We start from the raw sequence: 57,671 nt of genomic DNA on the forward strand, positions 1-57,671 counted from the left end.
CCAGGGGGTGCCGGGCCGTCTTCCAGGTGGTGATTAATTCCGCGACGCGTGGGAAGCGGGGAGACGTGGAGATGGGTCTCGGAACTTCTGCGGGCGTGGGCCCCGACCCGGGGACGGGTCCAGGGGGCGCGGCGGTTGACATCTTTCCTAACCCGAAAGTTGCTGCTACCTGGGGTTATGTGATGATAGACACACCTTCGACTGAATCTGGAGAACGATGTTACGATATTGATACTTGTTCGGCTGTAGGGCGTGTCGTACCCGCCGTTGGCGCAGTCAGCGAGCAGTCTCCCGATCACGCAGGGCTTTTAACGGCCCCCTTACGGGGTGCCTGCGAGCATCGGCTACGCCGTCAGAAAGGGTGTAGCGCAGTCTTGCCGGGCGGTAGCGGGGGGAAAAGCACGAGGGGGATCCAATGATCACGATGACGGAAGAGCAACGCCAGGACTGGTTCGAGCGCGATGTCGTGCCGGTCACCAGTCAGCTCTACGCGTCCGCGATGCGCCTGACCCGCAACACCGCCGATGCGGAGGACCTGGTCCAGGAGACCGTCACCAAGGCGTTCACCTCCTACCACCAGTTCCGCGAGGGCACCAACCTCAAGGCGTGGCTGCACCGCATCCTGACCAACAACTTCATCAACGACTACCGCAAGAAGCAGCGCTCGCCCAAGCTCTCGGCCGCCGAGGAGATCGAGGACTGGCAGCTCGCCGCCGCCGAGTCCCACACGTCCAGCGGTCTCAAGTCCGCCGAGACCGAGGCGCTGGAGCAGCTGCCGGACAGCGCGGTCATGAACGCCCTGCGTGCCCTGCCCGAGGACTTCCGGGTCGCCGTCTACCTGGCCGACGTCGAGGGCTTCGCCTACAAGGAGATCGCCGAACGGATGGGCACCCCCATCGGCACGGTCATGTCCCGCCTCCACCGGGGGCGCCGCCAGCTCCGCACCATGCTTGAGGGCTACGCGCGCGAGGAGGGCGGCCTCCGCTCGGCGATCGAGCAGGCCAAGGTGGCCTGAGTCGTTTGTGCGGTACGGGTCTGCCGGGCTCGGCGATCGAGCAGGCCAGGGTGGCCTGAGTCGTTTGTGCGGTGGCGACGGGTCCGCCGGGCTCGGCCATCGAGCAGCAGGTCCGGCCGGTCTGAGTCGTTGACGGGGCGAAGGGGTCAGCCGGATGCGATCAGCGCGACCGCGGCGAGCGTGAAGCCGATGCCCACGGTCTGCACGGTGTTGAGCCGTTCCCCCAGCACCTGACGGGCCAGCAGTAGCGTGCTCGCCGGGTAGAGCGAGACCAGGACGCCGACGAGGCTCAGCAGCCCGCGCTGCTGGGCCAGCATGAAGAGCACGTTGGCCACCATGTCGAGTACTCCGGCCGCGATGATGACGCGCAGCGTGCCCGGCCCGGGGCGCAGGGTGCGGCCGGTGGTCAGGGCCAGCAGGGCGATGAGGGTGACCGAGGCCAGACGCGCCCCGACCAGGGGCCACGCGCCGCCCTCCGCGGGGGCCTGGGCGAGCAGGATGAAGAAGCCGCCGAAACCCGCGCCCGCGGCGAGGGAGGCCAGGATCGGGCCGTACCCGCCGCCGCTTCTCCCGCCGGAGGAGTCGCGGCTCACCAGCAGCACCGCCAGTAGCGCCAGGACCACGCCCACCAGCGCCATCGGCTCGGGGCGTTCCCCGACGGCCAGCCCGAACAGCACGGGCAGCACCGCCGAGACGGTCGCGGTGATCGGCGCCACCACCGACATCACACCGGTGGCCAGGGCCCGGTAGAACAGCACCACCGCCGCCGCGCCGCAGAGCCCGGAGGCCGCGCCCCAGGCCAGCGTCACGGGCGCGGGGGTCCCCGGCAGGATCGGCAGCAGCACGACGGCCACGGCCAGCCCCGCGATCTGGGAGAGGACCACCACGGCGAGCACCCGCGACCGGCGGGTGGCCATGCCGCCCAGAAAGTCCGCGGTGCCGTAAACCATCGCGCAGGCCGTTGCCAGCACCACAGCGGTCATACGTCACCTCAGTTCAATGGAATGTACTCCTAGTACAATATATGGAGTGCAATAGAGTGCAAAACGAGTTAACTAGACTGAACTCATGGACCCAGAGACGATCACCGCCGCGGTCGCCAACAACGTGCGGGCCCAGCGGGCGCACCGGCAGATGACCCTCGACGAGCTCGCCGCGCGCTCCGGGGTGAGCCGGGGCATGCTGGTCCAGGTCGAGCAGGGCAGGACCAATCCGAGCATCACCACGCTCACCCGCATCGCCGACGCGCTCGGGGTGACCGTCGCGCGGATGGTGGAGGTCTCCGACACGCCCGTGGTCCGGATCGTCCACAGCACGGACGTGGTCACCTTCCCGCACGGCGACTCCAGCACCGCGCGCCTGCTGGTCGGCACCGACGCGCCCGCCATCCTGGAACTGTGGGACTGGCGGCTGGCCCCCGGCGACCACCACGACGGCGACGCCCACCCACCGGGCACGCGCGAGATGCTGACCGTACTGGAGGGGCGGCTCACCCTCTCGGTGTACGGCAGAAGCCACATCGCCGAGGAGGGTGACGCGGTCGTGTTCAACGCCGACCGCCCGCACCGGTACGCCAACGAGGGGGACGTCCCGCTGCGGTTCGTGATGGTCGTGACCGAGCCCCGTGAGACGCCGGATCGCTGACCGATATGAGATGTCCGCTGGAAAGAGCCTTTTTAAGGCTCTAACTGGTCTCATCGGATGAGACGTCGCCCCCGGGTGCGCATCTCATTCGATGTGGCGTCGAAGTGGCGCGTCGGTACAGGCTAATCGGCGGTCTATGTCCCATCCTGGGAAAGACCCGGCTATGACCTTGCGGGGGACGCGGCCGGGACCGCTCGCCGTCCTCGCGTTGCTTTCGGGGGGAAGCATGCGGGTACGGATGGTGTCGATGGCCCTGCTGCTGGCAGCGGCTGGGTGCGCTTCTCCGATCACCACGACAGGCGCGCCCCCGCCTACCGCGACCATCGCGCCCACCGGGCGGGCCACGCCGATCGGGCCGAACGAGCCGACCGCCCCCATCGTGCCCATCGTGCCCGCCGGGCCGACCGGACCCCCGGGGCGTACCGCGCCCGCCGGTGCCCCCGCCGGCGCTCCCGCCGCAGGCGCGCCCTCGGCGACCGCCTCGGGGACGGCGGGCGCGAGGAAGGCCGAAACCCGGCCGGACTGGCCGGTGGGAGACTTCCCCGTTCCGCGCCCGGCACGCAGGATCAACTGCGAGCGGGTCAGATGCGTGGCGCTGACCTTCGACGACGGTCCGGGGGCCTACACCGCCGCCCTGCTCGACATGCTCGCCAGGCACCGGGGCAGGGCGACCTTCTTCGTAGTCGGGCAGATGGTGCCCGGGGACGGCGAGCGGATCCTTCGCAGGATGGTGGCCGAGGGGCACGAGCTGGGCAACCACAGCTGGAGCCACCCGGAGCTGCCCGGGCTGTCGGAGGCCGGCATCAGAGAGCAGCTGAACCGTACCCAGTGGATCGTCAAGCGCGCGACGGGGGTGACGATGGACCTCATGCGCCCGCCGTACGGGGCGACCGATGCCCGGGTCGCCGCGGAGAGCCGCCACCTGGGGCTCGCCCAGATCCTGTGGGACGTCGACACGCTCGACTGGCGGGACAGGGACTCCTCGATCGTCGCTCGCCGCGCGGCCGAGGCGACACCGGGCTCCATCGTGCTGATGCACGACATCCATGCCTCCACCGTCCAGGCCGTTCCGCGGCTGCTGCACCATTTCGCCGCCAGGGGCTACCGGTTGGTGACGCTCTCCGAGCTGTACGGGAGGCGCCTGGTGTCGGGCAGGAAGTACCCCGTCGACAGCGGCTTCTGAGATCCTCCGAGCCGGTCCTCGTGCCGGATGGGGGTCCGGCGGAGCGTGAACCTCCCGCGCCTGTTTCCCGACTGTTCCGGTCGAGGAGGCAGGGTGACTGACGAACTGCTGGTGGTCCGGTGCCGGCTCGGCGAGCGCGAGGCGTTCGCCGAGCTGGTGAGGGCCTGGCACGATCCGGTGTGGAACTACGTGCGGCGCATGCTGGGACCCGCGCAGGCCGACGACGTGGCCCAGGAGGTCTGGGTGGCCGTGGTGCGCGGGCTGCCGCGGCTGAGGGAGCCGGGAAGGTTCGCGCCCTGGCTGTTCACGATCGCCAGGCGTGCGGTGGCCGACCGGCTCCGCGAGGAGTACGCCAGACCCGAGGTCCTGACGGAGGAGGAACGCGCGACCGGCGACCCGGCCGACGCCCTCGCGGACCGCGCCGGCCTGCTGGCGGGCCTGTCGGAGCTGCCGGTCAGGGAGCGGGAGATCCTCGTGCTGTTCTACCTGCACGACCTCTCCCTGGAGGACTGCGCGCAGATCTGCGCGGTCCCCGTTGGCACCGTCAAGTCACGTCTGTCCCGCGCGCGGCGCATGCTGCGCGACCGGCTCACGGAGAAGGGATATCGAGAATGAACCCCGACGACATGATCGGCAGGCTGTCCGGGCCGCTGTCGCTGCGCCGCCGGATCGGCAACGTCGTGGCCCTGATCGGCGGGCTGGGAGGGGCGCTGTTCACCGGTCTGCTGTGGGCCACGGAACCCACCCTGCCGGGTCGTACGCACCTGGCCTTCGGCGCGATGGTCGCGCTCGGCCTGGCCTGGGCCGGCTACGGAGCCTGGGCGTTGACCCGCAGGACGCCGCTGTTCGCCCTCGACCGGGTGGTCGCCGCCTGGCTGGCGGTGGCCGCGACCGTCCTGCTGACGGCGGGAACGGTCGCGATCGCGATCACCAGGGGGACCTGGGCGGGCGCGGCGGGGGTCGCCGTCGCCGCGACGCTGGCCATGCTCGCGGTGACGCTCCTGCTCAGGGCCCGCGCCGACCACGCCGCCCTGCTGCGACGCAGGCACGAACTCGGTGGCTGAGACCCGCCGCGGCCAGGGCCGCGGCGAGGCAGGCCATCGGGATCGACGGCAGCACATAGCGGTGGTCGAAGTCCAGCGCGGCGATCGGGGCGACGAGCAGGAAGACGGCCGTCGCCCACGGCAGCAGGGCCGGGCGCCGCCGCCCGACGGCGAGGCCAAAGATGACTTCCCCTGGCTGGCCGAGGTCCCCGGTCACTGTCTGCAGCAGGCGTTGATCGACCTGGATCAGGCGTGTGCCAAGCACGGAGTGTGGAAGGTCCGCTGGAAGTCGAAGGTCGCCGACCCGCCGGGCCTCCGCTTCCCCGAGGGCGGGAAAATCACGGTCGAGCGGCTCAACCGGCGCTGGGCGCGGGTGAAGCTGCCGGAACTCGGCTGGGTCCGCTTCCGGGTCACCCGCCCGCTCGGCGGGAAGGTCAAGAACGCCACCGTCAGCCGGGACGGCGAGCACTGGTACAAAGGCTGCCGCATGGGTCGCCGACATGGTGCGGAGGGTCCGCAGACGCCGGGAGGACTTCGCCGCCAAGACCGCCCATATCCTGGCCACGGGTTTTGAGGTGGTCGTGTTCGGGGCGATCAAGACCAAGAACATGACCGCCGGCGTCGAACCCAGGCCGGACCCTGAGCAGCCGGGCGCGTTCTTGCCGAACGGGGCCGCCGCCAAGATCGGACTGAACCGGTCCATCTTGGACAAGGGCTGGTACCGGATCGAGCTGGCCACCCGTAGTAGGGTCCGGTATACGGGCACCTGCGTGATCACTGTCAATCCGGCGTACACGAGTCAGGCGTGCAACGTGTGCAAGGTGGTGGATCGCAAGTCCCGCGAGAGCCAAGCGGTTTTTCTGTGCACCTCGTGCAAACACACGAACACGCCGACGTGAACGCCGCCAGGAACGTACTCACCGCCGGGAGGGCGGAGTTCGCGCAGCCCAGACCGGGTGTGCGAGCTGGGGCGCGCAGACCACGCAACCGCGTGGGCCGGAAGGCCGACCGCCAGGCAACAGCAGCGCGGACCACCGCGACAGCGGCGTCCGGGGCGGCTGGAATCCCCCGGCTTTAGCCGTGGGGAGCGCTTCAAAGTCCGGGTCGTCGCCGAGGCGCACGGCGGTGTCGTGATCGCGGGCTCCAGGGAGGAGGGCGGCCTGACGATCACCGTCGAGCTGCCGCACGAGGGCCCCTGACGGATCCGGTACGGCTCCGTCCCCCCGGGCGGAGGCCGTACCGGGTGTGTGCTCAGGTGAGCAGTAGCAGGAGCGCGGCGAAGGCCGCCCACGCGAGCAGCAGGGCCAGATGTATCCGGCCGGTCATGACCTGCATGGCGATGATCCCCCTTTCCATGGGAAATCCTGCCCGGCCGCTCTTGGAGGACGGTTGGAAGCCGATGGAGCCTGCGACCGGCGACAACGCGTCGGGTGGCGGATCCTAGTTCCTGGTGATCACGCCGCAGGCGACGCGTCCGCCGGAGTCCCCGGCCTTGAGGGTCTCCGCGTCCGGGCCGCTGCCGCCGGCCGGGTCACCGGGGTCGGCGGGGCGGTAGCGGTCCGGGATGTTGGCGTGGTTGTCGGGCAGCGTGTGGATGACGATGGAGCTGCCGTCGGAGTCGAAGAGCTGGCCCACCCGGAAGCGGTCGGTCACGACCGTGGTCTCGCCGGTGCCGTCCTCGGCGACGAGGAGGTTGGGCAGGTCGCCGGAGTGCTCGCCGTGTGCGGCCGGGTGGATGGCGAAGTGCGCGCCCGCGCTGGAGAAGGGGCTGCCGGTGACCGGGTCGACCGCCTTGGGATCGCAGACGCCCCGGGTGTGGACGTGGAAGCCGTGATAGCCGGCGTTCAGGCCGCTGACGGTGACGGTGAGCCTGGACTTGTTGTACAGCCTGTGGTCGATGCTCAGAAAGCCGACGTTCTTTCCGGCCGTGTCCTTGATGACGGCCTCGGCCGACGGCCAGGGCCGGCGCGGTACGTCTGAGGTCGCCTGAGCGTTCGCGTCGCTGCCGGCCACCGGTGTGCCGAGTGCGATGGCCAGGATGAGACAGGTCCTGCGAAACATGAGAGATCCCCCGTACGATTTCCAGGCTCCCCGCTGTGGAGGGGAGCGGCCCCAGCACAGGTTCATATCCCAGGAAGGGCGGGCGCCCGCGTCACCACGCCGCGCTTTCGCGGGTTCGGCCTTACCGGAGCCCCTGACACCCGGTCATCGGGCATTGAGCATCGCCTACTCATGACCGCCACGGAGCGCTCCGGAACGCTGTGCTCAACGGATACCGGCAAGCGCGCGGCCCGCGCCGGAGTGGCGAGGGCACGGGTTGCCACTGGGGAGCTGATGACAGTGATCTGGAAGAGAGCCGCGGCACTGACCGCGGCGGCGCTGGCGATGGCGCTCGGGGGCTCGACGCTGTCCGCGCAGTCGGCGAGCGCCGATCCCGCGGGCGTCTTCAGGACCCTGAACTGGGAGAACGCCGCCGACCGGACCATACCGGGAACCCAGCCGCCCGGCTTCATCAAGCAGTGGGTGAGCAGTCACGGTGCCACCACCGTGACCAGCCCGGTGCGGGACGGCTCCTACGCGGCGCGCTTCCAGCTCAACAAGAGCGATCCCTTGATCTCCAACGGCAAGCGCGCCGAGATCAGCCAGAGCAACAAGCAGCCCGTCAACGCCGAGCGGTGGTACGGCTTCAGCATCAACCTGCCCAGCGGCTGGGTCCACGACGCCTCGGCCGAGATCGTGAGCCAGTGGCACCAGTGCGACGAGAGCAACTGCCCGAAGGGCTCGCCGCCGCTGGCGCTGCTCACCGACGAGGGACGCTGGAAGCTCGACTTCCGGGGGAACATCATCGACCTCGGCCCCTACGCCACCGGCAGGTGGACCGACTGGGTCTTCCACGTCAAGTGGCGCACCGACGACAAGGGAGTGCTGGAGGTGTGGCGCGACGGGCAGGTGGCCCTGCCGGCGTATACCGGCGCCACGCACGCGGGAGGCCCGTACTCGCCGTACTTCAAGTTCGGCATCTACAAGTGGGACTGGAACAAGGAGCAGTCACAGTCCACCACCACCCAGCGGGTCATGTTCTACGACGCGCTGCGGCTGGGCGACGAGCGGGCCGGCTACCAGGACGTGAACCCGGCCGGTGGCGGCACCGACTGCGGCACGGCCGTCCTCCCGATAGCGGCCGCGTCCGCGACCACCTTCGAGCCGATCAACCCGCCGGCCCAGGCCGTCGACGGCAACCTGTCCACCCGCTGGTCGGGGCAGGGCTTCGGCGCCTCGCTGTTCCTGGATCTGGGCTCGGTGCGCCGGACATGCGGTACCCGGGTCGCCTGGCACCTGGGCGACAAACGGTGGAACGACTACACCGTCTACACCTCGCTGGACAACGTGACCTACACCAAGGCGTGGGAGGGACGGAGCTCGGGCACGACGACCGGGCTCGAGCAGCGGCTGTTCACGAACGGCCCGCGTGACGCCAGGTACGTGAAGATCTCCTTCTGGCAGAACCCGCAGAACGACTGGGCGAGCATCACCGAGGCGGCCGTCCTCGGCTCCTGACCGGTGTCCCACGCGATCCCACCGCTCCCGTGCCGCCGCCGCGCGGCACGGGGGCTCCCCCGGTGAATTCCCCCCCACGGAGAGGCGACTCCCGATGCGACGACTTTCTCTGATGATCGCGCTGGCCGCCGCCGGCACCCTGTCCACCACCGGGTTCACCACCGGTGCCCCCACCCCGGCCCCGGCCCCGGCGTCGTTGGCCGGCCCCGACCCTGTCGACGGGGTGACCATGATCTATCCGACCAGGGCCGGGGGGCAGGTCTGGCACCTGTCGAAGACCCCCGCCACCGACCCCCGCCTCGACGGGGCGACCCTGGCGCCCAACTCGGACGGCACCTTCACCGTGCGGGACACCGCCACCCGGATCGGTGTCTCCACGACCACCTACGACCAGGACGAGCACGAGGACGACCTCGTCTGGCGCCAGCCCGACCTGCGCTCGCGAGGCTTCATGCACGACCGCAACGACTGGCGGAACGTGGAGATCACCGGATACGTCCGCTACGTCAGCGGCACCGACGACGGGGACGCCTTCACCTGGTACGCCCGCGGCGCCCGGCACACCGGCAGCGGCCAGACTCCCGAGGCGTGCTGGGGCACCGCCTACAAGGCGGACCTGCGCTACGCCGACGGGGCCGTCAAGATCGAGAAGGAGATCTACCACCGCAAGGGCGACGGATACGCGAACGGCACCTACACCGGTGGCGGTGCCTCGATCAAGGGCAAGACGGTCGGTTTCAAGGTCGTCATGTACGACATCCCCGGCGGCGTGCGGGTGGAGGCGTACCTCGACCGGGCGGGGAACAACACCTGGACCCGCGTCACCTCCCGTGACGACACCGGTGGATGGTCCATCGACACGGACAACCCCTGCGGCGGCACCCGTACCGAGAAGGTGACCTGGGGCGGCCCGAAGGCGGCGTTCCGCTGGGACGACGCCACCAGGGTCGACGTGAGCAGGCTCAGCGTCCGGGAGATCGACCCCGCCGGCCAGGCGGACCCCTGTTCGGTGAGACTCACCCCCGCCGGTGCCACCGCCAGCACCTGGGAGGCGGCCAACCCGCCCGCGAACGCGATCGACGGGAAGCCGACGACGCGCTGGTCGGGGGAGGGGTTCGGCGCGAACCTGGTGCTCGACCTGGGCGCCTCGCGGCCGGTGTGCGGGGTCGACGTCGCCTGGTACCAGGGTGACAAACGGTGGAACGACTACACCGTCTACACCTCGCCGGACAACGTGACCTACACCAAGGTGGCGGAGGGCCGCAGCTCGGGCACCACTCTGAACGCGGAACCATACCGCTTCCCGCGGCATCAGGCCCGGTTCGTCCGCATCTCGTGGTGGAACAGCTCCGCGGGCAACGGCTGGGCCAGTATCGCCGAGGCCACCGCCGTCGGCGCCTCCTGATCCCTCGCGTCCGTGCTCTTCGATCCGTCACGCCCGCGCCTTCCGGACCCCGGCAGGTGTCCCGCGACCTGACGTCCCGGCCGCCCGGCCGGTGTCCCAGGACCCGGTGTCCCAGGACCCGATGCCCGGGCGGCCCCCACCGCCGACAGGGAGATCACACATGTCACGAAGGAAACCCGTGCGGGCCGCGCTCTGCGCCCTCCTGATGCTGTCGGCGCTCGGCGCCGGAGGCGCCGCGCAGGCCGATGAGCAGGCACGAAACCGAGCCGTCGCCGTCCCCTCCGACGTCGTCCCGGCCATTCCCGGGTGTACCACCGCCCAGCCGGTCTCCGGCGTGACGGCCAGCACCTGGGAGCCGGTGAACCCGCCGCAGCAGGCGGTCGACGGCGACACCTCCACCAGGTGGTCGGGGGAGGGGTTCGGCGCGAACCTGGTGCTCGACCTGGGCCAGGCGCGCACCATGTGCGGCCTGAAGATCGCCTGGCACCGGGGTAACCTGCGGTGGAACGACTTCGACATCTACACCTCGCCGGACGGCGCGGCCTACACCAAGGTCTGGGCCGGCCGCAGTTCCGGGAGCACCGCGGGCTTCGAGAGCTACCCGTACGCCGCGCCGGTCAGCGCCCGCTACGTGCGGATCTCCTTCTGGCAGAGCCTGGAGGGCTCCTGGGCCAGCGTCAGTGAGACCGCCGCGCTCGGCCCCGACGGGGGCCAGGGCGGCGAGCAGGTGGTCGTGGCGGCGGGTGACATGGTCACCACCTGCCAGGGCAGCGACTGCGCGCACACGCGCACCTCCGACAGGGTCCTCGCCATCGACCCCGCCGTCGTGCTGACCCTGGGCGACAACCAGTACGAGAACGGCACCTATGACGAGTTCACCCGCTACTACGCGCCGACCTGGGGCCGGTTCAAGGCGAGGACCAAGCCGACGCCGGGCAACCACGAGTACGGGCTCGGCGACGGAGCGGCGGGCTACTTCGAGTACTTCGGCGCGGCGGCCAAACCCGCGGGGAAGAGCTGGTACAGCTTCGACCTGGGCAACTGGCACATCGTTTCGCTCAACTCCGAGACGAGCCGGACCGCGGGCAGCGAGCAGGTCACCTGGCTCCAGAACGACCTCGCTCGCAACACCAAACCCTGCGTGCTGGCCTACTGGCACCGCCCGCTCTTCAGCTCCGGCTCCTCGCACGGCAACTTCCCCAACATGAGGCCGTTCTGGGACGCCCTGTACGGCGTCCGCGCGGACCTGGTGCTCAGCGGTCACGACCACGACTACGAGCGGTTCGCGAAACAGAAACCGACCGCCGAGCCCTCCTCGTCGGGGATCCGGCAGTTCATCGTCGGCACCGGAGGCGCGTCGACGAAACCCTTCGGCACGATCCGGGCCAACAGCGAGAAGCGCCTGCTGGCGAACGGGGTGCTCAAACTCACCCTGGCCGCGGGCGGCTACTCGTGGCAGTTCGTGCGGTACGACGGCGCGGTCCTCGACAGCGGGGGGCCCGTCTCCTGCAACTGACCAGGTCCTCACCCGCGGGTGACCGGCCCGGTCACCGCTCCACCGCTCGCAGAGGAGGCGGTTCCACGTGTACCTGTCGACCGTCGGGTCCGCGCCCGTGGCACGGGAGGGCGGCCCGGTCCGTCGCCTGCTGTCGGGCAACGTGCTCGCACTGGGCCTGGTCAGTCTGGTGACGGATGTCTCCGCCGAGATGGTGACCGCGGTGTTGCCCGCCTATCTCGTGCTGGGGCTGCACCTCGGCATGGTCCAGTACGGCGTGCTCGACGGGCTCCACGCCGGCATGACCGCGGTGTTCAGGCTCGTCGGCGGGTACGCGGCCGACAGGTGGCGCCTGCGCAAGGCGGTCGCCGGTCTCGGGTACGGCCTGTCGGCCCTGGCCAGGCTCGGCCTGCTCGCGGCGGGGTCGTCCGTGGCGGGGATCGGCGGCGCGCTGGCGGCCGACCGGATCGGCAAGGGGCTGCGCACCCCGCCGCGCGACGCGCTGATCACCCTGTCGGTTCCGGAACCCATGCTGGGGCGGGCCTTCGGGGTCCACCGCACGATGGACGCGGTGGGAGCCTTTCTCGGGCCGCTGGCCGCGCTCGGGGTGCTGGCCCTGGCGGGCTCCGGCCAGGCGTTCCCGGCGGTGTTCGTGGCGAGCTTCTGCGCCGCGACCCTCGGCGTGCTGCTGCTGGCGCTGTTCGTCCGGGACCGGCGTGAGCCGGCTCCGCCCGCCGAGCGGCGGGTCCGGACCTCACCGTGGGAACTGCTCCGGGCCCCGGGGACGCGGCGGGTCTGGTCGGCCGCGGTGCTCCTCGGCCTGGTCACGATCGGCGACGGGTTCGTCTACCTGATCCTGCAGCGCCGCGAGGATCTGTCGATCATGTGGTTCCCCCTGCTGGCGGTGGGGACGAACCTGGCCTACCTGCTGCTGGCGACGCCGATGGGCTGGCTCGCCGACCGGGTGGGCCGCGGCATGACGGTGATGGCCGGTTGCGGGGCCCTGCTCGGCGTGTACGTGCTGCTCGCGACGGGAGGCGGGTCCATCCCGCTGGTCCTGCTGCTCTACGGAACCTTCTACGCCGCGACGGACGGGGTACTGATGGCGTGCGCCGGGCCCGTCGTGCCCGAACGGTGGCGTACCAGCGGGATGGCGGTCGTGCAGACCGGGCAGGCGCTGGCCTACCTGGTCTCCTCGGCGGCCTTCGGCGCGGTGTGGCAGATGTGGGGACCGGCCCCGGCATGCTGGGCCGCCGCGGGGGCCGTCGCGCTCGCGCTCCCGCTGTGCGGGCGGTGGCTGCGATGAGGGGCCGCGTCGCCGTCGCGATCCTGGCCACCGCCGTCCTGGCGGCGGTGGCGGTCGGGTTCGCGCTGCTGTCCGGCGCCGCGCGGCCGGGCGTGCCCGCGACACCGTTCACCGCCTCGCACGCCGCCTCGCCCGTCACCGGCCTGCCGGTCGGGCCCGGCGTGCTGGTGCGCAGCACCGCCGACGGGCCGGAGCACGGCCGGCTCGTCGTCGCGGGCCGGGGCCGGCGCGACGCCCTGGCCCTGGCCTGCGCCCGCGCGTACGCGGCGGGCGGCACCGGCGTCTGCCTGCGCGAGGAGGCGGACGCGCCGGGCTCCTACGAGACCGTGCTGTTCGACACGCGCCTGCGGGAGACCTGGTCCAGCCCGTTCGCCGGGGTGCCCAGCCGCGCCAGGGTGTCGGCGAGCGGGCGGATGGTGTCGTGGACCGTGTTCGTCCAGGGCGACTCCTACAACGAGGCCGGCGCGTTCTCCACCCGCTCGGGAATCCTCGACACCCGTACCGGGGACGTGGCCGGCACCCTGGAGACCTTCGCCGTCACCCGTGACGGCCGCCCGTACCAGGCCGCCGACGTGAACTTCTGGGGCGTCACGTTCGCCGCGGACGACAACCGCTTCTACGCCACCATGTCGACCGGCGGCCGGACCTACCTCGTCGAGGGCGACTTCGCGGCGCGGCGTGTGCGGACCCTCCGCCGGAACGTGGAGTGTCCCTCGCTGTCGCCGGACGGTACCCGGCTGGCCTTCAAGAAACCCCAGCCGGACGGGACGTGGCGGCCCGCCGTCCTGGACCTGGCGACCATGTCCGAGACCCCGCTGGCCGAGACGCGTGCCGTCGACGACCAGCCCGCCTGGCTCGACGACCGCACGGTGATGTACGGCGTGACGAGGGACGCGCGGCACTCCGACGTCTGGGCCGTGCCCGCGGACGGCGGGGGCCGCGCGCGCCTGCTGGTCCCCGACGCGGAGTCCCCCGCCCCGCTGGGCTGACCCGCCTGATCCCGCCACGGAGGCCGCGGCCGGGTTCCGTCACGGCGCGCCCCGGCCTCCTCTGTCGAAGGCCGCTGCTGCCGGCCTCGTTGCGGAGACCGTCCGAGGACCGGTCCCGTCGCCCGGCGGGTCCGCCGAGAGCCAGGTCAGGCCCACCGGCGGTACCGGCCGGGGCAGGCCGAGGGCCTCGGCCAGGTCCTCACGCCCCCGGACGCCGAGCTTGCCGTAGGCGTGTTGCAGGTGGTTGGCGACCGTCCGCCTGGACAGGCCGAGGTGCTCGGCGATGGCGTCGTTGGTCATGCCACCCGCCGCGAGCTCGCACGTCTCGCGCTCGCGTTCGCTCAACGCCGCCTGTGGCTCGGCCCGCACCGCCCACGGCGGCGCGTATCCCTCGCACAGCTGGACCAGGCCACGCCCCCGGATCCGTAACCGGGCCGCCAGGCGGTCCGCACCCCGCCGGGCGGCGAGGTCGGTCGCGGTCGACAGGGCCTCCCTGGCCAGGCTGTTGTACCCGCGCTCCGCCAGCTCGTCCGCCACGGAGACCAGGCCGTCGACGTCACCGCCGGCGGCCGCCTGGCCGTGCCGGTCGAACAGGGTGAACAGCTCGCTGTCGCAGCGGGCGACGACCTCGTGCAGAGCCTCCGCGACGGCACGCGAGGGGCACAGCCGTACCGAGTGGTAGAACGTCTCGACCGCCTTGGTGAACCACCCCGCCGACCGGTAACGCATGCCCAGCGAGGCCCCGGCCTCCGCGACCTCTGCCCGGCCCGCCCTGGCCTCCGGTTCTCCGCCGCTCCCTGTCCCCGCCCGTTTCCCGCCGGCCAGGGCCTCGATGCGGAGCCTCGCCAGATCCAGGTGGCTGTGCAGGTTCGAGGTGGCGGGCAGCCGCCGAGTGATCTCCTCCAGCGTCCGGCGGCTCTCGTCGGACCGGCCCACGGCGGCCAGGCAGGCGGCGTGCTCGGCGAAGACGTAGACCTGGATCGGAAAGGGAGCGTGGCGGTCGAGGAGCGTGCGGGCCTCCCGGAAGTGGGACAGCGCCCGGTTCGGCCGTCCCGCCCACACCTCGCAGATGCCCAGCTCGAAGGTGAGCAGCGCGGCCTCGGCCGAGACCTCCTGCTCGACGGCCACGCGGTAGCCGGAGCGGGCCACGGCGAACGCCTCGCCGAGCCGGCCCGCCAGGGCGAGGGCCTGCACGTGGCAGGCCGCCGTGGCGGCCCCCATCGCGCCCCACACCCGAGGTGCGCCCAGCCGCCCGGCCGCGTAGCCGTCGGCCACCTGCGTGGGCCGGCCGAGGTAGATGTTCAGGTACGCCTGGAGCGGGTCGCAGACGCTCGCGATCACGCTGTCCCGCACCCCGGTGGACAGCTCGGCCAGGTCGGCCGGGGCCAGGTCGGAGACGACCCCCGCCGCGCCGTCGCCGAAGGCGATCAGCGCCAGCTCGGCGACGGCCAGCTCGGCGGCGGCCTCCCCGTCCAGGGGGCCCGCGGCACGGGCCTGCCGGACGACCCCCTCCGCCTCGGCGGGGCGCCGCAGGTTCCAGAACAGGTTGAGCGCGCGCAGCGCCGCCACCTTGGCGAGCTCTTTCGGCGAACCGGTCTCGCCGGACATGCGCCTGCCCAGCAGGTACTCCGCCTCGGTCGCCTTGTCCTGGGCGACCAGGGCCCGCGCCAGCACGTCCGTGCCCGCCGTGGTGCCGGCGTGGCGTGCCAGCCGTTCGGCCAGCGGGGCGTCGCAGCGCGCCAGCGCGTCGGAGGCGGCGCCCACCACCTGGTCGCCGGGCACCGGGTCGCCCGCGGCCAGCTGCCACGTCACCGCTCGCAGCCGCGCCTGGTCCACGGGCACCCGGCCGTGGACCACCGCGCGGGCGAGCGTGCGGTAGAGGCCCCGGCGCTCGTCCTCGCCGGCTCGGGCCCGGATGGTCTCGCCGTACAGCGGATGCCCCAGCCGGACCACCAGGTCGCGGTGTACCCGCTCGACCGCGATCAGCGCGCGCTGTTCCAGCTCCACCAGTACGGACGTGTCCACGAGCGCCTCGATCACGTCGAGCGACACCGGTTCGGCGTGCGCCACGTACGACAGCGCGCGGGCCTCGTCACCGCTGAGGCCGCCGAGCAGGCCCGCGACCAGGTCGCGCAGCCTGTGCTGGGACGGTATCCGGCCCTTCCAGTGCCACATCTCGCCGGCCCGGCGCAGGGTTCCCGAGGTCAGGCAGGCCTCCACCAGATGGCGAAGGAACAGCGGGTTGCCCCGTGTGACGCGCCACAGCCGGTCGACGGTCAGCCCGTCGACCGGCCCGTCCAGCACCGCGCCGAGCAGGGCGCCGACCGTCGCGCGGTCCAGCGGCTCCACCGCCGACGTCTGGACGAAGGGACGGCGCAGTAGCGCCGCGACGGCCGGCGCGCCCGTGAAGCCGGTCCTCGCCGTGGCGAGGACGCGCGCTCCCGCGGTGGCGGCCAGATGCTGGACCAGGGCGACGGACACCTCGTCGAGATGATGCACGTCGTCGATGACCACGACGGACGTGCGGCCGGCCGCGGCCTCGCACAGCACGTCGGCGGCGGCGGCGAAGACGTTCGCCGTGTCCCGGTGGACCTGTTCGGGCAGCAGGGCCGCCATCGTCGCGAACGGCAGGCCGCTCGACGCCTCGGCCCCGGCCGTCACGACGACGTGCATGCCCTCGTCGCGGCAGCCGAGCATTATCGGGTCCAACAGCCGGGACTTGCCGACTCCGGTCTCGCCGACGAGCAGCACGCCCGGTTCGCCCTGCCGTCCGAGCCGGGTCACGGCGGCCCGGATCTCGGCCGCCCGTCCGACGAAGGGCCAGGCGGGGCGGTGGTCACCGGCGCCGCGTCCGTCGTGGGGCCCGTCGTGGGGCATCGCCTCCGTCGTGTCGCCGTACGGGCGCACCTGACCCTCCTTGACACCGGAAGTTCATCAGGAATCGACCTTTACCCATGATTATGGTCAGGAACCGCTTGGAATTCGTGGACGACCATGAATAATCCAACTCACCGGTGCCTGGAGCCGGTGTGGGGAACGGCGATCGGCGGTGAACCGGCGCGGGGACCGATCGGCGGAGAAACGGCCAGACGGGAGTAAGCCCGGACATCCGGAGGTCATGATCGACGGTTCCGGAGCCATCGACGCCATTGGGCCCGTCGCCGGCGGGGGATGGCCCACGGTCGGCCGGGAGGAGGAGGTGCGCGAGATCCTCGCGGCGCTGGCGATGCCGCCGGGATCGGGGGTGCTCCTCACCGGTGAGCCGGGGGTGGGCAAGACCCGCCTCGCGGACCTCGTCCTCGATCTGTCCGCCGCGGCGGGCACCCTGATCATCCGGGGCGCCGCGACCGAGGCCACCCGGGACATCTCCGGGGTGGGGATCGCCGCCCTGCGTGTCTCCGGTGGTTTCACCGGTTCCTCTTCCGGGTTCTCCGTCGTTTCCGGCCTGCTGGCCGGTGCTCGCGACGGTGCTCGCGGCGGCGCTTTGAGGGGCGTCCCCGGGGGTGCTCACGACGCCGCCCCGGACGGGGCCGAGGGCGGCGTTCAGGACGGTGTGCGCGGTGACGCGCCGGACGGCGCTCCCCGGGGCGCCTCCGAAGATGGCGATCCGGCTCGGCGGATCGTGCTCGGCATCGACGACGTCGACCAGCTCGACGCGGCCTCGGCCGCCGTCGTGGGCGACCTCGTCAGGACCGGGGACGTCACACTGCTTCTCACCGCGCGCTCCGGGGCGCCTTTCGACGGGCCGCTCGCCCGGGTGTGCGGCAGGGGACCGCTGGTCGTCCTGCCCGTGACGAACCTCTCCCGTGCCGTCGTCCTCCACCTGCTCACCGACGTCCTGGAAGGGCCGGTCGACGGGCTCACCGCCGACGCGCTGTGGCGGATCACCCGCGGGAATCCGCTGCTGCTCCGGCGCGTCGTCGGCATCGGCCTGGAAACCGGAGACCTCGCGCGGTCACACGAGGTCTGGTCCTGGCGCGGGCCCCCCGGCGGCCATCCCCGCCTGCACGAACTCGTCGTGGCCGACCTCGCCACACTCGGCGCGGAGGAGACGAAGGCGCTGGAATACGTCGCCCTGACGGGTTCCCTGCCCCGGGCGACGGCCGAGCACCTGGCCGGACCGGCGATCGTCGGGGAACTGGCGCATCGGGCCGTCATCACCCTCACCCCACGCGGTGGAACGGACGAGGTCACCATGTCCCATCCGCTTCACCGGCAGGCACTGCTCGCTGGGATCGGACCCCTGCGGCGAAGGCAGAGATACCGGGAGCTGGTGGCCGCCGCGGGCGAGATGGGCGTGCCCGATCCCGGCGACCCGGCGGCGGTGCTCTGGCGCTTGGAGGCCGACCTCGACGTCCCGGTGTCACAGGCGCTCGCGGCGGGTGGGCGCGCGCTCGCCTCGGGCGACCCCGTACTCGCCGAGAGTCTCGCCCGTCATGTCTCCGGCGCGCCGGGTGCGATCCTCCGGGGCCAGGCGCTGATCGCCCAGGGACGGGCGGCGGACGGCGAGCGGCTGCTGGCCGACCACGGGGGAGGCACCGCCGAGACGGTGGCGCTGCGCTCGCTGAACCTGTTCTGGGGGCTCAGCCGGCCCGGCGACGCGCACCAGACGATGGCACGCCATCCGGGCGCGGAACGATCCGCCGACCTCCGCGTGGCCGAACTCGGACTCGCGCTCTTCACCAGGGCCACCCCGGCGACCGGGCCCGCGGCGCTTCCCGCCGGGGCGGCGTCCGGGACCGGGCCGCTGAACCCGTTGGTCGCCGACGCCGCCACGGTCCTGCGGGCCTACCGGCTCACCTTCCGCGGCAGGCCGGCGCGGGCGGCGGAGGAATTCGACCGGGGACCGCTGGGACTGCCGGCGCGGTGGCCCGCCATGCGGGGCTCGGCCGCGGCCTGTCACGTTCACGCGCTCGTCCTGGCGGGCAGGCTCCGCGAGGCGCTTCTCCTCGTCGACACCTACTACGAGGAGGCCGTACGACGCGCGGAGCCGTCGGAAGTCGCCATCGTCGGGCACGTGCGGGGTCACTGCCGGCTGTGGGCGGGCTCGCCGCGGCGGGCGCTCGCCCCGTTGCGGGAGGCGCGAGCGCTGGTCGACGAGCACGTACCGTTTCCGATGCGGGTCTTCATCGGCTGCGAGTACGCCGTGTGCGTCGCCGCCCTCGGACACTCGCAGGAGGCGTTCCAGGAGCTGGACCGGCTCCGCGAGCTGATACCCGGCGATCTGGGACTGCGCGACAGGCTGGAGTTCAGCCGGATCCGGTTGCTCGCCCACTCCGGCAGGCTGGCCCACGCCACCGATCTCGCCAACCGGCTCGCCGACCGCTACCTGCGCGACTCGCGGCTCACCACCGGGGTCGAGTGCGCCTACTACCACGTCCGGCTCCGCCCGTCGTCCAGGGCCGCGGCCCGCCTTCGGGAGGCCGCGGGCGCCTGCGACAGCCCGCTCTTCGAACTCTTCGCCGACCACGCCGAGGCGCTGACCGCGCGCGACGGCGCGGTGCTGCGCGGCATCGCCGACCGGTTCGCCGAGCTCGGCTACCTGGGACTGGCCCTGGAGGCCGCGAGTGCGGCGCCCGGCGGCGGCCACGCGGCGCGGCGGCGCCTCGACGACCTCGTCGAGCGCTGCGACGGCCACCGTCCCCCGTGGCCCCCGTCCTCGGCGGACGCCACGGCCCTGACCGGCAGGGAGCGGGAGATGTGCGAGCTGGCGGCGGCGGGGCTCAGCGACTCCGCCATAGCCGCGAACCTCGGCGTCTCGGTGCGCACCGTGACCAACCTCCTGGGGAGGGCCTACCACAAGCTGGGCGTCCACAGCCGACGGCAGCTCGGCGCCGTACTCCCGCTGGCACCGGACCCGGAGGGCGGGTGACGGTGCCACAGGCCCCGGACAGGTCCGGCCCGCGTCACCACGCGGGCCGGACAGGGGCGGTGGTGATCAGTTGGCGCGCTTGGCGCGGGCGGTGGTCCTGGCGCGGGTCGAGGCGTCGAGGACGACCTTGCGGATGCGCACGTTCTCCGGCGTGATCTCCACGCACTCGTCCTCGCGGATGAACTCCAGCGCCTGCTCCAGCGAGAGCTGGCGCGGCGGGATCAGCGTCTCCGTCGTGTCGCTCGTCGAGGAGCGCATGTTGGTGAGCTTCTTCTCCTTGGTGATGTTCACATCCATGTCGTCGGAGCGCGAGTTCTCACCGACGATCATGCCCTCGTAGACCTCGGTGGTCGGCTGCACGAACAGCACGCCGCGCTCCTGCAGGTTCAGCATGGCGAACGGGGTCACCGGGCCCGGCCGGTCGGCCACCAGCGAGCCGTTGTTGCGGGTGCGCAGCTCACCGAACCACGGCTCGTAGTTCTCGAACACGTGGTTCACGATGCCGGTGCCGCGGGTCTCGGTCAGGAACTCGGTGCGGAAACCGATCAGGCCGCGGGCCGGGACCACGAACTCCATCCGGATCCAGCCGGTGCCGTGGTTGGTCATGTGCTCCATGCGGCCCTTGCGGACGGCCAGCAGCTGGGTGATCGCCCCGAGGTACTCCTCCGGGCAGTCGATGGTCACCCGCTCGACCGGCTCGTGCACCTTGCCGTCGACGAGCTTGGTGACGACCTGCGGCTTGCCGACGGTCAGCTCGTAGCCCTCGCGGCGCATCTGCTCGACCAGGATGGCCAGCGCCAGCTCGCCGCGGCCCTGCACCTCCCAGGCGTCGGGGCGGTCGGTCGGCAGGACGCGCAGCGACACGTTGCCGACGAGCTCCTTGTCCAGCCGGTCCTTGACCATGCGGGCGGTGACCTTGGAACCCTTGACCCTGCCGACCAGCGGCGAGGTGTTGGTGCCGATGGTCATGGAGATCGCGGGCTCGTCGACCGTGATGAGCGGCAGCGGGCGCGGGTCCTCGGGGTCGGCGAGGGTCTCGCCGATCATGATGTCCGGGATGCCGGCGATCGCGATGATGTCGCCGGGACCCGCCTCCTCGGCGGGCTTGCGCTCCAGCGCGTCGGTCATCAGCAGCTCGGTGATCTTCACTCGCTGGATGGTGCCGTCGGTGCGGCACCAGGCGACCTGCTGGCCCTTCCTGATGGTGCCCTGGTGGACGCGGCAGAGCGCGATCCTGCCCAGGTAGGAGGAGGCGTCGAGGTTGGTGACGTGCGCCTGCAGCGGGGCCGTCGGGTCGTACGTGGGCGCCGGGATGGTGTTCTTGATCACCTCGAACAGCGGCTCCAGGTCCTCGGAGTCCGGCATGGCGGCGTCCTCGGGACGGTTGAGCGAGGCGCGGCCGGCCTTGGCCGAGGCGTAGACGATCGGGAAGTCGATCTGCTCCTCGGTGGCGTCCAGGTCGATGAAGAGCTCGTAGACCTCGTCCACGACCTCCTTGATCCGGGCGTCGGGGCGGTCGACCTTGTTGATGCACAGGATGACCGGCATCTTGGCGGCGAACGCCTTGCGCAGCACGAACCGGGTCTGCGGCAGCGGGCCCTCGGAGGCGTCGACCAGCAGCACCACACCGTCGACCATGGACAGACCCCGCTCGACCTCGCCGCCGAAGTCGGCGTGGCCGGGGGTGTCGATGATGTTGAGCGTCATACCGCCGTGCTTGACCGCGGTGTTCTTCGCGAGAATGGTGATGCCCTTCTCGCGTTCGAGGTCGTTGGAGTCCATGACACGGTCGTCCACGTCCTGGTTGACGCGGAACGCGCCCGACTGCCAGAGCATGGCATCCACGAGAGTGGTCTTGCCGTGGTCGACGTGCGCGATGATCGCGATGTTCCGCAGGTCGTCGCGGCTGTTCAAAGGCATGATGGAGTCTCACTCTGTGATCGTGGAGGCGGCCGCGGAACCTGCGGCCCTCCTATTTTAGTTGATCCGGACAATCGCTCTCACGCCTCTGACAGATGAAGTGCGGCAATTCACGCTCCGAGCCCCTTGTCTCCGCCTGATGAGGCCGGTCGCGACCGGCCGCCGGACCGATCCCTAAGCTCGGTTCCATGCCTTACGCACCGTCGTTCCCCGTGATGCTGATGACCCGGGACAATCTGCGGATCGACGCCGCGCACACCCCGCCGCGCGGGGCGGCCGACCTCGGGATCGTGCTGGCCCACGGCTTCACCGGATCGCACCGGGAACGCGCCACCCGCCGCATCGCCCACGTGCTCAGCGGGTTCGGCGGGGTGGTGGCGTTCGACTTCCGGGGGCACGGCCGCTCGGGAGGACTGTCGACGGTGGGCGACCTGGAGATCCTCGACGTGGACGCGGCGGTGCGGCACGCGCGGGCGATCGGCTACCGCAAAGTGGTGACCGTCGGGTTCTCCCTGGGCGGGGCGGTGGCCCTGCGGCACGCGGGGGTGCTCGGCGGGGTGGACGCGGTGGTGTCGGTGAGCGCGCCGGCGCGGTGGTACTACCGGGGGACCCGGCCGATGCGCCAGGTGCACTGGGCGATCGAGAGGCCGGTCGGGCGGCTGTTCACCCGGCTGGGCAAGAACACCCGGATCATGAAGGGCGTGTGGGACCCGCTGCCGCTGGCGCCGTACGCGGCGGCCGCGCGGATCTCACCGGCGCCGCTGCTCGTCGTGCACGGGGACGCGGACCCGTTCTTCCCCCTCGACCACGCGTACCAGATCTACGGGTACGCGGGCGAGCCGAAGGAACTGTGGATCGAGCCCGGGTACGGCCACGCGGAGTCGGCGGCCACCCCGGAGCTGGTCCGCCGCATCGGCGGGTGGGCCGTCGCCCGTTTCGGTCCGCCGGAAGGTGTTTACTCCTCTTGAGGATTGACGACGACGGGGGACGGAGCGCATGCGGAGCATCTACATGGCGGGTCTCGGGCGGGGAGACGGCAGGCAGATCGTCGAGCTCGGCCTGATGGAGCTGCTCACCCGGAGGGCCGGCCGCACGGGGGTGTTCCGGCCGATCACCGGGGACGGCGAGGACCGCATCCTGGACCTGCTCAGGAGCAGGTACCGGCCCGCCGCCGCGGCGACGGGGGTGAGCGCCGAGGAGGCCGCGGAGATCTACGCGGAGCGGGGCGTCGAGGATCTCGTCGGCCGGCTGGTCGCCCGCTTCCACACGCTGGAGCGGGAGTGTGACGCGCTGCTGGTGCTCGGCAGCTACTTCGACACCGACGACCTGCCGCGCGAGCTGGGTTTCAACGCCCGCCTGGCCGCCGAGTTCGGCGCCCCGGTGATCGTGGTGGTGGGCGCGCACGGCGACGCCGCCGAGGAGATCGCGGCCGAGATGCGCACCGGCTACCAGGTCTTCTCCGATCTGGGCTGTACCGTGCTCGCGGTGATCGCCAACCGGGTGCCCGAGGGCACGGTCGTCGACTGTGCGCTCCCGGTCCCCTGCTACACCATCCCCGAGCGGCCGTCGCTGTCGGCGCCGACCGTCGGGCAGGTCATGCGGGCGGTGGACGCGGAGCTGATCCAGGGCGACGAGGACAGCCTGCTCCGCGACGTGTTCGGATTCGTGTTCGGCGGTGCGACGCTCCCGGTGTTCCTGGAGCACCTGACCGACGGCGCGCTGGTGATCGCGCCGGGCGACCGCGCGGACCTGCTGCTGGTCTCGCTGGCCGCCGAGGCGGCCGGTACGGTGAGACCGGCCGGGGTCGTGCTCACCGTGGGGGAGCGGCCCACGACGACCGTACGGGCGCTCACCGCCCGTCTGGCGCCCAGCATGCCGGTGCTCGCGGCCGACGGGGGCAGTTTCGAGGTGGCGACCGTCCTGGCGGACCTGGAGGGGCGGCTCACCGCGGACAACCCCCGCAAGATCGAGACGGCCCTGGGCCACTTCGACGCCCACGTGGACGCCGCCGCCCTGGCCGACCGGATCGAGCTGACCCGCTCGAAGCGGGTCACCCCGATGATGTTCGAGCACACCCTGCTGGAGCGGGCGCGGACCGACCGGCGGCACATCGTGCTGCCCGAGGGCGAGGAGGATCGCATCCTGCGGGCGGCGGACATCCTGCTGCGGCGCCGCATCGTCGACATCACCCTGCTGGGCAGGGAGGACGTGGTGCGGCGGCGGATCGCCGACCTCGGCCTCGACCTGTCGGGGGTGACCGTCGTCGACCCGCTGACCTCGCCGCTGCGCGAGTCGTTCGCCCAGGACTACGCCGGGTTGCGGGCGCACAAGGGCATCACCTTCGAGCGGGCCGTGGACGTGCTCGCCGACGCCAACTTCTTCGGCACGATGATGCTGCACCGGGGCCTCGTGCACGGCATGGTCTCCGGGGCCGCGCACACCACGGCCGCGACGATCCTGCCCGCCTTCCAGGTCATCAGGACGGTCCCCGGCACCTCGATCGTCTCCTCGGTGTTCTTCATGTGCCTGGCCGACCGGGTGCTCGTCTACGGCGACTGCGCGATCAACCCCGACCCGGACGCCGAGCAACTCGCCGACATCGCGATCTCCTCGGCCCGTACGGCGGAGCGCTTCGGCATCGAGCCGAGGGTCGCGATGCTGTCCTACTCCACCGGTGAGTCGGGCAGCGGCGCCGACGTCGACAAGGTCCGCGCCGCCACCGCCCTGGTCGCCGAGCGAGCGCCGGACCTGCTGGTCGAGGGACCCATCCAGTACGACGCGGCGGTGGACGCCCGCGTCGCCGCGGCCAAGCTGCCCGGGTCGCGGGTCGCCGGCCGGGCGACCGTGCTGATCTTCCCGGACCTGAACACCGGCAACAACACCTACAAGGCGGTGCAGCGCTCGGCCGGTGCCGTCGCGGTCGGGCCGGTCCTGCAGGGGCTGCGCAGGCCGGTCAACGACCTGTCACGCGGCGCCCTGGTCGACGACATCGTGAGCACCGTCGCCATCACCGCCATCCAGGCACAGGAGGTCACGCTGTGAGCCGGGTGCTGGTCCTCAACTCCGGGTCGTCCTCGGTGAAGTACCGGCTGCTGAGCGGTGCCGAGCACCTGGCCTCGGGAGTGGTGGAGCGGATCGGCGAGCTCGGCTCCCCGGTGCCCGACCACCGGGCGGCCCTGAAGGTGGTCGCCGACCTGCTCGCCGCCGAGGGGCTGGGGCTCGACTCTCCCGAGCTCGTCGCGATCGGGCACCGGGTGGTGCACGGCGGCACGACCTTCACCGAGCCCACACTGATCACCGACGGGGTGGTCAGGAAGATCGAGGAGCTCATCCCGCTCGCCCCCCTGCACAACCCCGCCAACCTGACCGGGATCGAGGTGGCGCGGCGGCTCCGCCCCGATCTGCCGCAGGTGGCCGTCTTCGACACCGCCTTCCACGCGACGATCCCCCCGGCCGCCTCGACGTACGCGATCGACCAGGCGGTGGCCGAGCGGCTGGGTGTGCGGCGCTACGGCTTCCACGGCACCTCACACGCGTACGTCTCCCGCCAGGCCGCGCTCCTCACGGACCGGCCGGAGGCCAACGTGATCGTCCTGCACCTCGGCAACGGGGCCAGCGCCTCGGCGGTGGCCGCGGGGCGGTGCGTGGACACGTCCATGGGCATGACCCCGCTGGAGGGCCTCGTCATGGGCACCCGCAGCGGTGATCTGGACCCGGCGATCGTCCTCTATCTGGCGCGTGCCGGAGGCATGTCCCTCGACGAGATCGACGTGCTGCTCAACCGCCGCAGCGGGATGCTCGGCCTCTGCGGTGACAACGACCTGCGCGCGGTGGCGGAGCGGGTGAGCGAGGGCGACCCGGACGCCGAGCTGGCCATGTCGGTCTACTGCCACCGGCTCCGCAAGTACGTCGGCGCCTACTACGCGGTCCTCGGCACCGTCGACGTCATCGCCTTCACCGGGGGGGTGGGGGAGAACTCCGCGTTGGTCAGGGAGCGGTCGCTGGCCGGTCTCGGGGCGCTCGGCATCACTGTGGACCCGGCGCGCAACGTGCGGGGCGGCACGATCATCTCCCCCGACGGAGGCGGTGTGCGGGTCGCGGTGATCCCCACGGACGAGGAGTTCGAGATCGCCAGGCAAACTCTGCTGGTGGTTTCGCGAACCAACGGGGGATAGGGCACGTCTACCCATGGTGGACGTGCGAAATCCGCCGGGAGTGCTCCGGGGACACGGGCCGTCGTTCGACGGGCCGTGGGACGGTCAGGCGGTCGCCCAGCGTCGCGGGGGCGTGCTGGGCCGTACGTCCGGCGGGGGTGCCCGTACGGCTTACGGGCACCCCCGAAGGCTCCGGATCAGCCCAGGCGGGCGATCGACTTGTACTCCAGGAAGGACGACAGTCCCTCGGGGCCCAGTTCGCGACCGAGGCCGCTGCTCTTGAAACCGCCGAAGGGCGAGCTGGTCTCTACCATGTAGAGGTTGACGCCGTAGGTGCCGGCGCGCACCTGGCGGGCGATGTCCATGCCGTGCTCGGTGTCGGCGGTCCACACCGTCCCGGCCAGGCCGTAGTCGCTGTCGTTGGCGATCCGGATCGCGTCGGCCTCGTCCTCGTACGGGATCACCGCCAGGACCGGGCCGAAGATCTCCTCACGGGCGATGCGCATCTCGTTGGTCGCCCCGGCGAAGACGGTCGGGGCCACGTACCAGCCGCGGTCGTGAGGGCGGTCGAGGCCGCCGACGACGGCCTTGGCCCCCTCGTCAAGGCCGATCTTGATGTAGCCCTCGACCCGCTCCTGCTGCCGCTTGGCGACCAGCGGGCCGATACCGGTCGCCGGGTCGGACGGGTCGCCGACCTGCATGCCCCGCACCATCCCCGAGACCGCGTCCACGACCTCGTCGTAGCGGTTGCGCGAGGCCAGGATGCGGGTCTGGGCGATGCAGGCCTGGCCGTTGTTCATCAGCGAGGCGATCGACAGGAAGCCCATCGCGGAGGACAGGTCGCAGTCGTCCAGGATGATCGCCGCGGACTTGCCGCCCAACTCCAGCGTGCAGCGCTTGAGCTGCTCGCCGCAGATCGCCGCGATGCGGCGCCCGGCGGCGGTGGAGCCGGTGAAGGCGACCTTGTCCACGCCCGGGTGGGAGACCAGGTGCTCGCCCGCCTCGCGTCCGGCGGCGACGATGTTGACGACACCGTCGGGGATACCGGCCTCCTTGACCATCTCGGCCAGCGGGTAGGCGTCGAGCGGGGTCTCCGGCGCGGGCTTGACCACGATCGTGCAGCCTGCGAGGAGGGCGGGGGCCAGCTTGATCATGATGACGAACTGCGGGACGTTCCACGGGACCACGGCGGCCACCACGCCGACCGGCTCGCGGCGTACGGTCACCGAGCCGAACGTGCCCGGACGCTCCTCCTCGACGGGGAAGGTCTTGCCGAGCTCGGCGTAGTACTGGAGCATGCCGAGCGGCTGCGGGGCCTGGGCCATCTGGGAGAAGGTAATCGGGGAGCCCATCTCCAGCGTGATGATCTCGGCCATCTCGCCCTGGCGGGCCGCGTAGAGCTCGGCGAGCCTGGACAGGACGGCGGCGCGCTCGGGCATCGTCATCCGGGGCCACGGGCCGTGGTCGAACGCCTGCCGGGCGGCGGCCACCGCCCGGTCCATGTCGGCGGCGGTGCCGTCGGGGACCCGGCCGACCACCTCCTCGGTGTGCGGGGAGATGACGTCGATGGTGCCGGTCCCGGCGGGGGCCACCCAGTCGCCCCCGATGAAGAGCGTGTCGTGCTGGCGCATGATGTGTTGCCTCCTGGTGGCGGGCCAGAGTCACAATTTGAGCGAATGCTTGCTTGGACAGTGTGTGTCATCCGTGGGGAAGGGCGCCACAAGCCCCACCGCTGCTTGAGACCGAATCATGTTCTGTCTCCGATGGCAAGGGTGACGGAAGTCTCTGCCGGATGGGCGGGGTGGGGCGCCCTGTGCGAGGATTCATCAGGGTTAAACCAGTGACACGTCAGGAAATGTTCAGTCAGATCACCCTAAATGGGCAGATGGTTCGTCAATGGTGCGCGAGTTCCTCCGTTCCGGTGGCGAGCCTCAAGATCGTCTTCTATAGTTTCGCTCCGTCCATGAGGGGGGCGCCGGAGGTGAGCGAAGCGTGAGACCGACTCGCTCGGCGATCCTGGCCGCCCTGCTCGCGGTGCTGCTCCTGTCGCCGGCCGTGGCGGGGGCGGCCCCGCTACGCGCGGCCAAGCCCAACCCGGAGGCCGAGCTCAAGAGGCTGACCCGGGAAGCGGCCGAGATCAACAAGAACTACCGCGGCCAGGTGCAGAGCCTGGAGGAGACCCGGGTCCAGGCCAGCAAGGCCACCGTCAACGCCAAAAGCCTCAAACGCGCCCTGGCGGCGGCCGAGGCCGACATCGTGCGCTTCGCCCAGACCGCCTACATGGGCGGCGCCCTGGACGACGGCAGCCTGCTGAGCTTCCAGGGCGACCCCACCATGGCCCTCAGCCAGGCCGCCACCATGTCCTACCTGGCCAGCCGCCGTGCCACCCAGCTCAACCGGGTCAAGAGCCTCATCAAGAAGGCCAAGACCGCGGAGAAGACCGCCGACGCGAAGATCGTCGCGCTCAAGAAGGACATCGCCGACCTCAAGCGCCAGCGGGTCAGGATCGAGGGACTGCTGGCCAAGTACGGCTTCCAGACCCCCTCGGGCAACGGCGGCCTGACCCCCCGCACGGTCACCATGCGCAACACCGTGCTGCAGACCTTCCCCATGCCCTACGGCTACGGCTGCCTCCGCCCCGGCGACCCGGGCGACCACGGCACCGGTCGGGCCTGCGACTTCATGATGAGCACCGGTGGCCGCGTCCCCACCCCCGACGCCCTGGAGCGCGGCAACCGCCTCGCCCAGTGGGCCATCGACAACGGCAACAAGTACGGGGTCATGTACATCATCTGGCAGCAGAAGTACTACGACGTCCGCACCGGCGCCGGCTGGAAGATGATGTCCAACCGAGGCGGCAACACCGCCAACCACATCGACCACGTACACATCTCGATGTTCTGAGCTGCTGGGTCCCTGAACGTCTCCTCCTGCGGGCAGGTGAGACGGCGAACGAGCGAGGGCTCCGCGGGAACATTTGTCCAAGACCGATGGTCGACCGCCCGTGCATATTCTCCGCATGAGTGAGTACGACGTTGAGTGTTCGCACGGCATGCACGTGGTCCACGACGGCCCTCGGCAGGCGCGGCCGCTGTTGCTCATCCACGGATCGGGGGCCTCGAGCAGCACCTGGAGCCCGGTGGTCCCGGCACTGGCCGACCATCATCACGTCATCCGGGTCGACCTCCCGGGCTGCGGCCAGTCCCCGCCCGCGCCGTCGTACGACGTGCCCGCGCAGGCGGGCCAGGTGGCGGCGCTGCTGGACGAGCTCGGTCTTCGTCAAGTCGCCGTGGCCGGGCACTCCAGCGGCGGCTACGTCGCCACCGCGCTCGCCGAGCAACGTCCCGACCTGGTGGGTTCGCTCGCACTGATCAGCAGCGGCCCAAGTCCCGACGCGCTCCTTCGGCAGCCGCTCCTCCTGCGGATCCTGCTGGCCCCGCCTTTCGGCCCGCTCCTGTGGTCGCGGCGTTCGGATGCGCTGATCCGCAGGGGGATCAGCACGACGGCCGCTCGCCCGGTGGACATCCCGGACGATGTGGTCGCCGACGTGCGGGGGACCACCTACCGCACGATGAGGACGGTGCTGCGCTGGAACACCGCCTACATCACCGAGCGGAGCGTGCCCGAGCGTCTCGCCGCCCTAGAGGTCCCCGTACTGGTGATCTTCGGAGCTGCCGACCCCCGCTGGGAGCCGTCGTCGGCGCACCGGTACGACGTGGTGCCGAACGCGCAGGTCGAGCTGCTGCCCGGCGTCGGACACCTACCCATGTTCGAAGCGCCCAGGACGACCGGCGAACTGCTGCTGGACTTCGCGACAACGGCCGCCGACAGCCCGCCCATGATCCCTGAGACCTAGACTGGTCACGTGTTGTCGACCGGGACGCCATTCTCCTGGGCGGCGGTGGACGTCGCAGTCCCGCGCCTGTCAGGTCGGCTGCCGGGGGTCACCATGGCCGGGTTCCGCCATCGTGCCCCCGGACTCGTGGACATCGCCATGGTCGCGCACCCATCCGTCACCCTGATCGTCGATCTGAGCGAGGGGGAAGGCGTCGTTTACGACGTCCATGGCCGGCGCGAGCGCGGCAGCGTCGTCGTCGGGCTCCTCCCTGGTGATCTTCGGGTAGCCGGCTGTGGGGTCGGCGAGTGCCTCCAGATCCGGCTGGAGCCGGTCGTGGCGGGTGCGGTGCTCGGCACATCGGCCGAGCTCAGCGGGACGGTGGTGTCGCTCAAGGACGTCTGGGGCCGCGACGCCGGGCGAGCCGAGGACAGGCTGCGCACCGCCGCGTCGTGGGACGAACGGTTCACGATCGCGGTCGAGATCCTCAGCCGTCGGCTGGGCGACCGTCCGCCGGTCGATCCGGAGGTCGCCTACACCTGGCGGCGGGCGCTCACCAGCCGGGGGCGGGTGCGGATCGACGGCCTGGCGGACGAGGTCGGCTGGAGCCGCAAGCGCCTGTGGTCCCGCTTCCGGTCCCAGCTCGGCATCACCCCCAAACGCGCCGCCCAACTCGTGCGCTTCGACCACGCCGCCCACCTTCTGGCGGCGGGTCATGCCGCCGCCGGCGTCGCCACCCGGACCGGCTACGTCGACCAGTCACATCTCCACCGCGAGGTCAAGGCGTTCGCCGGGCTCACACTCACGGCCGTGGCCGTCGCGCCGTGGCTCGCGATCGACGACGTCGCATGGCCGGCCTCATCGCCGACCCGGCGATGACGGGCATCCCACGGCATCGGCACGAGCACGGCCGGAGATCATCGGTCAGGGCATATCGCCGTGTCCGTACTCATCGAGTGGGACGTTCTGTGCCCTGACCAATGACGCCTGATGGCTCGAAGCCGTGGACCGTCTTCAAGGAAGTGAGCTTCCCCCGCAGCCTGGACGCCGGCGTGTCGACCGCGGCGATGCACACGGCATGAGATGGCGGTGAGCGCAGGCGTACAGCCCCGGACGGCCGAAAATCGCTTGCCTCGCGTGGTGGGCTCGGGGAACGTGGTGTTCATGACGCTCTGACGGACAGCACCCCGCCACTCCGAGATGCCACGGCGCCGACGCGTCCCGCAACGCTGTCACCCCATACCCCTTTGAGGGAAGAGAGCCTTTTGTCTCAGCAACACTCCCGGCCGGAGTCCCCGCCGCCGTCCACCACGGCCACGGGCCCGGCCACCATCACCGTGTTCGCCTCCCCCGCGAGCTGGATCGAGTCCGACGCCCTCGCGCAGTGCCACCAGGTGGCCGCCCTCGACGGCATGGTGCACGTCGCCGCCATGCCGGACCTGCACCCCGGCAAGGGCGCCCCGATCGGCGCCGCCATGGCGTCGACCGTGCTGTACCCGTTCCTGGTGGGCTCCGACATCGGTTGCGGCATCGCCGTGTTCCCCATGAAGCTCAAGCGCGCCGTACCCGAGAAGCTCGCCGCCCGCTTCCCCGACCTCGATCGCGCGCTGGATCCCGAGCGGGATGCCGACGACCCGGCCTGGGCCGTGGTGAAGGGCGATATCCCCGCCGGTCACGTCGAGGGCCTCGGGACGGTCGGCCGGGGCAATCATTTCGTCGAGCTGGCGCGGATCGGGACCGTCTTCGAGCCGGGCCACGCGAGCCGTCTCGGACTCGCCGACGGCGACCTGGTTCTCATCGTCCACAGTGGTTCCCGGGGGCTGGGCGAACGGATCCTGCGGGCGCACACCGCGGCCTGTGGCGCGGGCCCCGCCCCTGATCCGGGCGCCTACCTGGCGATGCACGACGACGCCGTACGCTGGGGATCGCTCAACCGGCGGTTGATGGCCGCCCGGGTCGCCCATGCCCTGGGGGCCGAGCCCGCCGAGCCGCTCGTCGACCAGTGCCACAACCTGGTCGAGGTTCGCGACGGGGTCTACCTGCACCGCAAGGGGGCGGCGCCGGGTGACGGCCGCGACGTGCTCATCGCCGGTACGCGAGGCACCCCCTCCTACCTCGTGGCCGCCCACGCCGGGCCGGACGCCGGCCATTCCGTCGCGCACGGCGCGGGCCGCAAGATGTCGCGTGCGGACGCCCTGCGCCGGGGCCGGGCCAAGCACACGGTCGAGGAGCTGTGCCGCACACCGGTGGGGTCGCTGGTGGTGTGCGGAGACCGCCAGCTGCTCTTCGAGGAGGCGCCGACGGCCTACAAGCGCATCGAGCAGGTGATCTCCGACCTCGTCGACCATGACCTGGCCACGCCCGTGGCCACCACGGTCCCTCTGGTCACCTACAAGACGCCCGACCTCGGGTCCACACCCCGGCGGGACCGGCGCCGCGAGCGAGGCGCGCGGTGAGCGTCCACCTGCTCCTGTCGGCCGGGCGTGGCCCGCAGGAGTGCGCCTGGGCGCTGGCCCGGCTGCTGCGCCGCCTGGAAGCCGACGCCACCCGGCAGGACCTGGAGACCCATCGGGTCGAGACCGTTCCCGGTGACCGGCCCGGCACCTACCGATCGGTCCTGATCCGGCTCTCGGGAGCCGGCGCCGAGGCGTTCGCCGCCTCGTGGACCGGAACCCTGTGCTGGCAGGCTCCCAGCCCGTACCGGGCCGGCACGGGCCGGAAGAACTGGTACGTCATCGCCCAACCGTGCCAGGTCGACATTCCGCGCACGACGTTCGCGGAGGCGGACGTCGACATCGTCGCCTGCCGCACCGGCGGCCCCGGCGGTCAACATCGAAACAAGGCCAGCACGGCGGTACGGGCGACGCACCGGCCCTCGGGGATCGTCGTCGTGGTCGACACCGAGCGGCGGTTCAGCCTCAACCGCCGCATCGCCATGCGGTTGCTGCGACAGCGCATCGAGGACGGCGACGAGACGGCGGGGCGCGCCGTCACCACCGCCCGCCGCCGCGTCCACGACGAGCTCGTACGCGGCAACCCCACCCGCATCGAACGCCCGGAAACGCCGAAGCAGGACCTGGCCTCACCGGAGCAGACACGCCGGCGACCGTGACGGTCCACCCGGCCGTGCCCTACCGAGGAAGACGAACGGTTCCGGTCGCCCCTCGGGCACACGCCGGTACCCATGAGGAGGCCGTCGGCCTGGCCGGTCGACGGCCGTTCCCCACTACAGAGGATCATCAGGTTGTTCGACCGCGGGTGCGGGCGACGGCCCTTCCCGGTTCGTGGTGCCTGCCATTGGGGTGGCCCAGTCCTCCGAGGTGTTCGCCCAGGTCATAGCGCGATACGAGGGCTCCTGCCGGCGATCTGGAGGTCGTCGTCCGCCGGTGAAAATCGGGTGACATCTCGCATCGCCTGCCGCAATGCTGGGACGGGCGATGAGTTTTGTCGGTGGCATCGGTCAGTCTTTGCATGACCACGACTTCTCGCGAGACCCAAGGCCAGGGCGCCAGCCCAGCCATGACCGCGTCGTGTCCGACAACCCCGATTGAGGTGCCGTGCTCAGCCCACAGCTCGACTCACCAGCCAAGCCCGCGACCGCCGTCTCAGGTCGCACCCCGGCCGTGATCCGGCTGCTGGTGCTCGCCACGTTCGTGGTCATCCTCAACGAGACGATCATGATCAACGCGATCCCGCGGCTGATGGAGGCGCTGCACATCACCGAGCAGACCGCACAGTGGCTCTCGACCGCCTTCATGCTGACCATGGCCGCCGTCATCCCGATCACCGGATGGTTCCTGCAGCGGGTGTCCACCCGCAGCGCGTACACCACCGCGATGGGCCTGTTCCTGCTCGGCACGGCGTTGGCCGCCGTCGCGCCGTCGTTCGAGGTGCTGCTGGGCGCCCGCATCATCCAGGCGTCCGGGACGGCTGTGATGATGCCGCTGCTGATGACCACGCTGATGCAGGTGGTGCCCGAGACGGACCGGGGCCGGGTGATGGGCAACGTCTCCCTGGCCATCTCGGTCGCGCCCGCCATGGGCCCGACGGTCTCGGGGGTGATCCTCCAGTTCGGGTCCTGGCGGCTGCTGTTCGCCGTGGTGCTCCCCATCGCCGCCGTGATCACATGGCGCGGCCTGAAGCAGCTCAAGAACGTCGGAGAGCCCCGGTTCAGCACCATCGACTGGTTGAGCGTGGTGACCGCCGCCGTCGGCTTCGGCGGCCTGGTCTACGGGCTCAGCTGGTTCGAGGGTGGTGACGTCCGCGTCGCCGTCGCGATCGTGGCGGTCGGCCTGGTGGCCATCGCCGTCTTCGTCGTCCGCCAGCTGGCGCTGCAGAAGCGCGGCGTACCGCTGCTGGACCTGCGTACCCTGCGCCACCGCACCTATACGGTCGCGCTGATCCTGATGTCGGTGGCCTTCATGGCGATGCTCGGCTCGATGATCCTGCTGCCGCTGTACCTGCAGAACGTCCGCGAGCTCAGTCCCCTGCAGACCGGACTCCTCGTGATGCCGGGCAGCCTCGCGATGGGGCTGCTCGGTCCGACCGTCGGCCGCCTGTTCGACCGGTTCGGCGGCCGGGTTCTGGTCATCCCCGGCGCGATCGGGATCACGCTCGCGCTCACCGGCTTCACCCAGGTCACGATGACCATGCCGTTCTGGCAGCTTCTCGGTCTGCACGCGCTGCTGATGGTGAGCCTGGCCGCGACCTTCACCCCGGTGTTCACCCTCGGGCTCGGAGCGGTTCCACCGCCGCTCTACTCCCACGCCAGCTCGATCCTGAGCACGCTGCAACAGGTCTCCGCGGCCGTCGGCACCGCACTCGTGATCACCGTGATGAGCGCGCGAGCCGAGGCACTGAGATCCGCGGGAGCCACGGAGGTGCTCGCCAACCTGGACGGCATGCGGCTGGCCTTCGTCATCGGCGCGGTGTTGTCCGTGGTCGTGGTCGTCACCGCCTTGCTCCTACCGGCCCGAGCGGACAGCGCCGACGAGTTCGAGGAGGCCGACCGATGAAACCGGCGTGACGGCGGTGAAGTGGGGCACCGTGGTCTATCTCCGCCTGATGCCCGTGGACGCCGATAGACGATCTCGGACTGGCCGCGAACGCCGGTGTCGGCAAATGTGCCGGACGACCGCGGTGCCCCAGGACGTGATCACGTCCTGGCGCCTTCGGAGCGCCCCGGGTGTGTCGCTCAGCGCTCGCGCCGGCGTCGGGTCTTACCGCCCACTCCGCCGAACAGCGCCAGGCCCCTCACCACGATCACCGGCGCCGACGGGTCGACGTCCGAGCTGCCGTGCACGTCGAAACCGCCGAAGATGCCGACGCCATGGCAGCGCACTTCCACCCCCTTGGGCACGATGATCTCGGCCCCACCGAAGATCGCGTTAACCGTGATCTCGACCTCTTTCGCCTCGAACTCTGCGTCGGTCAGGTCGAACCGCAGGCCGCCGAAGACGGCCAGCGCTCTGGTCCGCCGCCGCACCCGCCAGCGGCCCTTGCGCTCGGAACCGCCGAAGATGGCGATGACGTTCTCGGGTTCGGGGTTCGCCCCCGGCAGGTAGGACACCGGGTTCGCGGCCGGACGCTGCCGCTCGACCTGCAGGTCATTGGTGAGGACTTCGAGCTCTCCCACGGTCTTGGCCTGGTAGAGCCTGTCCAGGCGCTCGGAGTACTCCTCGTGGCTCAGCTGGCCGGTGCTCAGGGCTTCACCGAGCAGGGTGCTGACCTGCTCCCTGTTGCTGTCCGAGGCGCGCAGGTGCGACATCTGGGAGTCCCTACGCTGAGGGGGATTTTCCATGCTGGTCACGATAGTTCTCATTCATCCTGACGGGGAACTCACCAAGGGGGTCGGTCACGTTCAGCTCACCCCCGCCTCGGTGACGCCGGCCGGACGCCGGGTTCCTCACCTCGTATCCAACCTGTACGGCTCCATCTACCGCGGCGGCGAAACGAACCGGTCAGGTCAGCGACCGGATCGGCTACGCCGTGCCAACCAGTCGGCGATGACGACGAAGTCGGTGTGCGTGAGGCCACGGCGAGGATCAATGCGATGAAGGAGTGCCTGCCCGTGATGGTGTGCGGACACCCAGGCACGATCGGGGTCGGTGATCTCGTCGTCGACCCAGACGAAGGAGCGTCCGGCCGCCCAGTCGACCAGGCCGCGGGTCTTCCAGTGCAGCGGGCTCTTCTCCTCCGAGTCCGGCCAGTCCACTACCGGTAACTCGGGCAGCCCGAGCAACGGACCGATCACCTCGTTCGCGTCGGCCATCCATGTCGTCGCCCACACGAGGTCGCACGGCAACGCCGACAACCGCGGCCCGTGTCGGGGGTCGATCCTGGACAGCAACGGGTTCGCCCCGATCGGCAGCGGCACTGCCCGGTCGCCGAGGTGCCCGCCGGGACGCAGGTCGGGCGCTCCGAACGGGATGAGTGGTCCGTCGACGTCGAGGAACAGCAACGGGCGGTCCGGGGAACCAAGCACTGCCGCAGGATAACGGTGGTCGGTCACAGCGGAGGCGCCACTCCCTCGGCGACGGCACGGTCCATGCCGGCCGGCATCGCGGCGAACCGTTCGGTGGTGATCGTCCACGCCTACGGGGCGGAACTCGTCGTCCCCCACGCCTGAAGCGGCCGGGGCGCTGCCCTTCCTGCTCTTCGGCGGACTCCGGGTGCTCGCCGCCTGGGAACGTCCCGAACAGACCAACGTGGCCTGGGTGACGTTCGTGGTCGGGGTGCACTTCGTCGCGTTGGCGCCCGTGTGGAAGGACTGGAGCATCGCCGTACCCGGTGTGGTTCTCACCCTGCTCGGCGTCGCCGGTCTCGTTCTGGCGGCGACGGCTGCCGTCGACTGGGTACCGTTCGTCAGCGGTGTGCTGTCCGGGGTGGTGCTCCTGCTCGGCACCGCCACCTTCGGCTGGCGCGCCATGACGGCTCGGACGGCCTAGCCGGTCCGGATGCTCCCTTGGTCGATCGAGGAGGAGCCGGCCGGGGTGAAGCGCGTGTGGACACTAGACCAGGTAAACGGGAGCGAGGTCGACGAAGATGCGGTAGTCCGTGATCAGGCCGTCGTCGCGGGTGCGCCAGATCGACACGGCCACGACTCCGGTGTCCTTGCCGTCGAGCCGCCGGTAGGTCACCTCGGTCTCGGCGATGATGTCGGCGCCCACCTGCCAGTTCCTGACGATCCGGTGCCGCAGGCCGCCGATGGTGGAGAAGAACGCCCGCAACCCGGCGGCGATGGCCGCACGTCCCGTCATCGGCTCGGCGTTGCCGAACACCAGCGTGGCGTCCTCGGCCAGCAACCGCACGAACTCGTCGGGGTCGAACGAGTCGACTGTCTGGAAAACGCGTCGCACCACGTCTTCGGTCATGCCGATCCTTCCTCACACAGTCGGGATCACTGGTGGGGACGATACGGAGCGAGGGGCGACGCGCAACTATCGCCAAGGTGGGTGTCTCATGCCTTGCGCCGAACCGTCCCCGGCATCCCCCGCCCGGCGGACGCCTCATACCTGTCCGCGTCCCTAGCCTGATCGCGAAACCAGGAGGGGCACATGGCCGGAACCGATCGGCGTGGCTGGCAGGACACGGCGGTGAAGCTGGCGGAGGAGCGGCGCTGGGCGGAGCTGTGGGACCTGGTCCAGCAGCGGGTCCCCCTCGTCGAGGCGGACCGTGTCCTGCCGCTGTTCGACGAGCGGTGGCGGCCGGACGGCCCGGCACGCTCCCTGTTCGACCTGCTCGCCGCGACCCCGGCTGGAATCGTGGAGGAGGCGTGCGCCACCCTGACCGCCGACCCCTTGCTCGAAATCTCCGTCGACGGCTGGATCGTCACCGGCTCGCTGTCCCCGGACGGCCGATGGCTGGCGGTCTGCACAAGAGGTTGGACCTCCGTTCGCCGCCACGAACTCCAGGTGTTCGACCTCGACGACGGACGCCAGGTCGCCCGCCGGGCGGGCGACGCCGACTCCGGGGTGATGCTGAACCAGGGCAGGTCCATCTTCAGCATGGACTGGATCCCGCCGAATCCCTCTCTCGGTCTCGTGCGCAACGCCGCGGAGAGGACGATGCTGCAGCCCGAGGAGTTCTCCCTGATCGCGGCGCTGAGCTGGCTGGACCACGACCGTTTCGCGGTGCTTGCCCGGCACCACCCCGGCTGGGCCGCGATCCGGAGCCCGCCGCCTGCCACCTGACCTACTACACCGGCGCCGGCGAGCGTATCGAAGAGGTCACCATGGAGGAGGACCTGGTCTGGGGCGAGCAGGGGCTGAACATCCTGCCGTCGCACATGGCCGCCGACCCGTCCTCCGGCCGGCTCGCCGTGGACGGCCGTACGCTGCGCATCATCGAGCCGCCCTGCCATGTCCTGGCCCGCTCACCGGAACAGGAGCACTATCGCGAACTGTGCTTCCTCTCCCCGGACCGCCTGGCCGCGGCGGGCAACGAGTGCCTGGAGATCTGGCAGGCGACCGGCGCGACCCTGGAACGGGTACGAGGCATCGGCCTGCGCCCGCGCCGAAGGGGACACTGCCCGATTCTGATCCCGCAGCGCCAAGAGATCATGTTCCTGGACGGAACCCCTGACTCCAATACGGGCGGCGAGGTCCGCTACATCGATGCCGAGACCCTGATCGACGTCACAGGATCGCGTGAGCTGTCCGACTCGATCGGCATCGAACTGTGGCGCACCCCCGACGGCTCCCGCCACGCGCTGGCCACGGAAAGCGCGGTCCACGTGGTACGCGACCCGGCGGCCGGAGCCGTCGCCACCCTGGCCGAACGCCCCCCGTCCACCCTCCGCCCGGCCGACCTCCCGGTGCTCGACTCCGTACGGCCCGCCACGGGACCCGTGCGCCACCTGCTGGCCCTGCTGCGGGCGGTGATGCGGGCCGGATGCTCACCCGGTTGAGTCGGGGTGAAGTGCGTGTGGACCCTGGACCAGGTGGACGGGGGCGAGGTCGACGAAGATGCGGTGGTCCGTGATCAGGCCGTCGTCGCGGGTGCGCCAGATCGACACGGCCACGACACCGGCATTCTTGCCGTCGAGCCGCCGGTAGGTCGCCTCGGGCTCGGCGATGATGTCGGCGTCCACCTGCCGTCGCACACGGCCGCCGACCTGTCCTCCGGCCGGCTCGCCGTGGACGGCCGCACGCTGCGCGTCATCGAGCCGCCCTGTCATGTCCTGGCCCGCTCACCGGAACAGGAGCACTGTTGAGGGTACGGGCGAATGTCGGGTTTGACCGCCCACGCGGATGAGCCGAAGCCGGAGCGACGCACCGGCTTGCGTTGACGTCAGCGTCAAGGTCTAGCTTCGCGTATGGCGGTTCTCAGCCGCTCGGTGTGCCCGGGATGCGGCGGTAGCCTGCCCGATCCTGGGATTCGCCGGGTTTCACCTTCTGTCGTAAGAGGTCTGTGTGGAAGTTTTCATTGTCGGTGCCAGCGGATATGTCGGCGGTGCGATCGCTGACAAGCTCATCGAGCAGGAACACGAGGTTGTCGGGCTCGCCAGATCTGCTGAAGCGGCGGACGCCCTTCGCCGGAAGGGTGTGAAAGCGCATCGAGGTGAGGTCGGGGACCTCTCGCAGTGGGTCGACAGGGCCGGACAGGCCGATGCGGTGGTCTTCGCCTGGCTGGCACCCGATTCCGATGCGTTCCGGGACATGGACATCGCTGCCGTTCGGGCGGTGCTTGCCCGGCTGACCGGCAGCGGAAAGGCGTTCATCTATGTGACGGGCTCACTGGGTACGGGTGATACCGGTCCGGATGTCGAGGTCGACGTCGACACACCTGACAACCCCCCGGCTTTTCTTCGCTGGCGTTCCGACCTCGAAGCCGAGATCCGCCGCTCCTCCCACAGCGGTGTCCGGTCGGTGGTCGTGCGTGCCCCCATGGTGTACGGGCGCACCGACGGCTTCGTCGCGAGGTCTCTTCTCGCCGAGGTCAAAACCTCCGGGCGGACGCACTACGTCGGTGCCGGCGACAACCTGCTCGCCTTCGTACATGTCGAGGACCTGGCGACGTTGTGTGCCCGCGCGTTGCAGGCAGCGCCGGCCGGCGCCCTGTATCTGGCGGCCAACGGCGAATCCTTGTCCTTCAGGGACTTCGCCACGCGGGCGAGTTCCGCACTTGGCGCCGGCGGCGCCGTCGCCTCGCTGCCCCTGCAGACCGCCCTCGCCGTCATGGGACCGTTCGCAGAGGCCCTGACGTACTCCCAGCGCTTGTCCAGCGCTGCCGCCGAACAAGGACTCGGTTGGAGGCCGGCCATGCACGGTGTCGACGCGGAACTTCGTTCACTCGGGGCGGCGATGCGGAGCTGACCCCCTCACCTGTGCCGTAGCCAGGTGTAGTCGACCGGCTGGGCGGCGTTCCACTCCGCGGCCAGGTGGGCGTCGACCGGCAGGTAACCGGCTCCCCGGTAGCAGCGCAGCGCTCGGTCGTTGTCCGGGTGCACGCGCATGAAGACGTTCGCGCGGCCCGTCTCCCAGGCCAGCGCGGTCAGCCCGCGCACCAGTTCCCGCCCGATTCCCCTGCCGCGGGCGGCCGGGGCCACGATGAGGTGGGCCAGCTCGACCTCGTCCTCCTCGGCGTCGAGCCACAGTTCCCCGTAGCCGAGCGGGTCCCGGCCCTCGACGAGCAGGTGGGTCCGTACGTCCTCCCCCCGCTGCCAGCCGGCGACGACCCGGGCCGGCAGCGGGAACTCCTGCCGTCCGCACCACATCGCGACCTCCCGCGACGAGGTGGGCCAGCTCGCGACCGTGGCCGCGTGCGTCATCGCGAAGGGCTGTAGATCCATATCCGCCTCATCCATTCCGTACGTCCGGGGCGCCTCCCCTTCGGCATGGGCCGGGGAAGTGCGCGGGTGAATGTCAATCCTTCGAGTGACGCGGGCGATCCTCGGCTGCCCGCACAATTCTGGGCATGACTTCGAGCGACCTTCTACTGGAAAGAAAGATCGGCCCGGTCTCCGTCCTCGATGCGGCCGTCGCGATCGGTCTCGCGCTCTGGGCCGTCGGGTCGGCCTGGAGCGGTTACGGCGTGCCGGTGCCGTTCCTGCTGCTGGCGACCCTGCCGCTGGCCTTCCGCCGGGTGAACCCGCCCGCGGCGCTGGTCGCGACGGCTGTCGGCGGTGTCGGGCTGCTCCTCAGCGGGATCCATCCCCTGTCCAACCTCGCGATCGCCACGTCCGCCGCCCTCGCCCTCTACACCCTGTTCAGGCCGCTGCCGCGGGCGCAGGCCTGGGGGGTGACCGGGACTATCCTGGCCGGGCTGTTCATACTGGGCATACTGCTGCTCTGGAGAGGCAGATTCGAACTCGCCCTTACCGCGGTGCCCATGATCGCGTTCTGTGTCGGCGGTGTCGCGCTCCTGGCCGACCTCGCCCGTGCCCGTGGCGAGGTCAAGGAGGTCCGCCAGGAGAGCGTGGAGCAGATGATCGCCGCGCAGCGCGAGCAGGCCGCCATGGCCGAGCGGGCCAGGATCGCGCGGGAGATGCACGACATCGTGGCGCACTCCATCTCCAGGATCGCGGTGGAGGCCGAGACCGCCCCGTACACGATCAAGGATCTCGGCGAGCCGGCGCGCGAGGGCTTCGAGCAGATCGCGACCACCGCCCGCGAGACGCTGGTGGAGATGCGGCGGCTGCTCGGTGTGCTGCGCACCGACGGCGGGGCGGGCGGCACCTCGCCGCAACCGGGCCTGGCACGCGTACCCGAACTGCTGGAAGAGCACCGCAAGGCAGGGGGGACGGTCGATCTCGATGTCATCGGCGATGCCGTCCCGCTGCCCGCGGCCGTCGACCTGTCGGCGTACCGAATCCTGCAGGAGGCGCTGACCAACGCCCGCTCCCACGCGCCGGACGCGAACGTGCGCATCGAGCTCGCCTACCTGCAGGACACGCTGGCCATCAGGGTGAGCGACGACGGCCCCGGACCTTCCCCGAACGCGGGCGGCCACGGCCTGATCGGGATGCGGGAACGGGTGGTCATGCTGGGCGGCTGGCTCAACACCGGTACGGCGCCCGAGGGGGGTTTCCTCATCGAGGCGGGCCTTCCGCTGACGCAGGTGGAGGCGGCGGCGTGATCAGTGTCCTGGTCGCCGACGACCAGAGGAGCGTCAGGCACGGTTTCGCCGCGGTGCTGAACGCCCAGCCGGACGTGACCGTCGTGGGCACCGCCGCCGACGGGGCCGAGGCGGTACGGCTGGCCAGTGAGTTCCGGCCCGACGTGGCGCTGATGGACATCAGGATGCCGGAGCTGAACGGCATCGAGGCGGTCCGCCGGATCGTCGCCGACCTGCCCACCCGCGCCCTCATGATCACCACTTTCGATCTGGACGACCACGTGTACGACGCGCTCTCCGCGGGGGCGAGCGGGTTCCTGCTCAAGGACGTCAGGGCGATGGATCTGGTGGAGTCGGTCCGGGTGATCGCGCGGGGCGACGCGTTGCTCGCTCCCCAGGTGACCAGGCGGCTGATCGCCGAGTTCGCCCGGCAGCGATCCCGCTCGCACCCTCCCGCCGACCTCACCCCCCGCGAGCTGGAGGTGCTGCGGCTGATCGCGAGAGGTCTGTCCAACGCCGAGATCGCCGGGGAGCTGGTCGTCACCGAGCACACCGTCAAGACGCACGTCGCCCGGCTGCTGGCCAAACTCGGTCTGCGCGACCGCGCCCAGGCCATCGTCCACGCCTACGAGTCGGGGCTCGTCGTGCCCTACGCCTGAACGGGAACGCCCCGGCCACCCCGATGAGCGGCCCCGAGTCCCGCCGGCTGCTCTCACCGCGCTCTCCGGCCGTGACCGGCTCCTGGCCCAGGGGCGACCTCCGCGTGCCGCGGCCGGTGGCGCGGCGTCTCCGACCGGACGGTTACCCTGTGAGCCGATCACCTGGAGGTGTCGTCATGGTCGATCGTTCCGCCGGTGGGCGGTCGGGGCTCACCCGGGGCTGGCGAACGCGTGACGGGCGGACGCTGGTCGCCGGGCCGGTGGAGCCGTGGGGCGCCGGTCCACCCGGCCTCCGCGAGGTCTTCGGCGGTGAGCCCGCCGACCCGGGCGGCGGGGGAGTCCGCACCTACTACGCGCTGGACTCCTCGGGAGCGGTGCACCGGGTGTACGACACCCGGATGTTCTCGCTGGAGGACGAGCTGTACGTGACGGTGTACCGGGTCGAGGGGGACGCGCTGTACGCCCACCACTCCGTTCACGACCATCGGCACGCCGAGGCGCGGCACGAACGGTCGCTCGAATGCGCGGGGCTGGTCCCGCTGAACCCGGGCCAGGTGCCGCCGTTGGAGTCGGTCCTGGCCGCGGTCGCCGAACTGGCCGACCGGGAACGGGCCGAGGCCGCGGTCCGCGAGGGCGGGCTCGACGCGGTACGCGCCGCCTTCGCCTCGGCGCTGCCGGAGCACCCGGGGGACGGTGTGCTCCGGCTGGAGCTGACCCTGGAGGGGGAGCGGCCGGTCGTGCGGCTGAGCGGCGGGCGCGTCCTGTGGCGGGCTACCACGACGGACCACACCCACCGGGAACTGCTGGCCCTGTTGCGGGCCGTTCTGCCCGTCAGGTACGGCGACCGTCCGGTCGAGCTCGTACCGTCGCCGGCCATCGTCGACCACGATTTCTGGGACCCCTGGAACTGACGGGCAACTCAGGCGGTCGGCACCACCATGGGGGTGCCGGTGACCGGGTCGGGCACGACGACGCAGGGCAGGTCGAAGACCTCCTCGATGAGCTCGGCGTCGACGATGTCGGCGGGGGCTCCCTCCGCGACGACGCGACCGGCCTTCATCGCCACCACGTGGTCGGCGAACCGGCAGGCCTGGTTGATGTCGTGCAGCACCGCGATGATCGTGCGCCCCTCGTCGCGCAGCCGCGCGAACAGCTTGAGCAGCTGGTACTGGTGGGTGATGTCGAGGAACGTGGTGGGCTCGTCGAGCAGCAGGTAGGGCGTCTCCTGGGCCAGCACCATCGCGACCCAGACGCGCTGGCGCTGGCCTCCGGACAGCTCCTCGACGCCCCGCTCGGCCAGTTCCGCGACGCCGGCCGCGGCCATGGCCCGCTGTACGGCCCGCTCGTCCTCGGCCGACCAGGTGGACAGCATCGACTGGTGCGGGTAGCGGCCCCGGGCGACGAGCCGTCGCACGACGATGTTCTCCGGGGCGACCAGGCCCTGGGGCAGGAACCCGACCTGTCTGGCGATGGCCTTGGGCCGGTAGCCGTTCACGTCGCGGCCGTCGAAGCCGACCGTACCGGCCGAGGGCTTGAGCAGCCGGACGAAGGAACGCAGCAGCGTCGACTTCCCGCAGGCGTTGGCGCCGACGATGGCGGTGAACGCGCCGTCGGGCACGTCGAGGCTCACATGCTCCGACACCACCCGCTCGCCGTAGCCGAGGGTGATGTCCTGGGCGGTCAGGCGCGCTGCCACGGTCGCCTCACTTCCTTGAAGAGCAGCCAGATGAGATAGCACCCGCCGATCGCGGTCGTCACGACACCGACCGGCAGCGCGACCGGCGCCAGCAGCAGTTGCGCGATGAGATCGGCGGCCAGTAGCAGCACCGCGCCGGTCAGCGCCGCGGGCACCAGAGGCACCCCGGCCGCGCCGGCGAGGCGGCGGCCGATCTGGGGAGCGGCGAGCGCGATGAACACGATCGGCCCGGCGACCGCCGTCACGGTGGCGGTGCAGCCGACGCCGACCAGCACGATCAGCAACCGGAGGCGGCCCAGGCCCACGCCCGAGGTGACGGCGAGCTCGTCGCCGAGCGCGGCCTGGTGCATCGCCTGCGCCAGCGTGACGAGCAGCAGCGCGAGCACGCCGATGACCAGGAACGGCAGGCGTACCTCGTCCCAGTCGACACCGTTCAGTGAACCCGCGCTCCACCCGGTCGCGGCGATCGCGACGTCGAGCTCGGTGCGGAGCACGATCCAGGAGTTGACCGCGGTCAGGATGGCGTTCATCGCGATCCCGATGACGACCAGCCGCAGGCCGCTGAGCCCGGAGTCCAGCGAGAGCAGGTAGACGGCCGCCGCGGTCAGCAGGCCGCCTGCCACCGAACTCACCGCGAGTTGCGCGGAGGTCCCGTTCAGCACCGTGAGCGCGACCAGCGCGCCGGTGTAGGCGCCCACGTCCAGGCCGATGACGTCCGGACTGCCGAGCGGGTTGCGGGTGAGGTTCTGGAAGATCGCCCCGGCCAGCCCCAGGGCGGCACCGAAGACGAGCGCGGCGGCCACCCGGGGCAACCGCCACTCCCGGATCACCAGGGCCGAGTCCCCGTGACCGGCGAGCGCCGCGAACACCTCCGGGGGCGCGGCCCAGGAGGGGCCGTGGCTGAGGCCGAGAAAGGCCAGGGCCAGCGCGACGCCGGTGAGCACGAGCGACATCAGGAGCGTCCGGCGTTCGATCCTGACCGAGCGGGAGCCCGCGCGCAGCACGATGTCGTTCACAGCGACGCCGCCCCGTAGCGCCGTACGGCCCAGATGAGCACCGGGCCGCCGAGGAAGGCGGTGACGACGGCCACCGGGACCTCGCCCGTCGGCAGCAGCACGCGCGATCCGATGTCGGAGACCAGCAGCAGGATCGGGCCCAGCACCATCGTGTAGGCCATCAGCCAGGGAATCGAGCCGGCGGCCGCCCGACGGGCCAGGTGCGGAATCATGAGCCCCACGAAGGTGATCGGTCCGGCCACGGCCGTGGCGGCGCCGGCGAGCAGGGTGACGAGTACGAGGACGGCGAGTTTGGTCCGTGCGGTGTGACCGCCGAGCGTATGGGCGACCTGCTCGCCCAGGACCATGGCGTTCAGCGGCCTGGCCACCGCCATGGCACAGACCAGGGCGATGCCGATCGCCAGCAGCGGGACGGTGTGCGACATCTGCTCGCGGCCGGCCAGCGCCCCGACGGACCAGAAGCGGAACCGGTCGAAGACGTCGGGAAGCATCAGGCGCATGCCGAGCGAGAGGCCCGCGAGCACCGAGCTGAGGGCGACACCGGCCAGTACGAGCCGGAGCGGGGAGGTTTGGCCGACGGCGTAGACCAGGAGTACCGCGAGCACGGAGCCGGCGAAGGCGAGCGTCAGTTGCGCGGACTGCGACCCCGCGAGACCGAGCACGCCGCCCAGGTTGATGGCGAAACCGGCACCCGCGGTCACCCCGAGGATGCCGGGCTCGGCCAGCGGGTTGCGGGTCAGCGTCTGGATCAGCGCGCCCGAGGTGCCGAGAGCGGCCCCGACGAAGATGCCGAGGATGGTGCGCGGCACCCGGATCTCGCGGACGATCAGGTGATCGTCGGTGCCGGCGAAGTCGGTGAAGGCACGCCAGATCTCGGCCGGGGCGATCGAACGTGTCCCGATGCTCACCCCGGCCACCGCCACCACGGCGAGCAGTGCGAGGGCCGCCAGGAGGAGCGCGGCCCGCGCCGGTAGATCAGTCCTCAAGCCCGGCAACTCCGCGCTTCCAGTACCCGGTGAACAGCGAGTCCAGCCGTCCCGCGCTCCATGAGCGCAGCGGCTTGATGTCACCCGCCCCCCCGGCCGCGAACAGGAAGGTCCGCTCCTCGGGCAGGGCCAGGGAGCGCACCGTCTCCGCGAGCAAGGAGCGGTCGCCCTCGCGGACCAGCCAGACGACCTCCAGCCCCTCGCGTGCCGCGAGCGGGTAGGCGTGCTCGGCGGCGTCGTCGGTCTCGATCACCACCTGGGCCGAGACGTCGGCAGGGGACTCCTCCAGCCAGCGCGCGACCGCGGGCAGCGCGGTGGCGTCGACCGCGAAGACGTAGTGCCCGTAGTTGTGCGGGAACGCCTTGGCCCCCGGCGGGCCGGCGATCGTGAGCTCCTCGCCCACCTCGGCGGCGACCGCCCACGCCGACGCGACCCCGCCCTCGTGGAGCACGAAGTCCAGGTCGAGCTCGCCGGCCTCGGCGTCGTACCGCCGCACCGTGTACTTGCGCGTCGTGGGCGACGGCGTCGGCCAGTCGAGCTCCAGGTGGTCGTTGGCGACCGGGTCGCGGCGGGTGCCGTCCGGGTCCGAGAAGACGATCTTGATGTGGTCGTCCGCCTGGTAGCTGTGGAATCCTTCGAGCCCGGGGCCGCCGACGGTCAGCCGGAGCAGGCGCGGGGTCACGTACCGGCGCGCGAGCACCGAGACGGTGCGGACCCCGATCGGGTAGCCGATCCGCGCGGTGCCGGTTCCGGACCGGTGGTGGGCGGCGACGCGACCCCTCGGGTCGCTACGGTCGACGCTCATCGGCCGAGCAGCGGCGCGAGCGCCTCGTCGATGGAGTCCAGCGTCTTGAGTGCCGAGCCGTACGTCGCGGCCTCCGTGTAGCGCAGCGGGAAGACGTTGCCGGCCTTGACCGCGGGCAGGTTCTTCCACAGCTTGGAGTCGAGGACGTACTGCACCGGCTTGCTCACCGAACCGTCGCTCTCCAGCGTGTACGTGATGGCGTCGGCCTCGGCGAAACTGTCCGGCAGTTCCTCGATCGAGGGGTACTCACCGACGTCGAGCGAGCCACCGCCCTTCTCCTTGACCTCGCCGTAGTAGGTCACGCCGATGTCGGAGGCGATGTTGGTGCCCCACGACCCGGTGAACTCGCGTTGGAACGTTCCCTCGGTCACGTCGCCGTAGGCACCGACGTGGCCGAACTTCATACCGTCCAGAGCGCCCTTGTACTTCTCGGTGAGCTCGGCCGTCCTCTTCTCGTACGCCGCCTTGGCGGTCTCGAAGTCGCTGAGGCGCCCCGCGGCGTCGGACTGGCGGCGCGACAGCTCACGCCAGGCGGAGGGGACGGACGGGCCGATGGCGACGACCGGGGCGATGGACTCCAGCCGCTTCATGTCGATGTCGCCGAGGGCCGGCTTCGGGACGCCGATGACGATCAGGTCGGGCTTGGCCTTGGCGACGGCCTCGTAGTTGGTCTCGGCGGCCGTCTCTCCCGCGATCTTCTCAATCCCGTTGTACGTCGCGAGGTCCTCCTCGGTCATCATCGCCAGACCGCGTTTCCAACTGGAGATGCCGACCAGGGGGGTGTCGGCCTCGATGAGCGCCGGCACCGCGTACCCGGTCGCGACGACACGCTTGGGGGCGGCGGGGATGGTGATCTCGCCGTTGTCGGCGCTGAAGACGCGGGTCTCGGGCGCCGCGGCGGTGGACTCCTCGCCGGAATCGGTGGAACCGCAGCCGGCGACCAGGGCGAGGGTGAGGGCCAGAGCGCCGGCCAGGCGCCGGGGCTGTCGGGAGGACATGGGTGTGTTCCTTCGGGGTGTTTCAGACCGGGCAAGCGGCCCGACCTCATGGTCAGGCGCTACTTAGGTTAGCCTTACCGAAACTTTTCCAATGTCGAGGGGGGGCCATCCAATGTCGATGAGAAGTCACTCTGTGACCGATGTCGGCCACTTCGGGACCGATCCGCTCTGGTGCGAGGAGTACGGCTACGGGCTGGGCACGCTCACCGGCGTCCTCGTGCTTAAGTACCGTTCGGCTGCCGTGCTCGAATTCGGCCAGAGCCGGCAGGACTTCCTGCACCAGCTCTACTGGTCGCCCGACGGCGTGCTCTCGACCTGGTACGGGGCCGACGCGCAGTTCGTGGGGGCGGGGGAGGCGTTCTGGGCGCACCGCGCGGTGAGCCACGAGGTGCGGGCGGCGGACCGGCAGACCGTGTACCGGATCTGCCTGCGCCAGGTGCCCGAGGCGCTCGGCGGGCTGCGCGCCGGCGCGGTGTCCATCGACGACGAGGCGGCCCGGCTCGTCCAGGCGATCGCCCGCCCGGGGTACGACGAGCAGGCGGCACTCGTCGCCCGCGAGCGCATCATGGCCGGACTCGGCGCGTCGACCCGTGACTTCGTCGGCCACCACGCCACCGGTACCGGATTCGCGATGACCGTCGCCCGCGCGCTGTCACACGACCCGGGCGACCCCGTCCGCCTTGAGGAGTGGGCCGAACGGCTGCACGTCAGCGTCAAGACGCTGCAACGCGACTTCGTACGCGAGTTCGGCATGCCCTACTCGCAGTGGCGCACCAAGCTGCGCCTGCGTGCCTCGCGGGTGCTGCTGGAGAGCCGGCCGGTGGCCGAGGTGGCCCACCGCGTCGGGTACGCGACCCCCTCGGCCTTCATCACGGCCTTCGCCAGGGAGTACGGATGCACGCCCGGCCGCTATGCCCTGCACGAGGCCGACTCGGCCTGATCGAAGGGGCCGCGCACCGCCCGGGACCGGGCGGTGCGCGGGGGTGTCAGCGGAGCAGCTCGAAGAGGGTCAGCCACCGGTCGGGGTGGACGAAGGCCACCACCGTGTCGCGGTCCACCCGCGCCTCCGCGAACGCGGCGTCGACCCGGTGGGCCGGGTACCGCATCCGCAGCGAGGCGTGCAGCGAACCGCCAAGGCCGGTGAAGCCGTACTCGACGAACTCGCGCCAGGCCGCGTCCCGCCCCGCGGGCAGCAGCCGGACACCGCGCGGCTCGATCCGCAGGATCGCCGAGTCGACGGCGGGCACCGGCCGGAAGCTCATCCGGCCGACGCGGCCGGCCAGCTCCCAGGAGTGACCCGGCCAGCTCAGCACGGTCAGCCTGCTCCAGCGGCCGAAGTCGCCGGACCGCTTGCGCGCATACTCCAGCTGGGTGAGCAGGGTCGCCGAGGTGAGCCCGGGGGCGCGCAGGCACCAGTCGACGATCCTGGAGGTGATCGAGTACGGGATGTTCCCGGCGACCGCGAACGGCTCGCGCGGAGCCCGCGCGGTCAGGAAGTCACCCCTGATCACCTCGATTCTGTCGTCGCCGCGGGTGCGGGCGGCGAGCCTGCCCGCATGCCGCGGGTCGATCTCGTACGCCACGACCCTCGCGCAGCTTTCGGCGAGGGCGAAGGTGAGAGCACCGGTGCCCGCGCCCGGCTCCAGAAGCAGCCCGTGTGATCCGGCCGCGGCGGCCATCCGCCGGACGGCGTGCGGATCGACGAGGAAGTTCTGCGAGAGGGTGCGTCTGACCCGGTCGCGTTCGCCGCGACCGTTGCCGTTTCCTACCTTTCCATGGGTGTGTGAATGGTTTCCGTGCGCGAAGGAGTGCGCCACAGCCGTCGCCCTTTCGGGTCCGAGGTGAAAAAGGTCTCGGAAAAGCCCTGGGCGCGCATCGGGGACGCGTGCGGAACGGAGTGTCGACGCGTCCCTAGCGGGCCAGAGCCCGGCTGCCGCGAGGACGGATCACGTAGCCGACCAGAAGGTTGGCGAAGTAGGTGCACATGGTGCTGGACGCTACGGCTCGTCTCGTCACCTCGCAACGGATTTTCCGCTCCGCCCCAGGTCAGAGGGGCCGGGTACGGATGCGTTCTGGCGGCCGCCCCGGCGGTGTGCTCGAATGACAGGCGTTCGCCCATGAGGCATCCGTGTTCGGCGCGTGCCGCCGACGGCCGCCCGGGTCGTCGGCGGCCGCTCAAGGAGAGAAGTACTGATGATCACTTTGAACAACGGGGTCTCCATGCCCCGGCTCGGTTTCGGCGTGTACCAGGTGCCCCCGGAGCGGACCGCCGAGGTGGTGACCGAGGCGCTGGAGGCGGGGTACCGGAGTATCGACACCGCGAAGCTGTACCGGAACGAGCGGGGAGTGGGCGAGGCGCTGGCCGCCTCAGGTCTGCCGCGTGACGAGGTCTTCGTCACCACCAAGCTGTGGAACGACGGCCAGGGCTACGACTCCACCCTCGCCGCCTTCGACGCGAGCATGGAGAGGCTGGGCCTGGACCGGCTCGACCTCTATCTCATCCACTGGCCCACCCCGGCCAGGGACCTGTACGTGGAGACCTGGAAGGCACTGGAGAAGCTGTACGCCGACGGCCGCGTCCGCGCCATCGGGGTGTCCAACTTCCAGCCCGCCCATCTGAGCCGCCTCATCGAGGAGTGCGGCGTCGTCCCGGCGGTCAACCAGGTCGAGTTGCACCCGGCCCTGCAGCAGGCCGGGTTGCGCGGGTTCCACGCCGAGCACGGCATCGTCACCGAGGCGTGGAGCCCGCTGGCGCAGGGGGCCGTGCTCGACGACCCGGTGATCGTCGCCCTCGCCGGGAAGTACGGCAAGACCCCGGCCCAGGTCGTGCTCCGCTGGCACCTCGACCTGGGGAACGTCGTCATCCCCAAGTCGGTGACGCCTTCGCGGATCAGGGAGAACCTCGACGTCTTCGACTTCGCCCTCACCGCGGAGGACATCGCCGAGATCGCAAAGCTGGACACGGGACTCCGTATCGGTCCGGACCCGGACACTTTCCACCGCTGAGCACGGTGCCGGGTCGTGACGGTGGGCGCCACCGCCACGACCCGCGCGGGCGTCGAGGCGCGTCAGCCCTGTGAGATCCGCCGGCGCAGCCACTCGTAGGAGGCCTTGGGGGTGCGCCTCCCGGTGGGGAAGTCGACGTGGACGAGTCCGAAGCGCTGGCTGTAGCCCTCGGCCCACTCGAAGTTGTCCAGCAGGGACCAGACGTAGTAGCCGCGCACGTCCACCCCCTCCGCCCGAGCCCGCTCGACGGCTTCGATGTGGCCGTCGAGGAAGTCGATCCTGGCCTGGTCGTCGACCGTCCCGTCAGGGGCCGGTTCGTCGGGCTGGGAGCAGCCGTTCTCGGTGACGTAGACCGGCGGGAGGGCGTCGCCGTACCGGGCGCGGAGGCCGACCAGCAGCTCGCGCAGGCCGTCGGGGACGATGGGCCAGCCGAAGGCGGTGGTGGGGTAGCCGGTGACACCCGCGTCGTCGAAGGGGAGGCCCGCACCGGTGGGTGCGGCGATCCGGGTGGGGTTGTAGTAGTTGATGCCGATGCCGTCGAGGGGCGCGCCGATCAGATCCAGGTCGCCGTCCCGGACACAGTCCAGGCTCACCCCGTACGCCGACAGGTCGGGATAGGAACCGAGCAGCACCGGGTCGTTGAACAGGCGGTTGTGCAGGATGTCGTAGGCGTCGGCGGCGGCCAGGTCGGCGGGGTCGGCGGAGGCGGGCCAGACCGGGGTGCAGTTGTTGGTGATCAGGACCTGCTCCGCGCCGCGCGCCCGCAGCTCCCGCACCGCCAGGCCGTGTCCGAGCAGCTGGTGGTGGGCGGCGGGTAGCGCGTCCAGGACCAGGGTCCTGCCGGGAGCGTGGGCGCCCAGCGCGTAGCCGAAGACCATGTGGACGAAGGGCTCGTTCAGAGTGATCCACATCGGGATCCGGTCGGCGAGCCGGTCGGCCACCGCCGCGGCGTAGTCGGCGAAGCGGTAGGCGGTGTCGCGGTTCAGCCAGCCGCCCTCGTCCTCCAGGGGCTGCGGCAGATCCCAGTGGAACAGCGTGGCCGCCGGGACGATGTCCCGCTCGCGGAGCGCGTCGGTCAGCCGGTCGTAGAAGTCCAGGCCGGCCTGGTTGATCGCGCCCTTGCCGTCCGGCTGGACGCGCGGCCAGGCGATGGAGAAGCGGTAGGAGTTCACCCCGAGGCCGGACATCAGCTCGACGTCCTCTTCCCAGCGGTGGTAGTGGTCGCAGGCCACGTCGCCGGTGTCGCCGCCGCGGACGCGGCCGGGCTCGTGGGCGAAGGTGTCCCAGATCGAGGCGCCACGCCCGTCCTCGGCGACGGCGCCCTCGATCTGGTAGGACGCGGTCGCCGTACCCCACAGGAACATTCCGGCCTCCAAATGTATGAGTCTGGCTCATGTTAACCCCCGGGCCTGCCCGTGGGGGATGATGGAGAGATGACGAACGTCTCCGGGGGAACGCTTCGCCGCCGCCCTGCCCAGCGCCGCAGCCTGGAACGGGTCGAGCGCATGCTGGACGAGTGCGCGCGGCTGCTGGACGAGGTCGGCTACGAGGCGCTGACCACCAAGGAGGTCGCGCGCCGCGCGGAGGTGCCGATCGGCACCTTCTACCAGTTCTTCCCCGACAAGCAGGGGCTGGTACGGGCGCTGGCGCTGCGCAACCTGGAGGCGTTCCTCGGCCGGATCACGGCCAGGCTCGCGGAGGTGCGGCTCTCCGACTGGACGGAGATGGTCGACCTCGCGATCGACGAGTTCGTCGCGATGAAGCGGGCCACGCCGGGATTCGCCGTCGTCGACTTCGGGGAGGTGCTCGCCGCACCCGGCGGGCCCGTGGTCAAGGGGACCGAACGGATGCTCGACGCCGCGCTGGAGAACAACGTCATCGTGGCCGACCGACTCCGTACGATCACCGTCGAGCTGCTCGGCGCCCCGATCGGCCCCGAACTGGACCGGGCGCTCTTCGTCGCGGTCGAGGCCGCCGACGCGGTGCTCAAGCTCGCCTTCCGCTCCCTGCCCGACGGGGACCCCGAGCTGATCGCCGAGTGCAAGCACCTGGTCCGTCGCTACCTGTCGGCGCACCTGTCGCAGGAATGACCCCGGGCGCCCGCCCGCGTTGGTGCGGGGGCCGGTCATGAGCGTGTCGTACGCCCACAGGGTCAGACCGGGCTCCGAGCGCGGGTAGTCGAGCATGTCGTCCTCGACCGGGACGTGACCTGAATCGGGCAGCCGCGTGCCGTACCGGGGGGTGCGGGTAGGTGTGGCGGAGCCGCGCCTGGGTGTAGAGCGGTGGCGTGGGCGTGCTCCAGACCCACTGCGGCCCGATCGGGTTTCGGCGACATCTGGTCGCGTCGCCTCTGGGACCGGATCGGCCGCTGTGCCGACGCGACGGCTCTGACCTGGATGGGTGAGATCCGGTAGACCGGAAAGAACGCAAGATCCGCTCTGTCACGGCTGTCCGCGGTTTCCTCGACCCTGGGTCGCGCGCGGCGCGCGGCAGGGGCGGTGCCGCGTTTGGGGCTGTCCCCGCGGCGTGCCGGTGAACGGCGGAAGGCCGGCCCGTGGGCGGGCGGTGGGTTCTTCTATCCGAGGCGACTTGGGGTTTTCTCGACGAGATCTCGCTTAGTCGATCTCAAGTCGGAAGGAGTACAAAAATCGCGTTTTGCACCTGAATAACCCGGTTTGTCATGGAGGTCTCGTGCGGGCACGCGGACTGCTCAGAATATTGTGTGCGGTGCTCGTCACGGTGAGCATGACGGCCGGGCTACCTCAGACCGCGTCGGCGCGGTCCCAACGGGACGCCGAGACCACCGCCCTGCTGGCGGGGGTGAAGCGGTTCGCCGACGTGAGCCGGGGCTTCGCCACCCTGGGCAGGCTCGGTGAGCGGCTGCCACTGGTCGGGCTGATCCCCGGGGCCGAGGCGGGCCTGGGCCTGGAAACCCTGTTCGATCAGGCGATGTACGACCCGATCAAGGACATCACAAGCCTTTCCGAACTCGAACCGGAGTACACCACGCCGGGCCCGCGGGCAGGCAGGCTTCTCACGAGCACCCGTGAGGAGGGCGACCTCAAGCGCCTCGACCTGACCCTCGACGTCACCAGGTCGGTCGGCGACCAGCCGGTCAGCATCTCCAGCGCGACGCCCAGGGTGTCGTTCACCACGTCGAAGAGCGTGGACGTCGACCTGAGGCTGAACGCGAAGCTGTCCTTCGGATACGACCAGGCCACCCGGTCCGTCTACCTGATCAAGGACGCCTCCGGCCCCGCGCTGACGGTCCAGGCCGCCGGACGGCTGGACTCCGCGGCGAAGGCCACGGCGGCGTTCGGCATTCTCGGCGTGGACGTGCTGGGAGACTCGGCGCTCGACATCGGCTCCACCCTCACCTTCTCGGCCGCCGACCCGAACGGCGACGGCAGGCTGGACCTGACCGGGACAGGCGAGCTGGCCGCGGAGGGCGCGGCCGCCGGTCTGTTCCGCGTCTCCCCGGCGGGGTCGGCCGCCGCCACCTTCAACCTGCGGGCCCAGCCCTTCGCGGGGGCGCCGGTCGACGGCGCGACCGCGACCGTCAAGGTGAACTGGCCGGACATCGCGACCGGGACGCCACAGGTCACCGTGGCCCAGTCCGACCTGGACCGGCTCAACCGCTTCCAGCACCTGACGCCCAAGGACCTGCTGGACGGGCTGGCGCACCTGGCCAACGCGATCAACGCGGTCCAGCGCTCCCAGTGGCGCAAGGACGCCCAAAGCCCGCTGAAGGGCAACCTGGACCTACCGTTCATGCGCGGCAGCCTGGCGGACGCGGTGCGGGTCTCCGAGGCGATCGAGAAGTTCGTCAAGGACAGCGTCAACGGTGACACCGGCGAGCCGACGTTCACCTCGATCCAGAGCATGCTGGCCGCGCTGGGAGCGGCGAAGAACCTTCCCGGCGGCGCGGTCATCAAGGTCACCGAGGCCGGATACGACGACTCCGACAAGAAGATCGCCTTCACGATCGTCGTCGACCGCAACGTCAACGTGACGCCGGAACCGCTCAACCCGGCGGGCCAGACGACCAGTGGCGGCGGCACCGGCGTCACCTATGCCGCCCGGACGCTCAAGCACACGGGCAGGAAGTGGGAGAAGGACGAGTTCAAGGGGCGCACGGTCACCGCGGGCACATCGAGCGGCATCGTGGCCGGCAACTCCGCGGACACGATCACGCTGACCGGCGACTGGCGCCCGAGCCTCCCCGCGCCCGGCGCGACCTACCGGATCGCCTCGTCCGATCCGATGATCGGCCAGGTGACCTTCGGCGACACCTTCAAGGCCGATGCCGGGATCACCAGGGCGAACGCCGCGGCGTCGACGGCACAGGTCATGCGGGGCTACCACGCCTCGGCGACGGTCGTACTCGACCTGAGCGACCCGGTCACCGGCCAGGGCTGCGCGAGCAGGCCGGACGGCCAGGGCAAGGCGTGCCCCTACCGCCACACCAACCCGGACGGCACCTCGACCGTGGTGTCCGAGCTGCCCCGCGCCGCCGACCGCACCCTGCTCCGCACGGGACGCGACCTGTTCGGTGCCCAGCTGTCGGTGCTGACCGGAGTGAACGTCGACGCGGGCGTCGGCTACCTGGGTGTGCGGCTTACCGGCAACCTGTCGATGGGGGCCAGGAACACGGGCGACCTGCTCAGGGTGACGCTCAAGGACCAGGGTGACGTACGGCTGACACAGCTGTTCGAACGGCTCGCCGCCAAGCCGGACGAGCTACTCGACGTTCAGGTGAACGCCGAGGCCAGGGGCCGGCTCGCCGTGGGTGTTCCCGGAGCGTCCGACTTCTTCGGCGGCACGATCTCTGGAGATGTCGTGATGCCGGACATCGGCGATCCGGCCACCGTCGAGTTCCGCGGGTTCGACAGGCTCGGCGAGGTCGGGGAGTTCGGTTTCGACCCGGACAACCCCCGCGCGCTCTTCGGCACGCTGATCAAGTCACTGGGGGCGCTGGCGGCCTACCTCGACAACGTCAAGGGGACCGGCCCGGTGCAGGACGCCCTGGCCACGAGGCTTCCCCTGGTCGGCCGCTCGGTGTCCGAGCTCGTCGCCGCCGAGGAGACGGGCGGCGGCTCCGGCGTCCTCTACGGCAACGGCGGCTGCCGCCCCGACCTGGGCCACCTCACCGACCCCTCGCACACGTTCACCGACGCCTACGTGGGCCGGGGGGTGCACGTCGGCAGCCGGCTCCTGCGGGTGGCCGCCGTCTGCGGCGACGACACCCTCGCCTTCACCGAGAAGTTCACCGGCAACGTCCCCGAGACCGGCACGCGGTACCGCCTGCGACCTCCCCTCAGGGACGCGATCGACCGGCTGACGGCGGCTCCGCCCGACACCCTGCAGGGTCTGGTGGACGAGCTGAACAAGGCGCTCGGCGGGCAGGTCGGGATCAACTACCTGCCGGGCTCCCCCGGTGAGCTCAAGATCACACTGAACTACGACAAGAAGGCCACCTCCGAGGAGCCGCTGCGGTTCTCGTTCGGCGACAAGAGCCTGGTCGCCGCCTCCGGCTCCGGCACTCTCGACGTCGGCGTGGACGGCGGGGTCCAGCTCGGCCTCGTCGTGCCGCTCAAGGCCGCCTTCGACCCCGCCGAGGACCTGCGGATCGACCCCACCTCGAATGTGTGGCTCGGGGCCCAGGCGGAGCTGAACGGCACGGTCGAGGGCACCATCGGGCCGCTGCCCGTCGCGCTCGGCAAGAAGGACGACGACCCCCTGCAGGTCAAGCTCGCCTACAGCGTCAACCTGCGCTACGCGGGAGAGACGGAGGAGCCCGTCAAGCTGGCCGACTTCTTCACCGGCATCGACCTGTCGCTCAACGAGACCAGCGACTCGGTCCAGTGCGCCCAGGACCCGCAGCGCGAGCAGACGGACCTGGCGCTGTGCGCGGTGCTCCCCACCTACCTCAACGGCGGTCCGGTGACCACCGACGGCAAGCACGCCTTCGTCGTGCGGCTCCCGCGGGTGGCCCCACTGTCCGACATGTTCGACCTCACCACCGAACTGCCGGACGGGATCAAACGGCTGGAGGTGCCGGACTTCGATTTCGGCACCCTGCCCGCCGGTATGGAGCTGGACTGGTACAACCTGGGCGACGGCATCGAGCGTTACCTCACGCTGATGGAGTCCGGCCTGCGGTTCGCCGCGCAGGACGGCAAGCTGCCCGCCGTCGGCGACGACCTCCAGCAGGGTGCCGACTTCATCGGAGCCAAGCGCCAGGAGATCAAGGAGGCGCTCTCCAAGCTGCCGAACCAGGGCAGGGTCCCCACCGGCAAGGACCTGCGGACCTGGTACACCACCTACCTCGCGCCCAAGATCGGCCCAGGAGTGCAGCCGGTGATCAGCTGTGTCACCGCGCAGGGGCCCGCCGAGGGAGAGACGTGCGACGCCGTACCGGGCCCGCAACTGACCGGCGTCAAGTTCACCATCGACATCGGCGTCGGAGAGCTCGACCCGGTCAAGGGGTGCTCCGGCGACTGCGAGAGCGTCGAGCGGCGGCTGGACATCGGCGTCCCCGGCCTCGCGCTGCGCCAGGGGGAGGGGGACGGCGTGCAGGCGAACCTCGCCTGGAGGCTGCACGCCACCGTCGGCCTGGACCGCCAGAGCGGGTTCTTCGTCAACTCCGAGCAGGACGACCGGCCCAACCTCGGAGTAGGGGTGAACGTCAAGCTGCCCAAGGAGATCAACGCCAAGCTCTCGATTCTAGACGTGAAGCTGGAGAACCGGCCCACGGCGGCCCCCGAACTCTTCGCGGGCGCGTTCATCGTCGGCCTCAAACCCGTCGGCCGGATCGGCATGGCCCAGCTGGCCGACCCGGGAGATCTCGTGGAGACCACGATGTCGGCTCGGGCGAACATCGACTGGAAGTTCACCGTCCAGGCGGGTTCACCGATGCTGCCCGGCCTGTACGGCGGATTCCGTCTCGACTGGGACCTCACCAAGGGGGGCACACCGGACCCCGACGACCTGCACATCTCCTTCAACGACGTGACCCTGGAGGCGGGT

The 57,671-nt window shown here is 71.0% G+C and carries 51 protein-coding genes (1 of these 51 cut by a window edge); 34 read left to right on the top strand and 17 right to left on the bottom strand.

Annotated features, from left to right (window positions below; translation table 11 throughout):
- The first annotated feature begins 415 nt into the window (after positions 1–415).
- Positions 416–1,015 carry a sigma-70 family RNA polymerase sigma factor gene (locus tag AB0J58_RS09020; RefSeq protein WP_343978747.1) on the top strand — a complete coding sequence of 200 codons (600 nt, stop codon included), beginning with the start codon at positions 416–418 and terminating at the stop codon, positions 1,013–1,015.
- A gap of 146 nt (positions 1,016–1,161) precedes the next feature.
- On the opposite strand, the gene AB0J58_RS09025 is transcribed toward AB0J58_RS09020, so the two are convergent.
- Positions 1,162–1,998 carry a DMT family transporter gene (locus AB0J58_RS09025; RefSeq protein WP_364212277.1) on the bottom strand — a complete coding sequence of 279 codons (837 nt, stop codon included), beginning with the start codon at positions 1,996–1,998 and terminating at the stop codon, positions 1,162–1,164.
- Positions 1,999–2,083: 85 nt separating this feature from the next.
- Here AB0J58_RS09025 and AB0J58_RS09030 point away from each other — a divergent pair, with 85 nt between their 5' ends.
- From AB0J58_RS09030 to AB0J58_RS09055, 6 genes are all read left to right on the top strand, one after another.
- Positions 2,084–2,659: an XRE family transcriptional regulator gene (locus AB0J58_RS09030; RefSeq protein ID WP_343978741.1), complete on the top strand. Its 576-nt coding sequence runs from the start codon at positions 2,084–2,086 to the stop codon at positions 2,657–2,659.
- A 226-nt stretch (positions 2,660–2,885) separates the two neighbouring features.
- On the top strand, positions 2,886–3,842 hold the full coding sequence (locus AB0J58_RS09035; protein WP_364212280.1) for a polysaccharide deacetylase family protein: 957 nt from the start codon (positions 2,886–2,888) through the stop codon (positions 3,840–3,842).
- Between the two features lie 93 nt (positions 3,843–3,935).
- Entirely contained in the window at positions 3,936–4,457 is a 522-nt protein-coding gene (locus AB0J58_RS09040; protein WP_343978734.1) for a sigma-70 family RNA polymerase sigma factor, read from the top strand.
- Entirely contained in the window at positions 4,454–4,906 is a 453-nt protein-coding gene (locus AB0J58_RS09045) for a hypothetical protein (protein WP_364212283.1), read from the top strand. The genes AB0J58_RS09040 and AB0J58_RS09045 overlap by 4 nt, the downstream gene beginning before the upstream one ends.
- A complete protein-coding gene (locus tag AB0J58_RS09050) occupies positions 4,899–5,459 on the top strand; it encodes a hypothetical protein (RefSeq protein ID WP_364212286.1) in 561 nt (186 codons plus the stop codon). Before AB0J58_RS09045 ends, AB0J58_RS09050 begins: the two co-directional genes overlap by 8 nt.
- A gap of 7 nt (positions 5,460–5,466) precedes the next feature.
- Complete coding sequence (locus tag AB0J58_RS09055) at positions 5,467–5,784, top strand: zinc ribbon domain-containing protein (RefSeq protein WP_364212289.1); 318 nt, start codon at positions 5,467–5,469, stop codon at positions 5,782–5,784.
- 541 nt (positions 5,785–6,325) lie between these two features.
- Here AB0J58_RS09055 and AB0J58_RS09060 read toward each other — a convergent pair.
- The gene (locus AB0J58_RS09060) at positions 6,326–6,946 is read right to left on the bottom strand and encodes a superoxide dismutase family protein (RefSeq protein ID WP_364212292.1); all 621 of its coding nucleotides are present in this window, start codon (positions 6,944–6,946) and stop codon (positions 6,326–6,328) included.
- A 279-nt stretch (positions 6,947–7,225) separates the two neighbouring features.
- Between AB0J58_RS09060 and AB0J58_RS09065 the strand changes: the two genes are divergently transcribed.
- From AB0J58_RS09065 to AB0J58_RS09085, 5 genes are all read left to right on the top strand, one after another.
- Positions 7,226–8,443: a heparin lyase I family protein gene (locus AB0J58_RS09065; RefSeq protein ID WP_364212295.1), complete on the top strand. Its 1,218-nt coding sequence runs from the start codon at positions 7,226–7,228 to the stop codon at positions 8,441–8,443.
- A 94-nt stretch (positions 8,444–8,537) separates the two neighbouring features.
- Positions 8,538–9,848 (top strand): discoidin domain-containing protein, encoded by a 1,311-nt coding sequence (locus tag AB0J58_RS09070; RefSeq protein ID WP_364212298.1) that lies wholly within the window; start codon positions 8,538–8,540, stop codon positions 9,846–9,848.
- 160 nt (positions 9,849–10,008) lie between these two features.
- A complete protein-coding gene (locus AB0J58_RS09075; protein WP_364212301.1) occupies positions 10,009–11,364 on the top strand; it encodes a discoidin domain-containing protein in 1,356 nt (451 codons plus the stop codon).
- Positions 11,365–11,431: 67 nt separating this feature from the next.
- Positions 11,432–12,649, top strand: coding sequence for an MFS transporter (locus AB0J58_RS09080; RefSeq protein WP_364212304.1), 1,218 nt, complete (start codon positions 11,432–11,434; stop codon positions 12,647–12,649).
- Positions 12,646–13,638: a hypothetical protein gene (locus AB0J58_RS09085; RefSeq protein WP_364212307.1), complete on the top strand. Its 993-nt coding sequence runs from the start codon at positions 12,646–12,648 to the stop codon at positions 13,636–13,638. Before AB0J58_RS09080 ends, AB0J58_RS09085 begins: the two co-directional genes overlap by 4 nt.
- A 39-nt stretch (positions 13,639–13,677) precedes the next feature.
- Here AB0J58_RS09085 and AB0J58_RS09090 read toward each other — a convergent pair whose 3' ends face one another.
- Complete coding sequence (locus AB0J58_RS09090; protein ID WP_364212310.1) at positions 13,678–16,545, bottom strand: LuxR C-terminal-related transcriptional regulator; 2,868 nt, start codon at positions 16,543–16,545, stop codon at positions 13,678–13,680.
- A gap of 211 nt (positions 16,546–16,756) precedes the next feature.
- Here AB0J58_RS09090 and AB0J58_RS09095 point away from each other — a divergent pair, with 211 nt between their 5' ends.
- Positions 16,757–19,510 carry a LuxR family transcriptional regulator gene (locus AB0J58_RS09095; protein WP_364212313.1) on the top strand — a complete coding sequence of 918 codons (2,754 nt, stop codon included), beginning with the start codon at positions 16,757–16,759 and terminating at the stop codon, positions 19,508–19,510.
- Positions 19,511–19,576: 66 nt separating this feature from the next.
- Here the strand turns inward: AB0J58_RS09095 and typA are convergent, their stop codons facing one another.
- Positions 19,577–21,430, bottom strand: coding sequence for a translational GTPase TypA (gene typA, locus AB0J58_RS09100; RefSeq protein ID WP_343963043.1), 1,854 nt, complete (start codon positions 21,428–21,430; stop codon positions 19,577–19,579).
- 188 nt (positions 21,431–21,618) lie between these two features.
- On the opposite strand from typA, the gene AB0J58_RS09105 reads away from it, so the two are divergent.
- The 3 genes from AB0J58_RS09105 to AB0J58_RS09115 are packed head-to-tail and all read left to right on the top strand — an operon-like array spanning position 21,619 to position 25,605.
- Positions 21,619–22,398, top strand: a complete 780-nt coding sequence (locus tag AB0J58_RS09105; protein WP_364212315.1) for an alpha/beta fold hydrolase — start codon at positions 21,619–21,621, stop codon at positions 22,396–22,398.
- A 28-nt stretch (positions 22,399–22,426) separates the two neighbouring features.
- Positions 22,427–24,472, top strand: a complete 2,046-nt coding sequence (gene pta / locus AB0J58_RS09110) for a phosphate acetyltransferase (RefSeq protein WP_364212318.1) — start codon at positions 22,427–22,429, stop codon at positions 24,470–24,472.
- Positions 24,469–25,605, top strand: coding sequence for an acetate kinase (locus AB0J58_RS09115; protein WP_364212321.1), 1,137 nt, complete (start codon positions 24,469–24,471; stop codon positions 25,603–25,605). Before pta ends, AB0J58_RS09115 begins: the two co-directional genes overlap by 4 nt.
- A 176-nt stretch (positions 25,606–25,781) precedes the next feature.
- Here AB0J58_RS09115 and AB0J58_RS09120 read toward each other — a convergent pair whose 3' ends face one another.
- The gene (locus AB0J58_RS09120) at positions 25,782–27,215 is read right to left on the bottom strand and encodes an aldehyde dehydrogenase (protein ID WP_364212324.1); all 1,434 of its coding nucleotides are present in this window, start codon (positions 27,213–27,215) and stop codon (positions 25,782–25,784) included.
- A 361-nt stretch (positions 27,216–27,576) separates the two neighbouring features.
- On the opposite strand from AB0J58_RS09120, the gene AB0J58_RS09125 reads away from it, so the two are divergent.
- The 6 genes from AB0J58_RS09125 to AB0J58_RS09150 all read left to right on the top strand — a co-directional run bounded on the left by AB0J58_RS09125 (position 27,577) and on the right by AB0J58_RS09150 (position 34,434).
- The gene (locus tag AB0J58_RS09125) at positions 27,577–28,488 is read left to right on the top strand and encodes a hypothetical protein (RefSeq protein ID WP_364212327.1); all 912 of its coding nucleotides are present in this window, start codon (positions 27,577–27,579) and stop codon (positions 28,486–28,488) included.
- A gap of 115 nt (positions 28,489–28,603) precedes the next feature.
- Entirely contained in the window at positions 28,604–29,440 is an 837-nt protein-coding gene (locus tag AB0J58_RS09130; RefSeq protein ID WP_364212330.1) for an alpha/beta hydrolase, read from the top strand.
- 45 nt (positions 29,441–29,485) lie between these two features.
- Positions 29,486–30,298, top strand: coding sequence for a helix-turn-helix domain-containing protein (locus tag AB0J58_RS09135; RefSeq protein WP_364212333.1), 813 nt, complete (start codon positions 29,486–29,488; stop codon positions 30,296–30,298).
- Positions 30,299–30,684: 386 nt separating this feature from the next.
- Positions 30,685–31,875, top strand: a complete 1,191-nt coding sequence (locus tag AB0J58_RS09140) for an RNA ligase RtcB family protein (protein WP_364212336.1) — start codon at positions 30,685–30,687, stop codon at positions 31,873–31,875.
- Positions 31,872–32,531 carry a peptide chain release factor H gene (gene prfH, locus AB0J58_RS09145; protein WP_364212339.1) on the top strand — a complete coding sequence of 220 codons (660 nt, stop codon included), beginning with the start codon at positions 31,872–31,874 and terminating at the stop codon, positions 32,529–32,531. Before AB0J58_RS09140 ends, prfH begins: the two co-directional genes overlap by 4 nt.
- A 445-nt stretch (positions 32,532–32,976) precedes the next feature.
- A complete protein-coding gene (locus tag AB0J58_RS09150; protein ID WP_364212342.1) occupies positions 32,977–34,434 on the top strand; it encodes an MDR family MFS transporter in 1,458 nt (485 codons plus the stop codon).
- A 179-nt stretch (positions 34,435–34,613) separates the two neighbouring features.
- On the opposite strand, the gene AB0J58_RS09155 is transcribed toward AB0J58_RS09150, so the two are convergent.
- Positions 34,614–35,219: a DUF1707 domain-containing protein gene (locus AB0J58_RS09155; protein WP_364212345.1), complete on the bottom strand. Its 606-nt coding sequence runs from the start codon at positions 35,217–35,219 to the stop codon at positions 34,614–34,616.
- Positions 35,220–35,384: 165 nt separating this feature from the next.
- A complete protein-coding gene (locus tag AB0J58_RS09160; protein WP_364212348.1) occupies positions 35,385–35,903 on the bottom strand; it encodes an HAD domain-containing protein in 519 nt (172 codons plus the stop codon).
- 15 nt (positions 35,904–35,918) lie between these two features.
- On the opposite strand from AB0J58_RS09160, the gene AB0J58_RS09165 reads away from it, so the two are divergent.
- Together AB0J58_RS09165 and AB0J58_RS09170 are read left to right on the top strand one after the other, a co-directional pair.
- Complete coding sequence (locus AB0J58_RS09165) at positions 35,919–36,047, top strand: hypothetical protein (RefSeq protein WP_364212351.1); 129 nt, start codon at positions 35,919–35,921, stop codon at positions 36,045–36,047.
- A gap of 43 nt (positions 36,048–36,090) precedes the next feature.
- Positions 36,091–36,366, top strand: a complete 276-nt coding sequence (locus AB0J58_RS09170) for a hypothetical protein (protein ID WP_364212354.1) — start codon at positions 36,091–36,093, stop codon at positions 36,364–36,366.
- Positions 36,367–36,429: 63 nt separating this feature from the next.
- Here AB0J58_RS09170 and AB0J58_RS09175 read toward each other — a convergent pair whose 3' ends face one another.
- Positions 36,430–36,792, bottom strand: a complete 363-nt coding sequence (locus AB0J58_RS09175) for a nuclear transport factor 2 family protein (protein WP_364212357.1) — start codon at positions 36,790–36,792, stop codon at positions 36,430–36,432.
- A gap of 183 nt (positions 36,793–36,975) precedes the next feature.
- Between AB0J58_RS09175 and AB0J58_RS09180 the strand changes: the two genes are divergently transcribed.
- Positions 36,976–37,611, top strand: coding sequence for a hypothetical protein (locus AB0J58_RS09180; protein WP_364212360.1), 636 nt, complete (start codon positions 36,976–36,978; stop codon positions 37,609–37,611).
- A gap of 41 nt (positions 37,612–37,652) precedes the next feature.
- Positions 37,653–38,327 (top strand): hypothetical protein, encoded by a 675-nt coding sequence (locus tag AB0J58_RS09185; RefSeq protein ID WP_364212363.1) that lies wholly within the window; start codon positions 37,653–37,655, stop codon positions 38,325–38,327.
- On the opposite strand, the gene AB0J58_RS09190 is transcribed toward AB0J58_RS09185, so the two are convergent.
- Positions 38,316–38,597, bottom strand: coding sequence for a hypothetical protein (locus tag AB0J58_RS09190; protein ID WP_364212366.1), 282 nt, complete (start codon positions 38,595–38,597; stop codon positions 38,316–38,318). The two genes, AB0J58_RS09185 and AB0J58_RS09190, sit on opposite strands and share 12 nt — an antisense overlap.
- A 235-nt stretch (positions 38,598–38,832) precedes the next feature.
- Here AB0J58_RS09190 and AB0J58_RS09195 point away from each other — a divergent pair, with 235 nt between their 5' ends.
- A complete protein-coding gene (locus tag AB0J58_RS09195) occupies positions 38,833–39,735 on the top strand; it encodes an NAD-dependent epimerase/dehydratase family protein (RefSeq protein ID WP_364212369.1) in 903 nt (300 codons plus the stop codon).
- Positions 39,736–39,740: 5 nt separating this feature from the next.
- On the opposite strand, the gene AB0J58_RS09200 is transcribed toward AB0J58_RS09195, so the two are convergent.
- Positions 39,741–40,211, bottom strand: coding sequence for a GNAT family N-acetyltransferase (locus AB0J58_RS09200; protein ID WP_364212372.1), 471 nt, complete (start codon positions 40,209–40,211; stop codon positions 39,741–39,743).
- Between the two features lie 125 nt (positions 40,212–40,336).
- On the opposite strand from AB0J58_RS09200, the gene AB0J58_RS09205 reads away from it, so the two are divergent.
- The 3 genes from AB0J58_RS09205 to AB0J58_RS09215 all read left to right on the top strand — a co-directional run bounded on the left by AB0J58_RS09205 (position 40,337) and on the right by AB0J58_RS09215 (position 43,046).
- Positions 40,337–41,497, top strand: coding sequence for a sensor histidine kinase (locus AB0J58_RS09205; RefSeq protein WP_364212375.1), 1,161 nt, complete (start codon positions 40,337–40,339; stop codon positions 41,495–41,497).
- Positions 41,494–42,135, top strand: a complete 642-nt coding sequence (locus AB0J58_RS09210; RefSeq protein WP_364212378.1) for a response regulator transcription factor — start codon at positions 41,494–41,496, stop codon at positions 42,133–42,135. The genes AB0J58_RS09205 and AB0J58_RS09210 overlap by 4 nt, the downstream gene beginning before the upstream one ends.
- A gap of 176 nt (positions 42,136–42,311) precedes the next feature.
- Complete coding sequence (locus AB0J58_RS09215) at positions 42,312–43,046, top strand: hypothetical protein (RefSeq protein ID WP_364212381.1); 735 nt, start codon at positions 42,312–42,314, stop codon at positions 43,044–43,046.
- A gap of 8 nt (positions 43,047–43,054) precedes the next feature.
- On the opposite strand, the gene AB0J58_RS09220 is transcribed toward AB0J58_RS09215, so the two are convergent.
- From AB0J58_RS09220 to AB0J58_RS09240, 5 genes are read right to left on the bottom strand one after another with little or no spacing between them, the layout of a single operon-like run.
- Positions 43,055–43,831, bottom strand: a complete 777-nt coding sequence (locus AB0J58_RS09220; RefSeq protein ID WP_364212384.1) for an ABC transporter ATP-binding protein — start codon at positions 43,829–43,831, stop codon at positions 43,055–43,057.
- Positions 43,816–44,847, bottom strand: coding sequence for an iron chelate uptake ABC transporter family permease subunit (locus AB0J58_RS09225; protein ID WP_364212387.1), 1,032 nt, complete (start codon positions 44,845–44,847; stop codon positions 43,816–43,818). The genes AB0J58_RS09220 and AB0J58_RS09225 overlap by 16 nt, the downstream gene beginning before the upstream one ends.
- Complete coding sequence (locus AB0J58_RS09230; protein ID WP_364212390.1) at positions 44,844–45,833, bottom strand: iron chelate uptake ABC transporter family permease subunit; 990 nt, start codon at positions 45,831–45,833, stop codon at positions 44,844–44,846. The genes AB0J58_RS09225 and AB0J58_RS09230 overlap by 4 nt, the downstream gene beginning before the upstream one ends.
- Complete coding sequence (locus AB0J58_RS09235) at positions 45,823–46,638, bottom strand: siderophore-interacting protein (protein ID WP_364212392.1); 816 nt, start codon at positions 46,636–46,638, stop codon at positions 45,823–45,825. The genes AB0J58_RS09230 and AB0J58_RS09235 overlap by 11 nt, the downstream gene beginning before the upstream one ends.
- Positions 46,635–47,636, bottom strand: coding sequence for an ABC transporter substrate-binding protein (locus AB0J58_RS09240; RefSeq protein ID WP_364212395.1), 1,002 nt, complete (start codon positions 47,634–47,636; stop codon positions 46,635–46,637). Before AB0J58_RS09240 ends, AB0J58_RS09235 begins: the two co-directional genes overlap by 4 nt.
- Before the next feature lie 118 nt (positions 47,637–47,754).
- Here AB0J58_RS09240 and AB0J58_RS09245 point away from each other — a divergent pair, with 118 nt between their 5' ends.
- On the top strand, positions 47,755–48,576 hold the full coding sequence (locus AB0J58_RS09245; protein ID WP_364212398.1) for an AraC family transcriptional regulator: 822 nt from the start codon (positions 47,755–47,757) through the stop codon (positions 48,574–48,576).
- A 46-nt stretch (positions 48,577–48,622) separates the two neighbouring features.
- On the opposite strand, the gene erm is transcribed toward AB0J58_RS09245, so the two are convergent.
- Complete coding sequence (gene erm / locus AB0J58_RS09250) at positions 48,623–49,453, bottom strand: ErmE/ErmH/ErmO/ErmR family 23S rRNA (adenine(2058)-N(6))-methyltransferase (protein ID WP_364212401.1); 831 nt, start codon at positions 49,451–49,453, stop codon at positions 48,623–48,625.
- A gap of 376 nt (positions 49,454–49,829) precedes the next feature.
- Between erm and AB0J58_RS09255 the strand changes: the two genes are divergently transcribed.
- Positions 49,830–50,642: an aldo/keto reductase gene (locus tag AB0J58_RS09255; protein ID WP_364212404.1), complete on the top strand. Its 813-nt coding sequence runs from the start codon at positions 49,830–49,832 to the stop codon at positions 50,640–50,642.
- A 62-nt stretch (positions 50,643–50,704) separates the two neighbouring features.
- Here AB0J58_RS09255 and AB0J58_RS09260 read toward each other — a convergent pair whose 3' ends face one another.
- Positions 50,705–52,006, bottom strand: a complete 1,302-nt coding sequence (locus AB0J58_RS09260) for a GH1 family beta-glucosidase (protein ID WP_364212407.1) — start codon at positions 52,004–52,006, stop codon at positions 50,705–50,707.
- A gap of 69 nt (positions 52,007–52,075) precedes the next feature.
- On the opposite strand from AB0J58_RS09260, the gene AB0J58_RS09265 reads away from it, so the two are divergent.
- Together AB0J58_RS09265 and AB0J58_RS09270 are read left to right on the top strand one after the other, a co-directional pair.
- Positions 52,076–52,732: a TetR/AcrR family transcriptional regulator gene (locus tag AB0J58_RS09265; protein WP_364212410.1), complete on the top strand. Its 657-nt coding sequence runs from the start codon at positions 52,076–52,078 to the stop codon at positions 52,730–52,732.
- A gap of 637 nt (positions 52,733–53,369) precedes the next feature.
- Positions 53,370–57,671: the 5' end (the start) of a calcium-binding protein gene (locus tag AB0J58_RS09270; protein ID WP_364212413.1), read on the top strand. It continues 5,184 nt past the right edge of the window; only the first 4,302 of its 9,486 coding nucleotides appear in the window; it begins with the start codon at positions 53,370–53,372; its stop codon lies off the right edge, out of view.

The organism is Streptosporangium sp. NPDC049644, assembly GCF_040675205.1.
In the GTDB taxonomy this organism is placed as follows: Bacteria; Actinomycetota; Actinomycetes; order Streptosporangiales; family Streptosporangiaceae; genus Streptosporangium; species Streptosporangium fukuiense.

Coding starts and splice junctions, on each gene's coding strand:
- AB0J58_RS09215 (WP_364212381.1), top strand. CDS start 42,312: ATGGTCGATCGTTCCGCCGGTGGGCGGTCGGGGCTCACCCGGGGCTGG.
- AB0J58_RS09030 (WP_343978741.1), top strand. CDS start 2,084: ATGGACCCAGAGACGATCACCGCCGCGGTCGCCAACAACGTGCGGGCC.
- AB0J58_RS09120 (WP_364212324.1), bottom strand. CDS start 27,215: ATGCGCCAGCACGACACGCTCTTCATCGGGGGCGACTGGGTGGCCCCC.
- pta (WP_364212318.1), top strand. CDS start 22,427: ATGCGGAGCATCTACATGGCGGGTCTCGGGCGGGGAGACGGCAGGCAG.
- AB0J58_RS09130 (WP_364212330.1), top strand. CDS start 28,604: ATGAGTGAGTACGACGTTGAGTGTTCGCACGGCATGCACGTGGTCCAC.
- AB0J58_RS09020 (WP_343978747.1), top strand. CDS start 416: ATGATCACGATGACGGAAGAGCAACGCCAGGACTGGTTCGAGCGCGAT.
- AB0J58_RS09260 (WP_364212407.1), bottom strand. CDS start 52,006: ATGTTCCTGTGGGGTACGGCGACCGCGTCCTACCAGATCGAGGGCGCC.
- AB0J58_RS09075 (WP_364212301.1), top strand. CDS start 10,009: ATGTCACGAAGGAAACCCGTGCGGGCCGCGCTCTGCGCCCTCCTGATG.
- AB0J58_RS09240 (WP_364212395.1), bottom strand. CDS start 47,636: ATGTCCTCCCGACAGCCCCGGCGCCTGGCCGGCGCTCTGGCCCTCACC.
- AB0J58_RS09085 (WP_364212307.1), top strand. CDS start 12,646: ATGAGGGGCCGCGTCGCCGTCGCGATCCTGGCCACCGCCGTCCTGGCG.
- AB0J58_RS09265 (WP_364212410.1), top strand. CDS start 52,076: ATGACGAACGTCTCCGGGGGAACGCTTCGCCGCCGCCCTGCCCAGCGC.
- AB0J58_RS09035 (WP_364212280.1), top strand. CDS start 2,886: ATGCGGGTACGGATGGTGTCGATGGCCCTGCTGCTGGCAGCGGCTGGG.
- AB0J58_RS09070 (WP_364212298.1), top strand. CDS start 8,538: ATGCGACGACTTTCTCTGATGATCGCGCTGGCCGCCGCCGGCACCCTG.
- typA (WP_343963043.1), bottom strand. CDS start 21,430: ATGCCTTTGAACAGCCGCGACGACCTGCGGAACATCGCGATCATCGCG.
- AB0J58_RS09200 (WP_364212372.1), bottom strand. CDS start 40,211: ATGGATCTACAGCCCTTCGCGATGACGCACGCGGCCACGGTCGCGAGC.
- AB0J58_RS09180 (WP_364212360.1), top strand. CDS start 36,976: ATGGCCGGAACCGATCGGCGTGGCTGGCAGGACACGGCGGTGAAGCTG.
- AB0J58_RS09205 (WP_364212375.1), top strand. CDS start 40,337: ATGACTTCGAGCGACCTTCTACTGGAAAGAAAGATCGGCCCGGTCTCC.
- AB0J58_RS09190 (WP_364212366.1), bottom strand. CDS start 38,597: ATGACAGGGCGGCTCGATGACGCGCAGCGTGCGGCCGTCCACGGCGAG.
- AB0J58_RS09025 (WP_364212277.1), bottom strand. CDS start 1,998: ATGACCGCTGTGGTGCTGGCAACGGCCTGCGCGATGGTTTACGGCACC.
- AB0J58_RS09045 (WP_364212283.1), top strand. CDS start 4,454: ATGAACCCCGACGACATGATCGGCAGGCTGTCCGGGCCGCTGTCGCTG.
- AB0J58_RS09175 (WP_364212357.1), bottom strand. CDS start 36,792: ATGACCGAAGACGTGGTGCGACGCGTTTTCCAGACAGTCGACTCGTTC.
- AB0J58_RS09245 (WP_364212398.1), top strand. CDS start 47,755: ATGAGAAGTCACTCTGTGACCGATGTCGGCCACTTCGGGACCGATCCG.
- AB0J58_RS09095 (WP_364212313.1), top strand. CDS start 16,757: ATGATCGACGGTTCCGGAGCCATCGACGCCATTGGGCCCGTCGCCGGC.
- AB0J58_RS09255 (WP_364212404.1), top strand. CDS start 49,830: ATGATCACTTTGAACAACGGGGTCTCCATGCCCCGGCTCGGTTTCGGC.
- AB0J58_RS09185 (WP_364212363.1), top strand. CDS start 37,653: ATGGAGGAGGACCTGGTCTGGGGCGAGCAGGGGCTGAACATCCTGCCG.
- AB0J58_RS09235 (WP_364212392.1), bottom strand. CDS start 46,638: ATGAGCGTCGACCGTAGCGACCCGAGGGGTCGCGTCGCCGCCCACCAC.
- AB0J58_RS09105 (WP_364212315.1), top strand. CDS start 21,619: ATGCCTTACGCACCGTCGTTCCCCGTGATGCTGATGACCCGGGACAAT.
- AB0J58_RS09155 (WP_364212345.1), bottom strand. CDS start 35,219: ATGGAAAATCCCCCTCAGCGTAGGGACTCCCAGATGTCGCACCTGCGC.
- AB0J58_RS09060 (WP_364212292.1), bottom strand. CDS start 6,946: ATGTTTCGCAGGACCTGTCTCATCCTGGCCATCGCACTCGGCACACCG.